General features: G+C 39.3%; 55 protein-coding genes and 1 pseudogene (1 of these 56 running past the window's edge). 10 read left to right on the plus strand and 46 right to left on the minus strand.

Annotated elements, in window-relative coordinates:
- Positions 1 to 82: 82 nt before the first annotated feature.
- The 7 genes from O3670_RS06375 to O3670_RS06405 all read right to left on the minus strand — a co-directional run bounded on the left by O3670_RS06375 (position 83) and on the right by O3670_RS06405 (position 9,406).
- A complete protein-coding gene (locus tag O3670_RS06375) occupies positions 83 to 667 on the minus strand; it encodes a recombinase family protein (protein ID WP_080610894.1) in 585 nt (194 codons plus the stop codon).
- Positions 668 to 755: 88 nt separating this feature from the next.
- Positions 756 to 1,553 carry a hypothetical protein gene (locus O3670_RS06380; RefSeq protein WP_073949503.1) on the minus strand — a complete coding sequence of 266 codons (798 nt, stop codon included), beginning with the start codon at positions 1,551 to 1,553 and terminating at the stop codon, positions 756 to 758.
- 50 nt (positions 1,554 to 1,603) lie between these two features.
- Complete coding sequence (locus O3670_RS06385) at positions 1,604 to 3,247, minus strand: helical hairpin domain-containing protein (protein WP_073949501.1); 1,644 nt, start codon at positions 3,245 to 3,247, stop codon at positions 1,604 to 1,606.
- Positions 3,210 to 3,584, minus strand: a complete 375-nt coding sequence (locus O3670_RS06390; RefSeq protein WP_073949499.1) for a plasmid mobilization protein — start codon at positions 3,582 to 3,584, stop codon at positions 3,210 to 3,212. Before O3670_RS06390 ends, O3670_RS06385 begins: the two co-directional genes overlap by 38 nt.
- Positions 3,585 to 4,030: 446 nt before the next feature.
- Positions 4,031 to 4,333: a hypothetical protein gene (locus tag O3670_RS06395; RefSeq protein ID WP_073949497.1), complete on the minus strand. Its 303-nt coding sequence runs from the start codon at positions 4,331 to 4,333 to the stop codon at positions 4,031 to 4,033.
- Positions 4,334 to 4,411: 78 nt separating this feature from the next.
- Positions 4,412 to 7,645 carry a PBECR4 domain-containing protein gene (locus O3670_RS06400; RefSeq protein ID WP_073949494.1) on the minus strand — a complete coding sequence of 1,078 codons (3,234 nt, stop codon included), beginning with the start codon at positions 7,643 to 7,645 and terminating at the stop codon, positions 4,412 to 4,414.
- Positions 7,646 to 7,660: 15 nt separating this feature from the next.
- Positions 7,661 to 9,406 carry a DNA topoisomerase gene (locus O3670_RS06405; protein ID WP_073949492.1) on the minus strand — a complete coding sequence of 582 codons (1,746 nt, stop codon included), beginning with the start codon at positions 9,404 to 9,406 and terminating at the stop codon, positions 7,661 to 7,663.
- Positions 9,407 to 9,572: 166 nt separating this feature from the next.
- On the opposite strand from O3670_RS06405, the gene O3670_RS06410 reads away from it, so the two are divergent.
- On the plus strand, positions 9,573 to 10,523 hold the full coding sequence (locus tag O3670_RS06410; protein ID WP_073949490.1) for a hypothetical protein: 951 nt from the start codon (positions 9,573 to 9,575) through the stop codon (positions 10,521 to 10,523).
- Here O3670_RS06410 and O3670_RS06415 read toward each other — a convergent pair.
- From O3670_RS06415 to O3670_RS06515, 21 genes are all read right to left on the minus strand, one after another.
- Positions 10,509 to 10,787: a hypothetical protein gene (locus tag O3670_RS06415; protein WP_049545427.1), complete on the minus strand. Its 279-nt coding sequence runs from the start codon at positions 10,785 to 10,787 to the stop codon at positions 10,509 to 10,511. The genes O3670_RS06410 and O3670_RS06415 overlap by 15 nt on opposite strands.
- 11 nt (positions 10,788 to 10,798) lie before the next feature.
- On the minus strand, positions 10,799 to 11,968 hold the full coding sequence (locus tag O3670_RS06420) for a JAB domain-containing protein (RefSeq protein ID WP_073949488.1): 1,170 nt from the start codon (positions 11,966 to 11,968) through the stop codon (positions 10,799 to 10,801).
- A 73-nt stretch (positions 11,969 to 12,041) separates the two neighbouring features.
- The gene (locus O3670_RS06425) at positions 12,042 to 12,197 is read right to left on the minus strand and encodes a hypothetical protein (protein WP_171963561.1); all 156 of its coding nucleotides are present in this window, start codon (positions 12,195 to 12,197) and stop codon (positions 12,042 to 12,044) included.
- Positions 12,198 to 12,230: 33 nt separating this feature from the next.
- Positions 12,231 to 14,225, minus strand: a complete 1,995-nt coding sequence (locus O3670_RS06430) for a VirD4-like conjugal transfer protein, CD1115 family (RefSeq protein ID WP_073949486.1) — start codon at positions 14,223 to 14,225, stop codon at positions 12,231 to 12,233.
- A 9-nt stretch (positions 14,226 to 14,234) separates the two neighbouring features.
- Positions 14,235 to 14,759 carry a DUF3801 domain-containing protein gene (locus tag O3670_RS06435; protein ID WP_051411993.1) on the minus strand — a complete coding sequence of 175 codons (525 nt, stop codon included), beginning with the start codon at positions 14,757 to 14,759 and terminating at the stop codon, positions 14,235 to 14,237.
- A 12-nt stretch (positions 14,760 to 14,771) separates the two neighbouring features.
- On the minus strand, positions 14,772 to 15,680 hold the full coding sequence (locus O3670_RS06440; protein WP_051411994.1) for a hypothetical protein: 909 nt from the start codon (positions 15,678 to 15,680) through the stop codon (positions 14,772 to 14,774).
- A 2-nt stretch (positions 15,681 to 15,682) separates the two neighbouring features.
- Entirely contained in the window at positions 15,683 to 15,952 is a 270-nt protein-coding gene (locus tag O3670_RS06445; RefSeq protein ID WP_037599289.1) for a hypothetical protein, read from the minus strand.
- Between the two features lie 15 nt (positions 15,953 to 15,967).
- The gene (locus O3670_RS06450) at positions 15,968 to 16,486 is read right to left on the minus strand and encodes a hypothetical protein (protein WP_037599291.1); all 519 of its coding nucleotides are present in this window, start codon (positions 16,484 to 16,486) and stop codon (positions 15,968 to 15,970) included.
- 4 nt (positions 16,487 to 16,490) lie between these two features.
- Positions 16,491 to 17,174 carry a hypothetical protein gene (locus O3670_RS06455; RefSeq protein WP_037599292.1) on the minus strand — a complete coding sequence of 228 codons (684 nt, stop codon included), beginning with the start codon at positions 17,172 to 17,174 and terminating at the stop codon, positions 16,491 to 16,493.
- 24 nt (positions 17,175 to 17,198) lie between these two features.
- Entirely contained in the window at positions 17,199 to 19,973 is a 2,775-nt protein-coding gene (locus O3670_RS06460) for a phage tail tip lysozyme (protein ID WP_037599294.1), read from the minus strand.
- A 56-nt stretch (positions 19,974 to 20,029) separates the two neighbouring features.
- On the minus strand, positions 20,030 to 22,438 hold the full coding sequence (locus O3670_RS06465) for a VirB4-like conjugal transfer ATPase, CD1110 family (RefSeq protein ID WP_253184211.1): 2,409 nt from the start codon (positions 22,436 to 22,438) through the stop codon (positions 20,030 to 20,032).
- A 38-nt stretch (positions 22,439 to 22,476) separates the two neighbouring features.
- Positions 22,477 to 22,689: a hypothetical protein gene (locus O3670_RS06470; RefSeq protein WP_037599295.1), complete on the minus strand. Its 213-nt coding sequence runs from the start codon at positions 22,687 to 22,689 to the stop codon at positions 22,477 to 22,479.
- Positions 22,670 to 23,050 carry a hypothetical protein gene (locus O3670_RS06475; protein WP_037599297.1) on the minus strand — a complete coding sequence of 127 codons (381 nt, stop codon included), beginning with the start codon at positions 23,048 to 23,050 and terminating at the stop codon, positions 22,670 to 22,672. Before O3670_RS06475 ends, O3670_RS06470 begins: the two co-directional genes overlap by 20 nt.
- Before the next feature lie 14 nt (positions 23,051 to 23,064).
- Complete coding sequence (locus tag O3670_RS06480) at positions 23,065 to 23,814, minus strand: hypothetical protein (protein WP_037599298.1); 750 nt, start codon at positions 23,812 to 23,814, stop codon at positions 23,065 to 23,067.
- 61 nt (positions 23,815 to 23,875) lie between these two features.
- The gene (locus O3670_RS06485; RefSeq protein ID WP_142236167.1) at positions 23,876 to 24,220 is read right to left on the minus strand and encodes a hypothetical protein; all 345 of its coding nucleotides are present in this window, start codon (positions 24,218 to 24,220) and stop codon (positions 23,876 to 23,878) included.
- A gap of 76 nt (positions 24,221 to 24,296) precedes the next feature.
- Positions 24,297 to 24,494: a hypothetical protein gene (locus O3670_RS06490; RefSeq protein WP_241525127.1), complete on the minus strand. Its 198-nt coding sequence runs from the start codon at positions 24,492 to 24,494 to the stop codon at positions 24,297 to 24,299.
- Between the two features lie 623 nt (positions 24,495 to 25,117).
- Positions 25,118 to 25,771 carry an LPXTG cell wall anchor domain-containing protein gene (locus O3670_RS06495; RefSeq protein WP_371595905.1) on the minus strand — a complete coding sequence of 218 codons (654 nt, stop codon included), beginning with the start codon at positions 25,769 to 25,771 and terminating at the stop codon, positions 25,118 to 25,120.
- A gap of 4 nt (positions 25,772 to 25,775) precedes the next feature.
- Positions 25,776 to 26,087 (minus strand): hypothetical protein, encoded by a 312-nt coding sequence (locus O3670_RS06500; RefSeq protein ID WP_037599303.1) that lies wholly within the window; start codon positions 26,085 to 26,087, stop codon positions 25,776 to 25,778.
- A gap of 352 nt (positions 26,088 to 26,439) precedes the next feature.
- Positions 26,440 to 26,682 carry a hypothetical protein gene (locus tag O3670_RS06505; protein ID WP_037599304.1) on the minus strand — a complete coding sequence of 81 codons (243 nt, stop codon included), beginning with the start codon at positions 26,680 to 26,682 and terminating at the stop codon, positions 26,440 to 26,442.
- An 88-nt stretch (positions 26,683 to 26,770) separates the two neighbouring features.
- Positions 26,771 to 27,658: a replication initiator protein A gene (locus O3670_RS06510; protein ID WP_049545454.1), complete on the minus strand. Its 888-nt coding sequence runs from the start codon at positions 27,656 to 27,658 to the stop codon at positions 26,771 to 26,773.
- Entirely contained in the window at positions 27,658 to 27,849 is a 192-nt protein-coding gene (locus O3670_RS06515; protein ID WP_037599306.1) for a hypothetical protein, read from the minus strand. The genes O3670_RS06510 and O3670_RS06515 overlap by 1 nt, the downstream gene beginning before the upstream one ends.
- A gap of 475 nt (positions 27,850 to 28,324) precedes the next feature.
- Here O3670_RS06515 and O3670_RS06520 point away from each other — a divergent pair, with 475 nt between their 5' ends.
- Together O3670_RS06520 and mutY are read left to right on the plus strand one after the other, a co-directional pair.
- On the plus strand, positions 28,325 to 28,996 hold the full coding sequence (locus O3670_RS06520; protein ID WP_371595906.1) for a hypothetical protein: 672 nt from the start codon (positions 28,325 to 28,327) through the stop codon (positions 28,994 to 28,996).
- Positions 28,997 to 30,172: 1,176 nt separating this feature from the next.
- Entirely contained in the window at positions 30,173 to 31,324 is a 1,152-nt protein-coding gene (mutY, locus tag O3670_RS06525; protein ID WP_371482822.1) for an A/G-specific adenine glycosylase, read from the plus strand.
- Positions 31,325 to 31,619: 295 nt separating this feature from the next.
- Here the strand turns inward: mutY and O3670_RS06530 are convergent, their stop codons facing one another.
- From O3670_RS06530 to polA, 3 genes are all read right to left on the minus strand, one after another.
- On the minus strand, positions 31,620 to 31,781 hold the full coding sequence (locus tag O3670_RS06530; protein ID WP_371595907.1) for a hypothetical protein: 162 nt from the start codon (positions 31,779 to 31,781) through the stop codon (positions 31,620 to 31,622).
- 119 nt (positions 31,782 to 31,900) lie between these two features.
- Positions 31,901 to 32,302, minus strand: coding sequence for a DUF6608 family protein (locus O3670_RS06535; RefSeq protein ID WP_073686404.1), 402 nt, complete (start codon positions 32,300 to 32,302; stop codon positions 31,901 to 31,903).
- 543 nt (positions 32,303 to 32,845) lie between these two features.
- Positions 32,846 to 35,485, minus strand: coding sequence for a DNA polymerase I (gene polA, locus O3670_RS06540; RefSeq protein WP_371595908.1), 2,640 nt, complete (start codon positions 35,483 to 35,485; stop codon positions 32,846 to 32,848).
- Positions 35,486 to 35,659: 174 nt separating this feature from the next.
- Between polA and O3670_RS06545 the strand changes: the two genes are divergently transcribed.
- Positions 35,660 to 38,008: an endonuclease MutS2 gene (locus tag O3670_RS06545; RefSeq protein WP_037602639.1), complete on the plus strand. Its 2,349-nt coding sequence runs from the start codon at positions 35,660 to 35,662 to the stop codon at positions 38,006 to 38,008.
- A 100-nt stretch (positions 38,009 to 38,108) separates the two neighbouring features.
- Here the strand turns inward: O3670_RS06545 and O3670_RS06550 are convergent, their stop codons facing one another.
- Both O3670_RS06550 and O3670_RS06555 read right to left on the minus strand, forming a co-directional pair.
- Positions 38,109 to 38,651, minus strand: coding sequence for a CvpA family protein (locus tag O3670_RS06550; protein ID WP_037602641.1), 543 nt, complete (start codon positions 38,649 to 38,651; stop codon positions 38,109 to 38,111).
- Complete coding sequence (locus O3670_RS06555; RefSeq protein WP_004183554.1) at positions 38,648 to 38,962, minus strand: cell division protein ZapA; 315 nt, start codon at positions 38,960 to 38,962, stop codon at positions 38,648 to 38,650. The genes O3670_RS06550 and O3670_RS06555 overlap by 4 nt, the downstream gene beginning before the upstream one ends.
- Positions 38,963 to 39,278: 316 nt before the next feature.
- Between O3670_RS06555 and rnhC the strand changes: the two genes are divergently transcribed.
- Genes rnhC through recD2 form a run of 3 tightly spaced genes read left to right on the plus strand, consistent with a single transcriptional unit; the run spans position 39,279 to position 43,394 of the window.
- Positions 39,279 to 40,169, plus strand: coding sequence for a ribonuclease HIII (gene rnhC, locus O3670_RS06560; RefSeq protein WP_037602749.1), 891 nt, complete (start codon positions 39,279 to 39,281; stop codon positions 40,167 to 40,169).
- Between the two features lie 18 nt (positions 40,170 to 40,187).
- Positions 40,188 to 40,829, plus strand: a complete 642-nt coding sequence (gene lepB / locus O3670_RS06565; RefSeq protein WP_048674972.1) for a signal peptidase I — start codon at positions 40,188 to 40,190, stop codon at positions 40,827 to 40,829.
- Between the two features lie 60 nt (positions 40,830 to 40,889).
- Entirely contained in the window at positions 40,890 to 43,394 is a 2,505-nt protein-coding gene (gene recD2 / locus O3670_RS06570) for an SF1B family DNA helicase RecD2 (RefSeq protein WP_371595911.1), read from the plus strand.
- 51 nt (positions 43,395 to 43,445) lie between these two features.
- Here recD2 and O3670_RS06575 read toward each other — a convergent pair whose 3' ends face one another.
- From O3670_RS06575 to tsaB, 5 genes are read right to left on the minus strand one after another with little or no spacing between them, the layout of a single operon-like run.
- On the minus strand, positions 43,446 to 43,772 hold the full coding sequence (locus tag O3670_RS06575) for a branched-chain amino acid transport AzlD family protein (protein ID WP_002884560.1): 327 nt from the start codon (positions 43,770 to 43,772) through the stop codon (positions 43,446 to 43,448).
- Complete coding sequence (locus tag O3670_RS06580; RefSeq protein ID WP_002884750.1) at positions 43,759 to 44,451, minus strand: AzlC family ABC transporter permease; 693 nt, start codon at positions 44,449 to 44,451, stop codon at positions 43,759 to 43,761. Before O3670_RS06580 ends, O3670_RS06575 begins: the two co-directional genes overlap by 14 nt.
- A gap of 51 nt (positions 44,452 to 44,502) precedes the next feature.
- Positions 44,503 to 45,516, minus strand: coding sequence for a tRNA (adenosine(37)-N6)-threonylcarbamoyltransferase complex transferase subunit TsaD (tsaD, locus tag O3670_RS06585; RefSeq protein WP_002884621.1), 1,014 nt, complete (start codon positions 45,514 to 45,516; stop codon positions 44,503 to 44,505).
- Positions 45,516 to 45,971: a ribosomal protein S18-alanine N-acetyltransferase gene (gene rimI, locus O3670_RS06590; protein ID WP_037602742.1), complete on the minus strand. Its 456-nt coding sequence runs from the start codon at positions 45,969 to 45,971 to the stop codon at positions 45,516 to 45,518. The genes tsaD and rimI overlap by 1 nt, the downstream gene beginning before the upstream one ends.
- Positions 45,931 to 46,617, minus strand: coding sequence for a tRNA (adenosine(37)-N6)-threonylcarbamoyltransferase complex dimerization subunit type 1 TsaB (gene tsaB / locus O3670_RS06595; RefSeq protein WP_037602740.1), 687 nt, complete (start codon positions 46,615 to 46,617; stop codon positions 45,931 to 45,933). The genes rimI and tsaB overlap by 41 nt, the downstream gene beginning before the upstream one ends.
- A 260-nt stretch (positions 46,618 to 46,877) precedes the next feature.
- Between tsaB and O3670_RS06600 the strand changes: the two genes are divergently transcribed.
- Both O3670_RS06600 and rnjA read left to right on the plus strand, forming a co-directional pair.
- Positions 46,878 to 47,108, plus strand: a complete 231-nt coding sequence (locus O3670_RS06600; protein ID WP_002884752.1) for a DNA-dependent RNA polymerase subunit epsilon — start codon at positions 46,878 to 46,880, stop codon at positions 47,106 to 47,108.
- Positions 47,109 to 47,112: 4 nt separating this feature from the next.
- Positions 47,113 to 48,795, plus strand: a complete 1,683-nt coding sequence (gene rnjA, locus O3670_RS06605) for a ribonuclease J1 (RefSeq protein WP_002884294.1) — start codon at positions 47,113 to 47,115, stop codon at positions 48,793 to 48,795.
- A 44-nt stretch (positions 48,796 to 48,839) separates the two neighbouring features.
- Here rnjA and O3670_RS06610 read toward each other — a convergent pair.
- The 6 genes and pseudogenes from O3670_RS06610 to O3670_RS06635 form a co-directional block, all read right to left on the minus strand.
- Positions 48,840 to 50,089 (minus strand): annotated as a pseudogene (locus tag O3670_RS06610) (ISL3 family transposase).
- A 225-nt stretch (positions 50,090 to 50,314) separates the two neighbouring features.
- A complete protein-coding gene (locus tag O3670_RS06615) occupies positions 50,315 to 50,947 on the minus strand; it encodes a CHAP domain-containing protein (RefSeq protein WP_002891908.1) in 633 nt (210 codons plus the stop codon).
- Positions 50,948 to 51,133: 186 nt separating this feature from the next.
- Positions 51,134 to 52,477 carry a type I glutamate--ammonia ligase gene (gene glnA / locus O3670_RS06620; protein WP_037602734.1) on the minus strand — a complete coding sequence of 448 codons (1,344 nt, stop codon included), beginning with the start codon at positions 52,475 to 52,477 and terminating at the stop codon, positions 51,134 to 51,136.
- A 48-nt stretch (positions 52,478 to 52,525) separates the two neighbouring features.
- The gene (locus tag O3670_RS06625) at positions 52,526 to 52,900 is read right to left on the minus strand and encodes a MerR family transcriptional regulator (RefSeq protein ID WP_008535631.1); all 375 of its coding nucleotides are present in this window, start codon (positions 52,898 to 52,900) and stop codon (positions 52,526 to 52,528) included.
- 173 nt (positions 52,901 to 53,073) lie between these two features.
- Positions 53,074 to 53,577 (minus strand): FUSC family protein, encoded by a 504-nt coding sequence (locus O3670_RS06630; RefSeq protein ID WP_037602725.1) that lies wholly within the window; start codon positions 53,575 to 53,577, stop codon positions 53,074 to 53,076.
- A 188-nt stretch (positions 53,578 to 53,765) separates the two neighbouring features.
- Positions 53,766 to 54,965: a phosphoglycerate kinase gene (locus O3670_RS06635; protein ID WP_371595913.1), complete on the minus strand. Its 1,200-nt coding sequence runs from the start codon at positions 54,963 to 54,965 to the stop codon at positions 53,766 to 53,768.
- 140 nt (positions 54,966 to 55,105) lie between these two features.
- On the opposite strand from O3670_RS06635, the gene O3670_RS06640 reads away from it, so the two are divergent.
- Positions 55,106 to 55,810, plus strand: coding sequence for a hypothetical protein (locus O3670_RS06640; protein ID WP_037602717.1), 705 nt, complete (start codon positions 55,106 to 55,108; stop codon positions 55,808 to 55,810).
- A gap of 111 nt (positions 55,811 to 55,921) precedes the next feature.
- Here O3670_RS06640 and gap read toward each other — a convergent pair whose 3' ends face one another.
- Together gap and fusA are read right to left on the minus strand one after the other, a co-directional pair.
- The gene (gene gap / locus O3670_RS06645; RefSeq protein WP_002884461.1) at positions 55,922 to 56,932 is read right to left on the minus strand and encodes a type I glyceraldehyde-3-phosphate dehydrogenase; all 1,011 of its coding nucleotides are present in this window, start codon (positions 56,930 to 56,932) and stop codon (positions 55,922 to 55,924) included.
- Positions 56,933 to 57,119: 187 nt separating this feature from the next.
- Positions 57,120 to 57,671: the 3' end of an elongation factor G gene (gene fusA, locus O3670_RS06650; protein ID WP_002891917.1), read on the minus strand. Its footprint extends 1,530 nt past the window's final position; the window shows 552 of its 2,082 coding nt (coding positions 1,531-2,082); its start codon lies off the right edge, out of view; the stop codon is at positions 57,120 to 57,122.

Consider the following 57,671-nt stretch of genomic DNA (forward strand, 5'->3'; position numbering starts at 1 on the left):
GAGCTTGGGGGTTCCTAAAGGGATAGCAAGACGATTATATTTCTTTTACTGCTAGAAAATAGAAACGCAACTTATAGAAAAATTATCTTACTATGTTGTACTTCTCTCTGTATCTTCTGAAGGTTCTTTCATTGATCCCAGTCATAGATGCTACATCTTTATCTGAATAGCCCGACAAGTACAAATCAAATGCGTGCTTAAGTCGTTCATCATCTTCCGTAAATAATGCTTTTCTACCCGTGTACTTTCCTTGAGCTTTTGCTAGAGCAATTCCCTGGGCTTGACGTTCCTTAATACGTTCTCTTTCTGCCTGTGCCTGGTATTTGTATATTTCCAAGATCAGGTTGTTAAGCAGCCTTCTTAAATTGTCATCCTCAATCCCTCTAAGAGTTGGAAGGTTTAAAACTTCCAGAGTTGCCCCCTTCTCTTGAATATAGTTCATTATAAACGTTAGATCCTTGTTATTACGGCCTAGTCTTTCCAACTCAGTTACAACAACAATATCACCTTCACGAATAAAATCTAGTAAGGTTTTAAGCTGCGGACGTTCTTTATTCGCTCCACTTGCAGCCTCTTTAAATATCTTTTCTGTATCTTTCAGTTGTTCAAGCTGTCGGTCTAAATTCTGATCGATTGTACTTACTCTAGCGTAACCAATTCTTGCCATTTTGTCCTCCTTGTTTTGCCTAACCCTATTGTCCGTTTATCAAAGCCTATCATAGCAATAAAATAAAAAAAGGACAATAGGCTACAGCCTACTGTCCTTCTATTTTTTGTTGTGACCCCATATATCTAACCTCTACCTGATAATAGTCATAACCGTCTTTATAAAAGCGAGGAGTGATTTCTTTTTCTAAAGGTTCTATCCGAAATTCTGATAATATTGTCAACTTTCGTCTATTCCTTTCAAACATATCATCATAAGACAACGTCAACTCAATAAAGATACTATTATAGTCTTCATCTTTTTTCAAAAATAAAAATTTTGGGAAAGTCACAATTATATCAACTCGATCATCTATTAAGAGTTCATCACCTAAGGAAAGCGGCAAACTTGTGCCAATATATAAATGACTTTCCTCATCCCAACTAACGTCCTCTATTTTTGCTGAGTCTAGAGAAACTGCCGTTGCCTCCCCTCTACCCTTATTTTTGATAATCATATGAAATTCTGTGTTTTCATTGTATTGATAATAGTACGGATCCTCCCAAACTCCTTGATCAACTTCGTTTATTGAATAACTAGATGGAAACAGAATATGAAGTTCTCGCCTCCCAATAAAATCCATACATTTCGGTGAAACAGAATCAATTTTCAGAATAGGCTTATATTTGATCTCGTCATCACTCATTGATTGTCGTGTTTGATAATTCAAGGTCATAACAACACCTACTAAGGTTATTAGTGCTCCAAAAATTGACGCATAAAATGACAACAATTCTCCTAAAGATAGCCCTCCAAGAAAAACTTCTAAAAGTAAGGGGGTAATAAACGAAACCACAGTCAATAAAGTAATCAAAACAATCGTTTTTTTCAAATTTGTAATATTCATTATTGTTATTATACCCCATTCATTTTTCAATTCCTATTGAATGATATCTTTTAAAGCTGTTGTTTCTTCTCTTTGTTTTGGTTTTGCTGCTGTTTCTCTTGCTCAATTGTTTTGTATTTGGTTAAGTTAGACACTACCGTATCACGTTTTTCTTTAAGAGCAGTTCTTTCTAACTGTACTTCTTCCAGGACTTTCTTCATTTGATAAGGGTCTGTATTCTTATCAATATGATTTTTCTCAAGTATCTCTTCAGCAACCTCTACATTAGCTAACTGGCCTTGATAAGTTGATAAAGCTCCAATAATTTTGTTAGCTTCTGAAAGACGGTCATCTAAACGGTCCAACTCAAAATCTGTTTCCTCTAATTGTTCCAGGAGTTTGTTTTCCAGATCTTCGTATTGTTGTGAGTTAGTGACATTGTTGTCTGATAAAAAGTTCAATTCATCCACCAGGCGGTCCAACTTAGAAATGTATTTGTTTTTCTTAAGCAAAAGGTCACCACTTTTTTGTGAGAGTTGCTTCATAACAGTTCCACCTGTGATATAGCGGTTTTGACTTGAGTGGTCAGGATTGAGAAAGTAAAAGAAATCTTTTTGTTTGACGTAAGCGGTGAAAGTTCCGTCTTCGTTCTGATCTAGCATCCGTGCAGGTATTTTGATTTGACCTTTTTGGTCAATACCAAAATCAACTGTTACAAAGATACCTTGTGAGGTCACTTCATCAACTTGCCACTTTTCGATATCTAACTTATACTCAAAGTCTTCCTCTTTTTGTTCTTGCTCTTCCTGGTACATTGTAGCAACATCTTCTTTGGAGTAGACAACTTCATTCTTTGCTAAAGCCTTCTCAATCTCCTCTAAAGAATATTTTCCTTTTTTGGAAAGTGTACGGTCACGGGTAAATTTTTGCTGTCCCTTGTCATCTAAGCGATACTTAACATACTTTCCTGAAAAATCAACAGTTACATTTAGTCTCTTTGCTTTTTCCTTGAAATCTTCCAGGGAAAGAGAGTGCCGCAATAAAAAGTCAAGACGTTCTTTTATTTCGACCTTATAGACGTTCTGTCTTCTCCAGGCTGAATATTTTGTATAGCTATTATTTAATTTTGGTTCAATAACTTTAGCACCTGCAATCTCTGCATGCTTATTTGAAATCTCATACAACATTTTAGCTGTGTTCTTCTTCCATTGAAATTTTTTCATAGTAACACTATTTGTTGTATTTAAAATAATATGGTTATGCAAGTGTCCTTTATCCATGTGTGTTGCAATAACAAACTGGTACTGTCCACCTGTCAATTCCATAATAGTTTTACGTCCTATCTCATGTACCTCTTCTGGGGTTAAATTGTCATCAGGTGAAAATGATTGAATAATGTGGTGTGCTAAAACTTTTTTAGGATCATGTAAATCAGATTGATAGGCGTTTAATCCAGAACGGCCATTAAATATATCTGCACTTTCTTTCATCAAAACAAAGTCATCAAATATATTTTCTGCATCAGACTCATCAGTAAGATTATGACCACTGACTAGACGTTTACACAAAGTTCCATCAATAAGCTCCATAGGAAATGACTCTTGTTCTGACGTGCTAGTTTCTGCTTTTAACGTCTTTGCATCTTGTGTGATATAGTTGATAGACCTCTTTAGGTTCTCAGTCTTTTTGATTTGGAGTACTTTCGTAATTGGCATTTTCTTTCAATAAATTCCCTTCTTTAAACTCGGTCATGATAACTTTGTTCATTTCTTTTATCTCTTGACGTAACATCTCAAAGGCTTCGGGTTCAACTGTTCCTGTTTCATGAATATATCTAACAATTTGGTTAACGTTACGTCCAATAGCATTAACTTCTTGACGTAGCTGCATAAGTTCGGAATAGTCATAGTTATTGACTTTTCCGTTAAGTGCTAACTCTAATAGAAATTGTTGGCGACTTTTTCCTGATTGTTCTACACGTTTTTTTAATTCTTTAACCTCTTTAGGGTTTAGTCGTAGTTTGCATTCTATGTATCTTTCACGCTTTACCATTTGTTACATCCTTTCATGTTTGCCTATCTTTTAGTTATTATCCTGTGTCTTAAACCTAAATAAAACCATTTTTCATTATTTACTTATTGTAAAAAGGAACCAGGTTTTTTCTACTTTTGTTATGCCAAATCTATGGATATTTAGTGATGGACAAACCCCATGATATAGGGGTATACTTTCTATCTGGCAAGATTAGCACGTGGGGCCCCACATGCTGAAATAAAAAAGAAATCGCTCAAACCAGGACCCCATTTAAGGCCCTGTTTTTGCGATACTTTTTTAATCTTGGGGAAGACCCCAAACCCCTGATTTTGTCGCTTGCGCTCTCTTTAATGAGTGACACTTTTTCAAACTGTACACTCTTTTTAAGTGTGCAGTTTTACAACTTGCACACTTTGACAATATGGACATCTTTTTAAGATGACCATTTAAAATACATTTACCATTTAAGAGCCAGGTTCAAAATCAAGAATATTCTGCTTGATTTTGGTATATTCAGCATCAGTCATATTTTCAAGAACTGTTATAGTTTGTGTGAGATTTTCAGCAAAATCTTCACCACCATCTTCAAAGCCATTTTGTTTAAAATCGTCTAGGTCAGCTTGTAAGATTTTAACAAGTGCTGCTTTAGGTCTACGAACGTTCATAACATTAAGTGTCTTCTTACCTTGGATAAAATCTTCCATATCAAGAAGATAGTCCATGAGTGTCATTTCAACAGTTGTTTCTTGTTCTTTAGTAATCGTCATCTTTATCTTCCTCTCTTCTTTCAATTTGTGTTAGTGTTTTTGTTCTGTCCCTTCTTGTTAAGGAATTCTTGCGGGACATTACATTTGAATTCCTTGTGATTTTTTTGGGGCTTCGTCTTCTTCAGCAGTTTTTCCGCTAGTGCGCTTTTTTGCTTGTGCTAGACTATCATAGAAGGTATTTTCTTTCGTTGATACCTTATCACGACTAACAACCTTATCTTCTGATAATTTTTGATATTTGGTCATAGCGTGATCAATGCGCTCAATCAAACTAGCACTTTCTTTTTGAACAATCTCAAGTTGAGCAGTCAAACTTTCCAAACCACCTTCGGCAACAGCCCATGAAGCTAGATAACCAAAACTTCGCTCTATACCCATATCAATACCTAGGTGTCTTGAAACGACATAGGCAACAGACTCCGCTTGTAATTCACCAGTCGAATATTTAAGGTCAGGATAATTTTCAGCAATCGTTTTGTCATTGTGTAATTCTGAGTGAGCCATTTCATGAATGAGTGTTCCTATAACTTGTGCAGGTTGTCGTTTTGCCTGGTTAGAAATAACAATCTCATTTCTTTTTGTATCGTAAAAGCCACCTACACCTGGTTCTGTTTGGTCAAAACGAATTGGAACACCATTGCTTTGTGAGATTTCTTTCAGACTACGATACATATTGTTATAGTCTTCTTTGCTGAGTGGTGTTGTAGCATCCCCACTCATACTTGGAATATCTAATGTTTTTCCTTCTTGCGGTGTTACTTGAGACACATCAAATACAGGGACGCTTCTGAAGATTATTCGCTTAAGTTCTTCACCTGTCTTAGGATCTATTTTAGGGTTCCCGTATATATCCTTGATTGTAACTTTAACAGGGGCCTGAATATAAATAGCCTTTTGTCCTTTAACAGAACCACCACGCTTTTTCCATTGATTGAAAGAGGCAACCAATGTTGCTTGAGGAAGTTGTGCTTTTATTAGTTGGATATTTCTAGGAGAATAATTGTTAAAGTCGGCCATACCGTTGAGGAATTCTTTGTAATTGTCCGAATTAAAATAGGACTTAATTCCTTCTTTCAAATGCTCGTTAAGAGCCTTGATATCATTATTCTTAATCATGTTGGTTACAGTCATATCACGTTGCTGCTTAGTGTAGCTATTATCAGAAGCGTTAAGTGGGTCAGTGCCTTCTGCGACCTCTTGACCGTCAGGCACTCCATCACCATCTGAGTCAGGAGAATAAGGGTTAGTACCTCTTGCAATTTCTACTTCATCACTTAAACCGTCACCATCTGAGTCGAGTGTGGCTAATGATTGTTTTCGCTTGATCCCTTGTGACTCAGACTGTACTAGACTAAAATCATTGTTTTTCATAATTTCTAACATTTCTTTACCACCATCTGAAATATAACGCTCGTTAACAGAAAGGGTATCAATTTTTCCACCCTTCTTGCGATAGATACCTAAAATAGCTCTTTCTTCAGCAGTTTCGTCCATTAGTATATTTAACGTTTTACCAGGCTTCATCAAAGAAGCAGGAAACGTTTTGCCGTCATCTGTCCTTAAAGCAAGTACCAGCTCATTCCCTTTTGTACGAATAGCCTTCGATGCATCCAGTCTTTGGAACTTCTTAATGTCACTTACATCATTGAAATAGAATGAACTTGAGTCAGCTATAGCTTTAAGCTCTGGCATAATTTGAAGTTTTGAGAACGCAGCATTTCTATTAGCAAGATAGATATTATCATAGTGACCTTGCCCCTGAATGATATTATCTAGGGCTATGCTCGAAGTAATGCCTTGCTTAACAAGATAAATACCTGTTAAGTGCATGAATTGTTTTTTCTCAAAAGTAATTTCAATAGAATTGATTTCATCTTCATCTTTGACAAAATAGGTTACCTTACTATCCGCAAGTGTTTCATCATACCACTTGGCTGCTTCCTGAAGATGCTGTACATAGTTATTTAACCTATTTAATTCACTAGCAGTAATAGGGTGATAACCCACCTTATAAATTGACTTTGGCGCTTCAGATATGGTAAAATGAAGTAAAGGTTGAGACTGAGTTTGAGTCGGTGACGACTCATTCAAAGGTTGCGGTTCATCCGCTTCAGGTAGAGGTGCTGCCTCCTGGTTTCCAGGTAAATCCCCGAATTCGTTCTCAGCCTTTTTTGTATGCTCCTGGGCCTTCTCAGGAGCTTTTTTATCTAGTTTGATAAGTCCTTTTTCAGCTTTTAGATAGTCGTTCCAGTCGTTTTTCTTTTGGCCGTCTGCAAGTGGGGGAATATCGACTTTAACAGGAATATTCATATCTTGAAATTTTTCTTTTATAAATTTTCGGCCTGCTTCGTCATTATCTACGGCTAGAGTGATTAAACCATCTTCCAAGCGTTGAGAAACGTTATCAAGCATATGCAGACGATCAATAAGCTGTCCTAGCTCCCTTCTATTGTCCTTTAGGACTTGTGACGGGCGATTGGGACCAATTGGGTCAGAAGAGGCCATATCAGCCACATAACGGCTCACAGTGGCCTTTTTAAGCCCATCCATAGCAACAAGTCTGACATCTTTCAGACTTTCCTTGTGGACCTCGTAATAGCTCATAAGGTCAATAGGAGCTTCTGCAAACACCAAGCGTTTAGGTTGGCCAATATCAAGTGTTAACCCCATCATTCCGTCAGAGTGAGTCATGATTTTTTTCAAGCGCCCTCGTTCGTGAATATCGGGATGATTTTCAATTCCCTGAAGTGTTGCTCCTTTAAGCGAACCATCTACATCAAGAGACTTAAAGACTATTACAGGCTCAATCAAATCTCCTGTCTTATGATTAGCTTGGGCCAAGACTCCCGCTTTTAAAAAGAGGTCTATCGTTTCATCTGATAGCCCTCTTTCATTTTTTAGATAATCACGTCCCAGGTCAAAGTTTTTTGACTCAAAACGCTTAAGATAATAGTTAAATGGTTCTCTTTCTGGTAGGGGCTCGACTTCAATGGTTTCAAACTCTCCTGTAATTAGGTAGTTGACAGCTTCTTTGAAATTTGGACGTTTTCCAGTGTTTAATTCTTGAATAACTTGTACCAGGTGAATAGTGTCACCACCAGTTTCTTGAGACCACCATCTAAATGTATTTCGGTCTGGGTAGAGTTTCAAAGAGTCGTGTTCCTCCCAATGATAGACGTTTCCACGTTCTGGGATAAGTTTCATTCCAAGACCTTCAGCAACAGCCAGAATATCTTTAGCCTTTGCTGAGTGGAGTTGTTTGTTTGATAGTAGGTTTGATAGTGCTTGTCCTCGTTCTGCTGCATTTGACATAGGTTAATTTCCTTTCTATCCGATTTCTTTCCCTCGTTCAATTTGTTTTGTTATGGCCAGTCTCACTTTGGCCACAAAGTCCTCTTTTTTCATCTTCCCTTCACCTATCTTGGCAAGTGCTGTTTCCCATTTACCAGTTGTTTCAGGATTGGTATAAGCTATATTGAGCTTATCCAAATAATGAATTAGCAATATTCCTCGTTCAGTTGGGAATAGTTGGCCACTCTTTTTGTCCTTTGTGATATACCCTTTATCCTGGACAGACTTAATCATGGCATCCCGTGTGGCAGGTGTTCCCAAGCTGTACTTAGGTAGCCATTTTTTCAAAAGGCTGTTTTCAGTGATACGTTGAGGAGGTTTTGTTGCATCTTCCTTCAACTGACGTTCTACGGCAATTTCTTGTCCCTCCTGGTATGGAGGTAAAACCTGTTCCTTACTTTGACTAGGAAGATAGACCTGCCAACCTTTAGATAAAGTCACAGATCCAGTTGTTTTAAACTCCTGTCCGTTATTATCCAGGGTAATACTTGTTGACGTGTACTCATAATCTGGTGCAAACATCAATAATGTTCTGAAGGTCACCATCTGATAAATCAGACGTTCTTCTTTTTCTAGTTCTTCCATATCTGGGATAATCTCAGTAGGAATAATAGCATAGTGTTCCACCACTTTTTTATCATTGACAAAAGACTTTCTAGGGCTTCTGTTTGGCGTTTCTATGGTTTTACCAATAGCTGCTTGATAGTCGTCAATATGTTCTATTAGGTAATCAAATTCATTAGTCGTGATAAGATTTGAGTTTGTCCGTGGATAGGACATATAACCTTTTTGATAGAGACTTTGGATGATACTTTTTGTTCTATCAGCATCAAATTTATAGAGTTTAGACATTTCAGCTTGAATATCTGTAAGGTTATAGAGTTTAGGAGCTGTCTTTGATTTTTTCTCAGAAGATACCTGGGTAATCGTTGCCCTATCTGACAATAATTCTAGGGCTTTTACAGCTTCTGCTTCAGTTTCAAACTTGGCTTCATGAGAGAAAGCGACCTGGTTTGTCTGGTCAAATAATCGGAGTTGCCAAAATGGTTTTGAAACAAAATTCTCTATTTCCTCGTTATTTTTAACAATTAGCGAAACAATAGGGGTCTGTACTCGTCCGACCGTCATGCCTTTGGACTTTTCAGGAATTAGTTCATGATCTCGCATCATAAGAGTTGTAAATGGACTCAAATTAAAACCTACTAGCCAGTCAGCTTCTCCTCGTGCTTCCGCTTCATGGTAATAGTTGACTGTTTCTTCAGGTCTTCTTAAGTTTCTAAATGCCATATCTAGCCCTTTTTGAGTCAGTGAGTTGGCCCATAAACGATAACTAACCTTTTTCAAACTACCTGGTATCTTGTTGAGAATATAATAGGCAATTGCTTCTCCTTCACGGTCTGGGTCTGTTCCAATCATAATACTGTCAACGGTCCTAATAGCATTCTTGATGGCGTTAAAATTCTTCTTGGTATTTTTTTTGATTTCAAAATCAAAATGGTCGGGGAACATTGGAAGTCGTTCTACGCTTTCCCAATTTTCAAAATTAGTCCAGGGGTTAGACCGTTCAACCAAGTGTCCAACTGCAGGACGGACAAGGACTTGGGCAGATAGTTGCTCGGAATAAACATCCCAACCAGTATCAGTCTTCTTTGGGGTTCCCAAAGCATTAGCATATTTTTTTGCCTGATCGGGCTTTTCTGCTAAGAGTAGTATTGTTCGCATCTTATTATTCCTTTCTAAATATATGTTATGCTAATAAGGTAAATTGGTTTGTCACCTTACTGAATCTTTTATAATTTTCCTTTATGATATAGCTATGTTATTTTTTTTATAAAAAAACAACATAATAAAGATATAATAATTAAACCACTAGAAAGAGGTAAATATCATGTCATATGAAAAAGCGTATAGCTTAGAAGCTAATATTGATTTAACACCCTTGGAGGCACACAGACGATCCATATTACCAACGGGAGATTTTAATAAACTATATGATAAGCGTGCCTTCCAGTGTGGCAGATTGTGCCCTTTTAAACTGACTTTGACTAATTTCGGTTTAGAGGATTATAACAAGACTCCTCATTTTACACCTGGAGCAAGAAATCAAGTTCACGATTGTCAAAACTGCGATGTAATCGTAAAAAATTACGAATTAAGGGAACTTGAAACTGAAAAGGAAAACCATGTATCATTTTACCGTGATAAGAATAAGATTATTATTGATGTCGATCTTGTCAAAGGAGATTTAGCTGTTATTTCACAACCTAGACAGAAAGAAAACGAGCCCCAAATGTCTGGCCCTTTATCTAACTCCAAAACAAAGTCTAGAGAGTCCAAATATATTGATGACAAGACCTTTAAAATGCACATTAAGCGGCTGAAAGACCTCGTTCAATATTACTTGGATGAACAGGCAGGCGAACGATACACGTTTTTCAATAAAAATAATAAAGAGATAAACTTATCAAAGTATTTCATTGATCTATCAGAAGCAGGACAAAGAAATATCAATCTTGAAGACGTCCATATCTACTTTGATAATGCTTCCGTACGATATATCAATTTTAAGGATAAACCTGAAAATGACTATTTCCTAGTGCAGTTCAAAAGTAAATGTACTTTGAATAATGTAACCGCCACTCCTACAATCACGATTAACAAACAATCAGCTAGTCATCGTGGTGTTAAATATAAACTCGATATTTTAGAAAAAGCAGCTAAAGATGGACAACCATTAAGATTATTTTTCTTTGGTAGGTTCAAGAAACACCCCAAAAAAGATTACATCAATCCTGCTGTTAAACATGAAGATATTCTAGATTATTTAGTTATCAGTTAAAATTTCAAAGTCCAACAATTCTTCATAAGTAAGTTCAATGATTTTGTATGAACCTATAAACCCAAAAGTTTGTAAAAAGTGACTCTCAACTACACTTTTAGCTTCTTCATAGCTAAAAAATGGTTGCGTATCGCAAAACTCATTTGACCAAGCTAAACTTCCATTATCTTGTGGGACTAGCCAAACAGAATTTCCCATATGAACTAGCATAAGTACAACATAATATTTTTTATCTACTTTCTCGTTGGTTACTTGTGTTGACATCTTACTTCTCCTTAAATACTCCGCCCTTGTTTCTTTTTAGGGCTGTCTTGTAGTTTAGCGCTTTGTTTCTCAAGACTATCAGCAAGTTTTAACAAATACTTGTCTACCTCCCTTTCTTTAGCCATTGTAAGAAAGCTCGCTCCAGGGGTACGTTCTTGAGCTAATGACGTAACCCCTCTGCTTGATGCAATATAGTGATCGTATAGGCGCTTTTCAAATAATTCGCCAAGACGTCCTAGAGCTCTTGTAGTCTCTATGTCAGCTTTAGAAGCCCTTAATCCGCCAGAAGGATGATTATGACTAACAATAAAGCCCTTATTTTGGTCTTTATTGACTTGATCCATGACAAAAGCAAGGTCAACTACGGTATTACTATAGGCACCCATAAACATATCCTTAACACTGTTAATGTTCAATTGGTCATCATAAGTGATAACTGTGAAAACCTCCTGTCTATTCATAGTAGCTTTCATACATAATAACGACTCAATTTTTTGTTCATCATAATAAACATTTAAGCCCTCAAGTTCTTTTGCTACATAGTAGTCAACAAAATCACCTAGTTCGGATGCTGCTGTTAGTTCTTCAGGCAAGTCATAAATGCTATCATTTCCAATAATAAATTCTTTATAATCGGCAGTATGTTCATAGCCTTTAAAATCAACAGGTCCATATTCCTCGGCTTCATGCGAATACATTCTTAGCGGAAGTATGCCTTCTTCTCCATAAATTGATACTCTATCAAGACAGTTCCTAGCGGTATTTCCATAAACCCCTCTAATCAACCCAATATTACAATCAATATCTCTAATTACATCATCTTGATCTTGAGAAAAGATATTTGGGTGGTCTACAATAGCGTAAGACTTAATATCTGCCTTAAATGCAATATTAAGAACCTCTTTCTCAGACATATCCCCAGAAATTTTTGCATAATATGTAGGGTTCCGTTGAGTCGAAAAACCAATAATATAGGCTTCATTATCCCTTGGAATCAATTGCTCACTATTCACAAGTTTAAATAGAGCCTCAAAATTAAAAACTTTTGGCGACTCATAGCTAATTTCTTGTTTCGCATAAGTCAGGAAATTCTGAAGATCATCAACTCGTGGATCATCGTTAGTTATCAGGTCATAAAGCTCTTGGGTGTTTGCAACCCCAAAGTAATCATATAGGCTCATTTGTTATTCCTTCCATTTTTATGTAATAGAAAAAGCCAAGTCTTAGTTGACCTGGCTTTTATCTTTAGTTAGACTAATAAAATTTATTTAAAAGTTCTTCCAACTCCTGGACAAGTGGATCAGTTGGATTGTTTTGCATATAGTTAATAAGTTCATCAAAGGTACTTACCCCTAAATCTTCCATCAGGCCCTTAAAACCTCGTGGTTTTTGTTTGATATCTTCAGTCATATAATCACCTCCGTTTCTTGTATTATATCACTATCAATCTTCATCCCATGCAAAAGGCAGAACATCTTCAGTTTCTTCTAGTTCGTCTTCTACGACTTTTTCATGATGAATTGGTAAGACGGTTTCTTGAAATGCACTCTCAGAGGCAATCTCAGCATTATCTTCAGGGATCATTGCAGCTTGGTTAGCCTCTACTTCTTCGTTGCTTGCTTGAGCTTCATTTTTAGCAATTTCAGCTTCAAGTTCAGCAGTCAAATCAACGACTGTTTCATATTCGATATTGGCCAAAAATTCTTCAATATCAGACCCATAGCGGACATAATCATACCAGTTTTTATCAGAAGGGCTATCCGCAAGCCAGTCTTTCATTGGGTGTAGATTTACACTTGTCTTTTTATCTCGACAAACATTCTGCTTGGCAATAAAGACTAAGGCTTCATCAATACCGATACGTGCAATCTCGTCAGGTGTCATCAAATCACGGCCTTGGCGCTGGTGAGACGTGCTACTTGAGCCACCACGTCCACGGCTTTCAGAATAGTTCTGAATATCAATTGTTTGTTTCCCTGCACGCATTGAGAAATACTTCATGGTGTCTTCATCATTGGTACCTAGATAAAGCAGAGTCGCACAGTTATTTAAGATTGTTTTCCAGTCATCCTTATACAGGGCTTTTAATTGGTTAATCGCTTGTAAGATAATCTTAATGGACATTTCACGGCTTCGCACAGAGGCCAAGACTTCATTGAAATTAGGAATACGGCCAATGTTAGCAAATTCGTCAATAATAAATTGAACATGAAGAAGGTCCTCATAGCTGTAACCTTCACGTCTTCCCTGGATAATTGCATCAGCACCGTGGGTTAATTCCTCAAACATGATTGCAAAGAATGTTGAGGCTAAGAAGTTGAAAGCCTTGTTTGTTTCTGGAATTGCAATGAAGACAGCCGTCTTTTGAGTATTCCATGTATCAATATCCATTGAGTCTGTCTTAATCATATCAGTCACAGCTTGGTGATCAAAGACAGAATATTGTGCAGACATCACAGCAAGCACTGAGTTTCTTGTTTCTGCTTGAAAGTTTGCATTAAAAAGCTCCCATTGACGACAAGCATAGTTGCCAGGGAGTGCTTCTTCCAGCTCTTCAAACATTAGTTCTACAGGGGCAGGAACATCCTCCTCTTTACGTTGCAAGTTACGCAAGAGATCCCCAATCATAGATAAGTTAGGTTCATATCCTCGAACCTGACTATCAAAATAGAGATAACCAATTAAGGCCCTGGTTAAAAGCAAGTTGGCTTGTACCCAGAAATTTTCACCTTGGGAGTCTGATTTTTTAGTTCCTTCAATGATGGCTTCAGTTACTCGGTCTATATCTAGTTCCGAGTGCATATACTTGAAGGGGTTAAACGTATTTGAATTTGATAAAGTTACCAGGTCAAACACTTTAACCTGATAACCATGTTCTTCCAACATTGTACCCACTTCATGCACAAGTAACCCTTTAGGGTCAGTAACGACATAAGAACCGTTCATCTGCATCAGGTTAGGTTTAACATAAGTAAAGGTTTTACCATCACCAGGAAGACCACAGGCAAGAACATTCTTGTTTAGTTGCCACTCAAAGGGGAGACGCTTGTTGTAAAGCCCCATCTTCACATTCTGAGTGAAAAGCATGTTATTTTCAGGCTCTTTGTCCTGAAACCCCTGGAGTTCTCTTGGAGTCGCAAAGCGGGCCGACCCTGCTTCTTCTCCTAACCTTAGATTTTTTGTGGTACTCATTTTACTATAAATAGCAAGAGCAATAAAGAAACCTATAGCCATTGCAGCAAACCCTAAAGGCTTGGAACTAAAGAGAAAATAAGGAGGGTTGAAATAGTTTGTTACTGTATACTCATAAGGCATGAATAAGTGTTCTGCCGTTACAGGTGGGGACATAGAAAAAAGTGTGTAGCCACGGTTTAAAGCTAGAGCAAAGACAAGCCCTAACACTGCAAATGGCCAGAATTTAGGTTTTTTATTTTGCATAAGCCCCTCCTAAACTGACTTCGTAGGCTTCTTAATTTTAGTTCCTACTGATTGTTTTGGCGCTGCTGCCTTATGTTTAGCAATTTGTTCTTGAGGTTTTAAGTCTTTAGGAGTCTTCTGAAGAGATTTAATTTGTTTTTTGTCGTTAATAATATCTTCTTTTACTCTTTCAAGAGCTGCTTGAAATTGTTTTTGATCTTTCGATTTAAACCAGTAGTTATAATTGCCATTTGCTAACTCTTCTGCATGAAATTGAATGCCATATTCCTTCAAATAGGCTTTTAACTTGTCTAGGTTCATTTCATTATTTGAGAATTGCTTATAATCTAATGTATCGCCTCTTTTCTTTAGGGCATCTATAGATTTTTTCTCGCCAGGACGTGCCTCAATTTTAGCAGAAACCTTCTTACTTATATCAACAGCTCCATCTGCTAATGATTTTGCTAGAACGGAACTGATATTGAATAGGAGTCTGGCAGTCATCACCCCTTGATTTTTAAATTCTCTAATGGCACCTTCTTGATCTACAACCATTTTTCTTCTCCTTTATCCTGGATAATCTGACTCTTTCGGCAACTTAGTTACCTCATAGCCATACATAGCCTTTTTGGCTTTTTTTACAGTAAATTTGAAACGTGATGATTTAGTCTTATCATCTTTGTTGTAACTAACAACGTAAGTCATTTCATAAGTCTGCTTATCTTTGGTTTGTGCCTTTTCAAGCAGGACCGCTGTTGTAGTCACCTTGTCAAAAGGTTTGTTAGAAACCTTTGAGCTAATGAAATTATCAAGGTCACTATTTGTAAGATATGCTCCAATAAAGTAGCGACTAAAAACATCTACTTCATGTTCATCTGACATATCACTAACAGTTGAAGTTTGTTTTGGTGTAGACTGTGTTGTTTTAATTGCTCCCGTTTTAAGACCTACTGCAATAGTGTGTGAAACACCTGCTCCATAGAGTGCTAAGAAGAGAACCACCAACCAAGCCACAATTTTACCAAAACTTACAATGTTAAGTTTGCTTCCTGTATAAGATGATGAAGGAACAACATTATTGCTAGTAGGAAAATTTGTTTTTGTGTCTGAAATAGGTGACACTTGTTCCTCTTCATCAATATTCACTGGGTTACTCTCTTCTGGTTCTGATACTGATTGAGGAGGAACCTTTAGGGCTTGTTTAGGTTTCCGACGACTAAACAAGCCTCCTCCTTCAGTGGCTAAACCAAAGTCTTTCAGAGATTGTTCAAGATCGCCTTCCGTTGGGGGAATTTCTACAGTCTTCTCTTCTAGTACTTCATTTGTTTTAGCGTTTAAATGAGTTAATTTATAGCGCCCCATAGTGTTTGTGGCCAGGTGTCTTGTTTCAATCTGCTCCATTTCATAGAGAAATTGAGCACGATTTGCAAATTCGCTAATTTTGTTTGTATTTAGGTTTGTAACTTGAAATGTCATTATCAATCACCCTCCTTGTAATTCTTAAGAGCAGCATCTAATTCTTCAGGACTCATATCATAACGCTTGATTACTTCAAGACGTGCTTCAACTTGGAGCTCTTCAACTTGCTTATTATAACCATCCAGGCGCTTCTGAATGGCAGCAAGTTGTTTCTCCGTCTTTGCTTTCAATTCTAAAGCCCTATCTAAGCGTTCTTGAATTGTTTTCTTTTTGCGTTTAGGTTTTTGTTCAGTTTGTTCTTCTTGTAGTTTTTCTTGATAGTCGTTCATTGTTTATATTTCCTTTCATTGTTTACGTTCAAGCATGATATTGCAGTTAGCAAAAACAGGATCATCAGCTAGTCCTTCTGGGTGAACATACTTATTATTAAATAAAAACTCATCGGCATCATAGTTTAATAAAACTGCACCGCCTTCATCTACATCTACTAGCAAACATTCAAGTTGATCGCAAGCCTGTTTTAGCCTGTTAGCTGTTCGTGGTTTTAACAAGCCACTGTTAGAAATGAGTACGCTCATCCTAATCACTGTGTTGTTTTCACTAAATTCCAAGTTTGGTTCATTGTAGTCCAGATTATCGTCCTCCCACGCCTCTATAATGTAATCATAAAGACGTTCTAGCACTTTCTGCCCCTTAACAACCATATAAAGATTTGGACACTCACCTAGATACATCTCAAATTGGATATAACCAGTACCATAAGGAATTAAAGCCTGTACTCCTTCCCTGTTCTCATCCCTATACTGTTTCGGTAACGTTCTGGATAATTCATCAAGCCTTTGTTTAAAATCTTTAAATTCCATCTAATTATTCCTCGCTGTTTAAAGAGTCTGTAGAAGTTGGTGAAGTAGCATTTCCGCTTCCGCTAGTACCAGTAGAAGCAGAGGCATTACTTCCAGAGCTTGAAGCACTCTCTAGTGTGCCATAGCTATTAGTAGTGTCTGTAACATTTGCTGAGTCTGTGACAATAAGGTAGCTCATGTTATTGACCTTAAACTTTTTACCATCTTTAGTAAATGTTAGGCGCAATGTATTTTTACTAGCAACATTTTTCTGAGCATCTTTATAGTCACCCTTATTTTTTAGGAGTGTATTTGTGTAGTTGATTGTGGCAATGGCCGTATTGTTCTTTTCATCAATAAAGATATCGGCTGATTTGAAAGCTTGGTCAACTACATAACCTTTATAAGTTTGATTAACGGGTTCGTTTTCCATATTGACAACAGACGTATATAGACCATCAGTCATAAAAGGTTTATAACGAGAACGGTTCTCCTCCAGGTCCTTCTTCGTATAATAAGCAATCAAGAATTTCCTGATATAGTCCTGGGTCAATTCAGTTCCTTCAGCAACTTTTTTTGTTTTAGGGGCTGACACTTTCTGTGTTGACTTACCAATATGTCCAACACCGAACCCAATAACAAAGATCAGAATTACTATAATAGCAACTCCTACTCCTTTTAAAATTTTAACTTTAAATGTATCAATCATAATAAACCTTTCTTTAGTTGTATTTTACTGTCCAGGAGGCATAGCAAAACTATAGTAGCTTGCATTATTGACAACCCTCCAATGGACTTTATCTTGGACAAAAGTATAATTAAGCTCAGAAATCAAGAATGACCCATCATCATTAACGTGCTCAACAAACATTACATGACCATAGATACCTAAAGTACCGTCAAAGCCACCAGCAGTTGAACATACGGCCCCAACTTGAGGGGTTGAGGTTGTATGCCAACCGTTTTGAGCAACAAGGTTAGCAACCCAATCTTGACCGTTCCCAAGTTGTGGAGCTACATCAAGCCCCCAAGTTTCGTGTACTCGGTTCCAAACATAGAAAGTACACTGTCCTGCAGGATAATTGTTTCCTGGGTAACCTGTGACAGTGTTGCTAGACGGTTGACCCCATTTTAGTTTTCCTTCGTATTCACTAGGGAAGTCCCAAGAAGAGGCCTTAGTGCCTCCTGGCCCTGAACCTGTTCCTGAACTCTTAGGTGTTTGATGGAACCAGGTCAAAGCCTGTTTCGCAATCTTTTGACGTTCGCTGATTTTATCACCTGGAACACCTTCCCATTGAGAAAGAAAACGACTCGTCAGAGTATCTACATCATCATTACTTGTCAATACGCTTTTCAAAATATTGATATAGTAGGGGTTATCCCCTTCAAGCATGAAACGGATTTGAGCGTCAAGTGTATACCATTTTTTATCAATCTTCTTGGCATATTCAAGTAAAAGTGTGTGGCGTGTTGCGCCATCTGCTGTGTCTGTCCACTGACCTAGACCAAGTCCACGGTGAAGAATGTTTGGGAAACCTCCACCATAAATAGCAGGGCCTCCCATATTCAACCATTCCTCATTTTCCCATGAGTCGGCAGAAGCTCCGACGGGAGGGGAGAGATAATCTCCTTCAGCACGTTTAGGCTCAATTTGAGACTCTACACCAAAACACCCTGCCATTGCAGCAATTCCGTTGTCGGTTGCTTCAGGAAGGGACTTCTTGACTAAATCATAAAGTTGTTTTGCTCGTCCACTCATTTCACCTGCTGTCTCTGTCGTTGTCACTTGGGTATGTTGGCTGTAAGCAACAAAGGGAAAGTAAAAACCAGGATTGACGATTTGCCATTTATCAATCTTCTTCCCTTTTTTATCTACGTTACGGGTGAAGGTTCTGGCATCCTCATTATCTTCATCACGTTTCTCAAGATATTTGGCTTCATCATAATATCGTTTGTCGTCTTTATCGTCTTTGTCCAAAGTCTCTTTGCGTTTAGCATAGGCAATTTCTTGTCCGTTACCTTGAACAGACCCTAATTCAGTCCCCTCTTCAATCTTGTCTCCAGACTTAACACGAGCTCCTGAAACGTTATAGAAAATAAACTCCGCATCATCTGTATAGATAATGATATTAGTCTTCTGTTTCTTTTCTTCGCTTTCCTTTTTATCCTTTGGAAGGTTCGTTTTGAAGGTCTTTAGTGTAGATTTTCCAACCTCAACTTTTCCGTCCATAGGCGCATAAAGTTTTTGACCTGAAGAGGCCTTAATAGTTGTGTTATAGCTAAACTTATCTTTTGCTGTATAACCATAACGTTTTTCTATCATGACTCCTTCAGACTGACTTTTATCATCAGCAGCATTATACAGAGGGTTTTGAAGCTCTTGCATTCCAGGATATTTCCCTGACTCCTTTGCATTTTCAAGAATTTCTTCATATTCTTCACGATCAGACTTACTGAGTTTGGTCCACTCTTTCCCGTTTGTATAGACATCTTTCATTGTCTTCAGGTTATTTGGGTCTTCGTTTTCCTGTTTCCAAATATCATCAAGAGCATCTGAAAAATGGTTTAGACCAAATTTTCCTGCCCATTTGCCACCATTACCATCTTCCCACTTGGCAGATGGTTCCCATTCTCCTCCGTAACGGTAATTCATGTATAGTAGAATTTCATCAATATCTGTGTAGTATTCAACCTTGTCATTCGATTTTTTACGGTCTGTCTTAGATAATTGGACCCAAGAGTCATTTAAACTGAAATCTGTTTGTTGAACAATATTTGACGAGAATACACCAGTGACCATGACCACAAGTAACATTAAAGCTAGAATTACAGCAACCACCCAACCAACTGGTGTCGCAAAGAAAGCAATCGCTCCGTTGACAGCAGCAGCAGCAGCCTTAATAGCTAGCTGAGCCACTTGCAAGGCTCTTCTGGCTCCTTTGACACTTGCCTGAGCAGCACGCCTAGCATTCTTAGCAGTCCTTTTTGCGACTCTTCCCGCTGATTTCGTTGAACGTTTGGCAAAACGAGAGCCCTTAACAACACCTCTACCTGTTGCTTTAGATACTCTTCCGATACCTCTAGCACCTTTTTTGGCACTGCGAAGGGCATTTTTTGACGTTCTCGTATGCTTTACAATTTCTTCTAAATCTTCGTCTTGACTTAGACCTGATGAAATATAAGAAGTGACAGCACTTGTACCTGTGTGAGCAACAGCTCTTGTAATCTTCTGGGTCTTTGTCGGGTTTGTCTTTTTAACTATCTTCTTTGTTTTACGAGCAATCCTTAAGTTTTCTTTACTCTTCTTCTTGAGTTTGAGAGCTTCAGCTCCTCCTCCTTCACGATAGTTCTTAGCAGCTTCCCGATAAGCGGCCTTAGCTTTTTTATACTCTTTATTCGCACCTCGCTGTGCAATTCGGCCTCTATTGTTATTATGCCTTTGGACAGCCTGACTGATTTCTTGTTTTCTTTGAGAGTATCTACTTTTTGACGATTGATTATTACTCAAGAAATAATCACCCCTTTCTATTTAGATATGAAAAAAGAGGTGATTATCTATCACCTCTATGCACCTGCTTCAGAATAAGCATCTGTTGCAATTAGTTTAAATAATTTCGTAGTGCTTGGGATTGGGTTTTCAAAAGGAACCACTGTTCCGCCTGCAATAATAAGACCTGTTCCCTTTGCTTTAGGTTTCGTTACGTATCTTAATTGACTTTCTGTCAATTCATACATAGCTGCCAATTCACGGGCATCAGACCCTTTTTGTTTCAAAAGTACAACAAATTCTGAGTTGTTTAACAGCTTACGTCCTTCAGTACGATCAAGCAACGTTTCCACGTTCTGAGTAATTCCCGTAGGGATTGCCCCATATTTACGGACACGGGCGTACAAGTTAGTGAAAAATAGCGCCTGATTATCAGTTTGAAATTGGTTTTGCATTTCATCAAAGTAAATACGTGTAGTAAATTTTCCTTGATTATTAACAACCATATTCCAAATATAGTCTTGAATAACCATCAGTGCGAAAGGCTTCAATTTCCCATCAAGTTTTTTCAAATTGAAGATAACAAAGCGGTCATTGATATCCACATTTGTTTCATAAGAGAAAATATCCTGAGAACCTTTAGCATAGGTTTCAGAAGCAATTGCCATATCTCTAGCTTCTTGTTCTGGTTGATCTAACATAATATCATGCCAATCTTTAAGGGTTGGCATACGTCCTTTATCTTGGAAACGTTCGTAAGTTAAGTGAGTTACACGGTCAATAATAGACACCTGGGCATCTGTAACTTCTGTAAGTACGTTTTCAAAGAAACCAATCAACAATGAAGATTTTTGAGCAATTGGATCTCCATCTTCAGCATCCAGTTTATCCATATCAGGCAAATCTAGTAGGTTAAGGTGAGTCTGAGAACCTGGGTAAATATCTATCATCTGCGCTCCAAATTCTCGTCCGATATCACTATACTCGTCTTCAGGGTCTACTATGATGACTCTATCATATATGTTTTTCAATAATGTTGGAATTACTTCCATTGATTTAACTGTTACCGACTTACCACTTCCTGAGCTCCCAAGAATAACACCTGAAGGTGTATTCAAATCACGTTGACGATCAAGGGTAATCGAATTATGGCTTAATTGGTTTTGCCCATAATAGACTGCCCAGGGGCTCTTACTTTGAAGGTCAACGTTCGTGAAAGGGACCTGTGTCACAATATTAGAGGTTGTCATGTCACGCATATAATTTTGTTTCACTTCAAGGAACGGAATACCAATCGGTAAAGTTGAATTAAGACCATTTTCTTGTTGGTAAGAGGCTACATCAAATTCTGCGCCATGCTTACGTCCAGCAGCCTTAACTCGACTTGTAAAGTCTTCTAGCTCTTCTTCGCTATCCGCTTTAAAGAAGACTGTGAAAATGCCTGAATAAATTTTTTGGTCATTATCCTGTATTTCAGACTTCCAAACTTCGGCTTCTTCAGCAAGTTCCGCAGCAACCCCACCAGTAGCAAGTTCCTGTGAAATACCATCACGAGCCCCTGCTTTTTGACTTTTGACCATATCCATTTTGATAGCCGCCTCTGCATTATTGATTTTTTTCAAGGACTCACCTACATCGTAAGGACGTGCTAAAACATTGATAACTAATTCAATACCAACATCAACAAGCGACTTAATCAAACGATCATTAAGGAAATTCGGATAATTTCTGACAAACATTACACGTCCAAATTGATTATCAATCTTCATCATTTTAGGTTGGAACCAAATTGAACCAGGTGCAATAAATGACTTGGTACCAAGACCACTTCGGATAAGGTCACGGTAATCAAGGTTCAAGTATGGATTACCTCTAAGAATATCAGAGAAGATATTTAATCGATCTGAGCCATTTAATACCTTGAAATCAACATCTACCGCCTGGAATTGAGCTGTAAAGTTGTTTTCAACGTCATTAAGCCTACGGTAGGCCATTTTTCTATCTTCAGCTATTGTAGAAACTGTAACAAATTTTTTAACCTCAAAGTTATTTTGTTCCTTATCAAAACGATCTTTAATTATTTTGTTGTATTCATCACGATAATCATTGAAACCATCATTTACTCTATCATAAGAAATTTGCTCTACAGCATTGTCAGGTAAAGGACGGTTAATGACCGTGAGTTGGTAGGTGTTATCACTGTCTAAGACATTTAAAGCATCAGCATAATAATCTATAATATCTGATTTTTCGTCATCGCTAGCGGTAATGTAGTTAGCATCACCCAAGGCATAGGTCCGTGAAAACTCACGACCTGTAATGTGCATGAGTCCATCTTCAAAAAGACTCGTGTACTTAATTGTATTTTGAGTTGATTTTTTTAATGCTTTTTGTAGCTGTTTCCCACGTTCTAGCTCCTCTTGTGTAAGAGTTGGCTTAATTCCATTCGTGGACATCTTTTGCTTGCGAAAAGGCAGAATTGCCATAAGTTACCTCCTTATTATTTCCAAATGCTGTGAAATCATCATCTATCATATATGTTTTTAAATAAAGTTGGAATTATTTCCATTGAACTAACTGTTACCTTTTTACCACTTCCTGAGCTCCCAAGAATAACACCTGAAGGTGTATTCAAATCACGTTGACGATTAAGTCCAAGCTTCCAAACTTCGGCTTCTTCAAAAAGTTCCGCTAGCTCCTCTTGTGTAAGAGTTGGCTTAATTCCATTCGTGGACATCTTTTGCTTGTGAAAAGGCAGAATTGCCATAAGTTACCTCCATGTTATTTCCAAATGCTGTGAAATCATCATCAGTTTGATAGCTTCTTTCTTGAATTGTTAATATAAATAGCATTCGTTCTTTAACAATCCCGTCCAACTTAAGCCCATAGACGATAAAAGGTGGTGTTCCTAGAACAACCACCATATACATATATAGGTCAGGAATAGACCAAAAAACTGTTGGTAAGACACCAATCATAACGACAGTTCCTACACCTAAGACCATTATAAAAATGCGGGCCGTCATACCGCCTACAACCGATCTTTCATACTGATCAATTTCTTTTAGGAAAATCGACCCTAATTTACTTTTATTCAACTGTATACCTCCATTTAGTTAGCTTGGAGAAGTGATCTTGCCATCCGTTGTGAACCTAAGAGCAACCAAACAAATAAAATGCACTTTCCAATATAAGAAAAACCTGATGCAAATGTTTTTATCCAATCTGCATTAGCTAGGTCAATATCGGTTTGCACTCCGAAGGCATGCCAAATAACCAATAAAATGACAATCAAAAGTCCTTGGAGGGCAGCTGCGGTAGTCTTTCTCAATAAATTAGTCGCAATGCTTCTTGTGTCATCAGACATCCAAAAAGCAACGATTAAAGGTGATACGGCTCTGTAGAGATAAAGTTCAATAAATCTCATAAATACTAGGATATTTGTTAGCATCAAGGCTGTGGCACCGCAAAGATATGCTAGTGCATTTACAACCGCCCTAATGACCCAATTTCCTTTTTTAAGAGCTGTAAATTCAAAAAGATCATTCGATACGTTAGCTCCAACCATACGTATCAATAGACTAGTAACCTGCATAATAGCAACAACAATTTGGCTTGACAGGGCTACTAGAAAGTATGCAATAAGATACTTTAAAGCAACTTCTAACATGAGACGATAAGTCAGTTCTCCGCCTTGTTGCTTAAGATACTTGTACCAGGACATCATTTCTACTAACAAAAAGAAACTAACAATAATATAACCTACTACAACAAAACTTTTATTAATACCAATAACAGCTTGGTTTGCAGCGCTATTATATTGCCTTAAACTTTTTGTCATGTTTTTTATAAGTTCGTCCATAGTCCTCCCTTCATACTTTAAGGATAAAAAAAGAAGTGTCTGAAACACTTCATGATAAATATTAACGTGATAAGAGAAAAACAAAACCTATGATACGTACAAAAAAGAAGAAAATGGTCAAAATAATATTAACTATAAATAAAGCAAGTGAGAAAGCAAGTTTTACCAACCCCCATAAAACACTGATGATAAATGTCAGTGCATTCCAAAGGCTTCTCCAGGCTGATTTTTTGCGATAGTTAGGACTATGATTTGAAATATAATCCTGACTTTCGACAGTTAAAGGAGTAGATGACTCAGAAATTACAAAAATATCACCATTTTTTTCGGCTTCATAAACCTCTGAAATAGATGGTTTATGACCATTGATACTTTCGTAATAGTCAATCCATTCTTCTCTATTCATAATCATCAACCTCTTTCCTAATCTTTTTCTTATTGTATCATAATTATTAACGCTTTGGTATCTCTCTAAATATCTTTTAAAATTGAATTGAGTTGATTGCAGCAACAATTGCAGCTGCAATACTTGCTGATACAGCAGCTAGTCCGCCACCATAAACCATCCCCGCCATTCCGTTATCGGTTTGCTGTGGGTTTTGGTTCTTTTTTCCTTGGAAGAACTCAATTGCACCTACAAATGCCCATCCTAGGCCACCAATAGCGACCAATGCACCCATGACAGTAATAATTTTTGTAACAACTTCCATTCTTTTATTTCTCCTTTGTTTCGCAAAAAAGAGGCATCAGCCTCTAGTTAGTCTTCTTCAATAATCACACAAGGTTCATCTTCTAGTAAGATGACTTGTGGAGCTTCTTGTTTATATTCAATCATGATAGAACCTCCATCTATACAAAGGACAGTTAGATTTCATAGACAGTTTATTGACTTATCTAGGTCAATATTCAAACAAATAACGAGCCAGGGAATCGAACCCCGTTACGCTCCTAAAAGCACTCGCTACTAACCAATGTCTTATCGTAGTTCTTGGTTAAATGAAATCTAACTGGCTTGTATTTTAATGATTAGGTTTATTTATTTTCTGACATTATTATGCTATAATGTCGATGTAAGTTTTAAATTTTTATAAATTTTTAACTAACCCCGATGGCCGTCGGGGTTTTTTTGTGTAGAGGTTGCTGAAGACCTCTTCTTTAAGACGGGTTTATCAAGCCATTCAAACCGTCCTGATAATTTTTTAAAATTTGTAATATAACGGCCGATTAAAATGTATAGCATATTAAGACCAATTAAAATTACAAATGATAAAAGAATTCCTAGAATTGGTTTTAGGTAATCCATCTAGTCCTTCTTACGTTTTGGCAAGAAACCAAGTCCTGCTGCAATAAGAAATGCGCCTAGGCTTGTAAGGCTTACTGTAAGGGCGGTATCATCACCAGTGTGTGGTAACGACTCTGTTTCAGCGGCTACTGCTTGTTTGTCAGTTGACGGTTTAGCTCCAGGGGCTTTATCCGTTACCTTATTTGGATCAGGAATTTGACTGTTAGAAGCAGTTGTTTTTGACTTCTTCGTCTTAGAAGTAGATGGTTTTTCCTCAGACTTTGGTGTTGTCGGAGGAGTTGGCGTTACAGGTGTGGTAGGTGCTGTAATACCAGAAGTCCCGTCTGACACATGACTAGCACTTGTATCAGGAACCTTGTCTGTTGGAACAGTAGGCGTTACCGTCTCGGAACTAGATGCTTTTTCCTCAGACTTTGGTGTTGTTGGAGGAGTTGGCGTTACAGGTGTGGTAGGTGCTGTAATACCAGAAGTCCCGTCTGACACATGACTAGCACTTGTATCAGGAACCTTGTCTGTTGGAACAGTAGGCGTCACGCTAACCGTTGGGCTAGTTGACCCGTCAATAACAGGCGTTGTTTCATCAGCGAAAACCCCTGATGATGCAGTTGCAAGCACTGCTGTTGAGATAAGTGAAATAAATTTCGCTTTATTCAAAGTCTCATACCTCTCTTTTCTTTTCCTTGCGGTGATAACCGACACCGCTTAAGCGAAGGAAGGATTGGTTGTTTTGCACAAATTTTCTTGCAATAACTAAATTATTCCGTTTAACGACTGATATTGCTTGAAATATAGTTGCAAAAGGCACAATCTCTTCCACGTTTACAAGTCGTCCATTTTTTCGCTCTTTTTTTTGAATTGCTGCGAACTTTGGTCGACATTTGGCAACGGTACCGTCTTGAAGATATAGCATTACACCACCTTCAAGACCGAGTTGCCTGAGATCGGATAATCTCAAAAGAGTATCATTCATTTCGAACTCCTTTTTTTGCTTTTGTTTAACCCAAAATAGTTAAATCTGCATTTTGACGTAAGGTTTATAGCTTTGTTCACCTCGAACTCATTAAGGCTGGTAGCCACGGCCCGCTTGACCAACCACACAATTTTAACTGTGGGTCCTACCTCGTTAGCACTTACTTCCTGTAAGTGTGCCTTTGTTATACTTGATACCAGGCGCTAGATATACTTCTACTAGCTACGCTTTCGCCCCCATTTCTTTATTTTATGCCTTGAGTATCACTAATCAGGACGAAAGATTATTATTCAGTTTTCAAGGAACATCAAGCAGTTTTAAGACCTGCTAAGGTCAAAGCTAAAGCAGCTTGTTACATACCAGTTGAAATCCAAGGGCCAACGCTGTCGTAAACCCATCCAACTCCGTTAGCATAGCCTTTTAGGACACTACGGTAATAGAGTCTTCCACGAATTCGGCGGTACTCATAGTAACGTCTCACTGGAGTATCTGCGTGTGCAACATTATCACCTGTCTTGTGCTGAACAGCACTGATTGTTGCACCACCCACTCCAAGAAGAGTGACTGCAAGCATAAGTTTGTTAGCAAATTTCATTTTGCTACCTCCTGAAAACATTTGTGACAGTTTAACGACTTATCCAGGTCATGCTTCTCAAGAAGGTGCTTGCGTTATATTCGCCAGGTCATCCATTCGTATTTTCTTGTTTTCGTCTCTCTTGATTGAAAACAGCTAGAATGCCATTAAAAACAAATTCTGCAATTTTTTCTGTAGAGGATGCGTAACGCATATTTTCCAGGGCGTATTGATAACGTTCATCAAAGTGGCGCATTACAAAGTCTGCTGAAGCTTTTGAGAACCTCTCTTGTCTTAGACGGTCATATACAAGTCCCCAAATATAATCTCTATCGTACTGTGTTGCTTCATCAACTTTGCGGTTTAGCGTATTTTGATATTTATCATCTTGACTAGAGTGAGCCATTTCCTCATCATCATCAAAATGACTGACTTTATTATTACTCTCTTTAATCTCACTCACTTTAGTATAAGTTGAGTCGTAATTTGCGACTTCTTGAAGTCTGATTTCACGACTTCTTGAAGTCGTATTTTCCGACTTCCGGAAGTCGGCTTTTTCGACTTCCGTTGATTTCACTGGGTTTAAGAGCTGTTGAGCTTCCTCAAATTCCATATTAAGAATTTGAATATCTGTGATAGCGTTCTTGACATAGATGCGATTAGCCTTATTTAAACCTTGTCTAACTTCATCAATCAGCCCATATTTAATTAACTCTTTTTTCAACTTCATGACTTTATCTCGACCACAACCAAGGTCTTCAGACAAGTCCTCAATGTTGTAATAAATAAAAATATCGCCCAAGTCATCCACGAATCGTAAGTCACCTTTACGAGTGCTATCAAGCGAAGCACTTAAACGGTCACGGCAAAGCATAAACATCAACTTAGCTTCTGCTTTCAGTTTGCGGTAATACTTAGATTTAATAACCACTTTTGGAAGTTGATAGAAATTGTCGCTATTCAAAGCCTGCTCTAAAGAAATTCTACCGTAAGCCATTACCTTACCTCCCCAACTTTCAGCATCATACCACCTTGTTTAGGAAACTTAATCAAGTTATACTCTTCAAGTTCCTTCAAAGATTCAACTACTTTTTCACGTGACCATCCTGTATCATTCATCAATGACACAATAACCATATTTCTTGATTGTCTTTGTTTAGCACGTAATTTTTTCTGATTTGATTTCATAATTGAACCTCCGAGAGTTAGTATGAGAAAAAACAAAGAGAACGCTTTCCACGTTCTCTTAATGTTATTTATCTAATTCTCCCAATTCAGGACACATACGTGAATAGATAGAAATTTGAATCGCTAAGAAAAAAAAAATTAAGCCTTATGAGTCGTCTTTTCTCCGGCCAAACTTCATGCTAAAATAAGAGAATGCTTTATCATAAAAAGAAATTTAGGAGAAAAACTAGGGCTTCCAACCTTTAACCACTACTATAATATTCCTATTACTTCCCTAGAATATGATTTAAAAAACTTAGGTCCGAGTGACGTCTACATTATCACTTTCAAACAGGACAATAACCTCTTTGTTGTTGACATAACACATCAGCTTGGTCATACCAGTCATTTTGATACCGTCTCCCTCTTTGAACTAGACAAGCTCTTATCTGGTATCGCTGCTGTTCCTTTAGCCGCTGTCCAAAACATACAAATCTTGTCCTTTCCAGACAAGTTACACTCTCTGAACCCTAGTCAACTTCTAAAAAATCTCGTTGCTCTTTACTACAAGGATGCAGAAATCATGCGTTACCTCAAGACGACTAAAAATACCGGTGATCAGGTGACAAGATATCAATTAGAGGCTGAACGACTAGAAAGACAAGGTAAGAGTTTTGACTTCTTCAAGTACGTCAGCCGTGGCAAAATACGAGAAGAAGACGGTCTATCGGAAGTGTCTAGCAAGGACTACGACTTCATTCCTGATTTCCACCCCTTCTTAACCTCACCAAGAAGCCAGCAGGTTTTAAGCGTACCAGTAACCTACTTTGATGACAAAACGAAACAGACCGCCAAAATAGACATCATGGGGTGGTATATCAAGGACCAGCAACTTAAGATTCGTTGGAAACCCAAGTACATGCGCAAACGTCGATGGCGCTCATCACGTATCTCAGTTGATATCGTGACCGACAACTACTTCTTCCAAGGACAAATCTATAGAGACAGTAGTGCCCCCATATTTCTGAACAACCTAAACTTCGATAGTAAAATTCCTAAGAGTTTCCTACCGCATCTTAAAAATCAATACCAAATCTTTACGACTCTAGTAAAAGAACAAAAAAGGCTTGCTCTCCTACGGAAGGTTCGGTTGAACAAAAAGGACTAAGAGTCTCTCACTAAAATCCACTAATATTCAACATATCAAAAAGCTCATTCTTACACGCTAGAATGAGCTTTTAAGATTCTTCAATTGTCATTAGAACATCCTTTTGGAATTTCGTAAAAAATATTTTCATAAGGAGGAGTCATTGTGTGTCACCATTTTTATACCTAGCAATCATAGATTACCTCCATCAACTTACAAACAACTTTCAAGCATTGTAAATTTTCTATTACATCGGTATCACTCCCTAAGCTATTTTATGCAATAACTTGAAGTGTCTCCATTTTTATAACGTCCTAAATTCATCATCATAGTAATCGCCTCCGATTCTTATGATTTGAGACCTATCTCCCCATTGACCACTCAATGAGGTTTACTTGTCGCCGTTCTTATAACGACTTACATCAAACATCAACATAAGCGTCACCTCGGTACTTTGTTACAAGATTTAAGCATTTAACTTTTGTCGATAGATTACTCATTTGGCATTGGTATCACTCCTTAAGCTATTTTACGCAACAACTTAAGTGTCTCCATTTTTATACCTACTAACATTTCTCATGAGCTTTACCTCACTTTTTGACGTTAATCTTGAGTTTAGCTTTCGATTTCTGGTGGTATCACTCCCTTGTAGCTATTTTATGCAACATTATTAATCGCCGTTTTTATACCTACTCATATTTTTCATGAACTCACCTCGTTCATCTTAAGAATATAGGATTTACGTTTCGTATGGCATGGGTATCACTCCTTAGGCTATTTTACGCAACAACCTATGTGTCTCCATTTTTATACCTACTAACATTTCTCATGAGCTTTACCTCACTTTTCTTAAGTTAACAGATTTGAGTTTGGCTTTCGACTTCTGGTGGTATCACTCCCTTGTAGCTATTTTATGCGACTGAATTAATCTCCGTTCTTGTAACGCCCTACTGTCATGCGGTCACGCTCCTCAGAGATGATTGGTAAAGTTATTTGTTTTGCCTACTGTTTTGTTTAGAGATCTTAGTCTCCATTTTTGTACCTTGAAATATTTACTCTCACCATGGCTTTTTCCTCCTTGATGAATTCTTATCTTCTTTACACTTTTAGTATAATGTAAACGCTTACTTTTGTCAATCCTTTTGTCGGAAAAACGCATAATTTTTTGAAAAAAGATTTCTTTGCTACAATAGAGACATGTTAGATTTAAAAGAATACGGCATTGTCATGTGGGATGCTGAGAAAATCGCGTCTTTTCGTCGCACCCTCCTGGACTGGTACGATCGAGAGAAACGAGACCTCCCCTGGCGTAGGACTAGAAACCCATACTATATCTGGGTCAGTGAAATCATGCTACAACAAACCCAGGTTCAGACTGTTATTCCCTATTACGAGCGCTTTTTAGACTGGTTCCCAACAGTTAAGGATTTGGCCGAAGCCCCAGAAGAGAAGCTTCTCAAAGCTTGGGAGGGGCTAGGTTACTATTCACGTGTCCGAAACATGCAAAAGGCTGCGCAACAAATCATGGATGACTTTGATGGTCAGTTTCCAGATACATATGAAAACATTGCCAAACTCAAGGGCATCGGACCCTATACTGCTGGTGCTATTTCTAGCATCGCTTTTGGGCTTCCAGAACCTGCTGTTGATGGTAATGTTATGCGGGTTATGGCTCGTCTCTTTGAGGTTAACTACGATATCGGAGACGCCAAAAATCGTAAGATTTTCCAAGCGATTATGGACATTTTGATTGACCCTGACCGTCCAGGTGACTTTAATCAGGCGCTTATGGACCTTGGGACTGATATCGAGTCAGCTAAAAATCCAAGACCCAACGAAAGCCCTATTCGCTTTTTCTGTGCAGCCTATCTCAATGGAACTTATGACAAATACCCCATCAAATTGCCAAAGAAAAAGCCTAAACCTATGCAAATTCAGGCTTTTATTATCAGAAATGCAAAGGGTGAATTTCTGCTCGAAAAAAATATCGAGGGACGTCTGCTAGGTGGTTTCTGGTCCTTCCCTATTATGGAAACAGACTTTATTAGCCAACAACTCAGCCTTTTTGAAAAGGATGATAGTATTCTCGAGACAGTCTCTCAAAAAGCTATTTTTGAGGAAAATTATGCCCTCAAACCAGAGTGGACAAACAATAGCTTTACACCCGTAAAGCATACCTTCAGCCACCAAAAATGGACTATAGAGATAGTAGAAGGTAGCGTTAAGAACGATAAACCTACTTCCGATAAGGAGCTACGCTGGGTGGCTAGTCAAGACTTTGACCAGTTCCCAATGGCCACACCACAGAAGAAGATGATTAAGGCTTATGAAGACAGTAAAAAAGGATAGCATTTAGTGCTACCCTTTTTCTTATACATCAAGTTTATCGTGCTTACGGCCTCGCAAAGCAAGGTATACTTTTGAAAGAACTACTCCCAAAAAGATATAAAACAATTCCAAATAAGTCACATTTTTTGACATCAAAAATTCAATCATAATACGACACTCCTTTTTATTAAGAACTCCTGTCGCTGTTTTCAGCTATGCTTCTATTATAGGTAAAATGACCAATAAAAAATAGTGACATAAATGTCACTACGGGGAACAAAGAAGCCGAAACGTGCAAGTTTCAGCTTGAGAATTATTAATCTACTTTGTAGAAGAAGTAACTGTCGTCAGTGGTGCCATAAAGTGACTGCCCACCCCAGATACGATCCTTACTTTTATCTGACTGATTGTCTACTTTCTCATTAGGTGATGACATTACAGAACCAGTCAAAGGTACTCCTTTGGGTAAAAACGCCAATGTTCCACCTCCAGGACCAACTTCTTTTGGTACAAGTCCTGCTTTAAAAAAACCATCAGTAATTTTACCATATTCAATTGCTACCTTTGCCGTATACAATTCTATAAATTGGAATTAATTTACTTCATTGTCTCTTTCTTTTTTCTACATTTGTACACAATAAAATGGACTATACAAAATATAACGAACATAGACGTGAAATTTATCCAGACGTCCATATACGCGGACTGAGCTAAACTTTCTCTAAAGCTCGTAGACCATACATAAAAAAATGCAAGTAAAACTGTCGGTATGTACGAAACTGCATATCTTAGAACCATAGGCTTTATAATCAGCTCTGTAACAAGAGCATATGCCACTACACCTATTAAAACTATGATTGCTCTGTCTATTTCGTGCCAGTTTCCGCTCGGATCCTCATATATTCCGTTATATAAATACAAAATGCTGTTTAGCACCGTTACAAATGTATATAAAACCGTATATGCGAAAATCAAATTCTTATATTTATCCTTTTTCATTGCACTACTACTCCAGAAATTCAAATTTGTTTATCTAATTATAAAATAAAGGTTAACGATTAATCAATTTAATTATATAACTAAAATTAGAAATGTTTATTCCAAATTTATTTGAGAGCTGTTCTAAGTTATTCCTTCCTTTCTAAGTTCATAGATTAGAACTTGTGACTTGCTCTTCGGATGAAAGCCTCTGCTACCGGCCAAGGCTTAAAAAAACACCGATTCAGCACCACCTTTGCTAGCTGACCCTACTAGCAAGTCTCATTAGTATATTAGCTACTGGTCGGGAACCCCTATCTAATATAACACTTTAGGGGGACTTTTTTGATATATCGTTAAAAACTTTTCGGAACCACTAGCATAGCTGGTGGTTTTCAATAGGCAAAAAAGCCGAACCTCAGTCCAGCTTTCATCTGTCTATTTCTACTTGGTCATAAAGTAGGTGATAATCACCAATACTGCTACAATACCTAGGATAACAGCCAGAAATCCTAGCATGTAACGCAAGAGAAAATAGGTAAATGGAAAATTTTCTTTCATGTTTTACTTTGCCTCATACCATGTACGGCCGTCATTCTCATCTGCAATGAGTGGGACAGCGAGTTCGACTGCAGCTTCCATGGTTTCTTTAACCAAGGCTTTCATCGCTACAAGTTCATCGTTTGGCACCTCAAGGACGATTTCATCGTGCACTTGGAGGAGCATCTTAGTTTTATAGCCACCTTCTACCAAAGCCTTGTCTAAGTTAATCATAGCAATCTTGAGGATATCCGCGGCACTTCCCTGGATAGGCGAGTTGATAGCTGTACGCTCTGCGAAGTTGCGAACATTAAAGTTACGAGAATTGATATCTGGCAACTCACGACGGCGATGGAAGAGGGTTTCTACGTAGCCCTTATCCTTAGCTTCACGAACCACATTATCCATATAGGCCTTGATGCCAGGATAACGCTCAAAGTAGGTGTCGATATACTCCTTGGCCTTCTTACGGCTAATGCCAAGGTTGTTAGAAAGGCCGAAGTCAGAAATGCCATAAACGATACCGAAGTTAACAGCCTTGGCGTTACGACGGTCGTTAGGCGTGACATCCTCTGGCTTTTCAATACCAAAGACACGCATGGCTGTAGAGGTATGGATATCTGCCCCCTCTTTAAAGGCTGCAATCAAATGCTCATCTCCCGAAATGTGGGCAAGCACGCGCAACTCAATCTGTGAGTAATCCGAGCTTAAAAGTACTGCGTCCTCAGTCGATGGGACAAAAGCCTTACGGATGAGACGACCTTGCTCCAAGCGAACAGGGATATTTTGCAAGTTTGGATCCACTGATGAGAGGCGACCTGTCTGTGTTAAATCTTGCACATAACGGGTATGGATTTTGCCATCCTCAAGGATATAATCCTGAAGTCCCAAGACATAGGTAGACTGAAGCTTGGTGATTTGGCGGTACTCCAAAATCTTAGCTACGATTGGAGCAATTGGTGCCAAACGTTCAAGGACATCCACAGCCGTTGAATAACCTGTCTTGGTTTTCTTAGTGTATTCCAAAGGTAGTCCCATCTTTTCGAAGAGGATGACACCCAACTGTTTAGGCGAGTTAATATTGAACTCCTCACCAGCCATTTCGTATATTTCTTGGGTTAATTTATCAATAACCACTTGGTTTTCCACTGCCATCTCGTTAAGGGTTTGTCCCTTAACCTTAATACCAGCGATTTCCATCTTAGCTAGCACATTTGCCAGTGGTAATTCCATATCAAAGAGAAGCTCTGATTGGCCGTGTTCAGCCAATTTTTCAAGCATGACAGGTTTAGCTACCTGAAGGACCTTGACTTTTTTAGCTAGGTGGCTGAGCAAGACCTCTGTTTCAGGAACGGCACGTTTAGCTCCTTTACCATAGACCACTTCATTTGTTTCAAGCGGCAAGTCTGTATAGAGACGGGCAATGGTTGACAATTCATTGTCTTCGACGGTTGAGAGTAGGTACTTAGCCAAACGGGCATCAAAATTAGCCGTAGGCAAGTCAATACCTAGATGACTCAAAAGGACCTTACTACGCTTGAAATCGTAGATATTAACAGCTTTAGAAAGAGCTGCCTGGAAGGCGTCTGATTTGAGTAGACCAGTATCTGTAGACGCATAAATCTGCTTGTCGTTACCCCATGCAAAACCGATGATAGGCTCAGTATGATAATTCTCATCAAGGATTTCAAAATAAAAGAAATCGTCAGGGCTGAAGTGATCTTCTGTCACTTGGCTTGGCTCAGTATAGGCCACATCAAAATCTTTTAGCACAGCCTCGCCACCAAGGGCATTTTTAAACTGAACAAAGCCCATCTCGTCATAAAAGGCTGCCAATTTTTCAAGGTCAGGTCCCGTAAAGGCTGTATCATCTAGGCCAATTTCAATAGGAGACTGGGTATCAATGGTCGCCAGTGTTTTAGAGAGGAAGGCTTGTTCCTTGTCATTGATAAGATTTTCCTTCATTTTGGACTTCTTCATCTCATCAATATGCTCATAGATACCTTCAAGAGAACCGTGTTCCAAGAGGAGCTTGAGACCAGTCTTTTCACCAATCTTAGTAACTCCTGGAATATTATCGGACTTATCACCCATGAGAGCCTTGAGGTCGATGAATTGCGCTGGGGTAATCCCCATTTTCTCCATGAGGTAGTCGGGTGTGAAGGCCTCAAACTCAGCCACACCTTTCTTCGAAATCTCAACGACTGTGTTTTCGTCAGTCAGCTGAATCAAGTCTTTATCCCCAGAGACAACAGTAATTTGATAGTCCTCACTGGTATTTTCAGCCATCTTAGCCAAGGTACCGATAATGTCGTCTGCCTCATACTGAGCCAGGTCATAATAGGCAATACCACGTGCAGCCAACATCTCACGGATATAAGGAAACTGCTCACGGAATTCCTCTGGAGTCTTGGCACGACCAGCCTTATAGTCCGCAAACATCTCTGTACGGAAAGTTGTTTTACCCGCATCAAAGGCTACCAAGACATGAGTCGGTTGGATACGCTCAAGCAGGTTGTCCAACATGAGGTGGAAGCCATAAATGGCATTGGTATGAAGGCCACTATTGTTACGAAAACGGTCAATTTGATTATAAAGTGCGAAAAAGGCACGAAAGGCAACGGATGAACCGTCAATTAGGAGTAATTTTTTCTGATTAGTCATAGGTTTATTATAGCATAGATGAGAGCATTGGTTTTAATTGAAAACCTCTTATTTTAGGGAGACTCTTTTGTAAAAATAGCTAGTCAACATCTGATGACAAGAGTCCGCTCATAAAACGACCTCAGGCATTTCCCACCTCCACGCCCCATAGGCAAATGTGCTATAATAGAAGCTATGAACACAAAGATTTTAGACCAATTAGAATTTAACAAGGTCAAGGACCAGTTCACAGAATACCTGCAGACCGAACAGGCTCAGGCGGAGTTACGTGACTTGGTACCTATGACCAATCCAGAGAGAATTCAAAATCAATTTACAGAAATCCAAGAAATGGCAGAGATTCTCGTAGAACACCACGGCTTTGCCATTGGTAGCTTGCGAGATATTTCTGAACCCTTGCGTCGCTTGGAATTGGATGCTGACCTCAACATTCAGGAGCTTATTGCCATCAAGAAGGTGCTGCAAGCTTCAGCTGACCTTGGTCGCTTCTACGCTGACCTTGAAAATGTTGAGCTCGTCGCTCTAAAACGTCTTTTCGAAAAGATTGAGGCCTTCCCAAGTCTACAAGGCAGTCTTCAAAGCATCAATGACGGTGGTTTCATTGAGCATTTTGCTAGCCCTGAGTTGCAAAATATCCGTCGTCAACTCAAATCTTGTGATGATGCCATTCGCCAGACCTTGCAAGACATTCTCAAGAAATCTGGCCACATGTTGGCTGAGAGTTTGATTGCTAGTCGTAATGGTCGTTCAGTGCTGCCTGTCAAAAATACCTACCGTAACCGTATTACTGGGGTTGTGCATGACATCTCAAGCTCTGGAAACACAGTGTATATCGAGCCACGCGCCGTTATCCAGCTTAACGAAGAAATTACACAATTACGTGCAGACGAACGCCATGAGATGGCCCGCATCCTGCATGAACTGTCTGATCAACTCCGTCCACAAGCTGCTGCTATCGCCAACAACGCTTGGATTTTGGGCCACATGGACTTTATTCGTGGGAAATACCTCTATCTCCAGGATAAGAAGGCGGTTATTCCAAAGATTAGTGACAACCAAACACTCCAACTGCTTAACGTTCGTCACCCACTTTTGATCAATCCAGTAGCCAACGATTTGAGATTTGATGAGGACCTCACAGCCATTGTCATCACAGGTCCCAATACCGGTGGTAAAACGGTCATGCTTAAAACTCTAGGACTAGCACAACTGATGGCTCAATCTGGTCTTCCAATTTTGGCTGATAAGGGCAGTCGTGTGGCCATTTTCCAAGAGATTTTTGCGGACATCGGAGATGAACAGTCTATCGAACAGAGTTTGTCAACATTCTCTAGTCACATGACCCACATTGTCGAGATTTTGGATGCTGCCGACAACAACAGTCTTGTCTTGGTCGATGAGCTTGGGGCTGGTACTGACCCTCAGGAAGGGGCTAGTCTAGCCATGGCAATCCTAGAGCACCTCCGTTTGAGTCAGATTAAGACCATGGCTACTACTCACTATCCTGAGCTTAAGGCCTATGGGATTGAGACGCAACATGTGGAAAATGCTAGTATGGAGTTTGACACAGCAACTCTAAGCCCTACCTATCGTTTTATGCAGGGTGTCCCTGGTCGCTCTAACGCCTTTGAAATCGCTCGTCGCCTCGGCTTGAATGAGATTATTGTCAAGGAAGCAGAAAACCTCACGGATACTGATAGTGATGTCAACCGTATCATCGAGCAACTTGAAGCCCAAACTGTGGAAACACAAAAACGTCTGGAGCACATCAAGGACGTTGAGCAAGAAAACCTTAAATTCAACCGTGCGGTCAAGAAACTCTATAATGAATTCTCCCATGAGTACGACAAGGAACTCGAAAAGGCTCAGAAAGAAATTCAAGAGATGGTGGATACAGCTTTGGCTGAGAGCGATAGTATTCTCAAAAATCTCCACGATAAGAGTCAACTCAAGCCTCATGAAGTTATCGACGCCAAAGGAAAACTCAAGAAACTTGCCCCTCAAGTGGACCTCTCTAAGAATAAAGTCCTTCGTAAGGCCAAGAAAGAAAAGGCTGCGCGTGCCCCTCGTATCGGAGATGATATCATTGTTACCGCCTATGGTCAACGTGGTACCCTTACCAGTCAAGCCAAAAATGGTAACTGGGAAGCCCAGGTAGGTCTCATCAAGATGACACTCAAGGCGGATGAATTCACTCTTGTTCGTGCCCAAGCGGAAGCCCAACAACCTAAGAAGAAACAGATTAACGTGGTTAAAAAAGCCAAAAAGTCATCTGGCGGTCCTCGTGCCCGTCTAGACCTTCGTGGGAAACGTTACGAAGAAGCCATGCAAGAGCTTGATGCCTTTATTGACCAAGCCCTACTTAATAACATGAGTCAGGTGGACATCATCCACGGTATTGGTACAGGTGTCATCCGTGATGCTGTTACCAAATATCTCCGCCGTCATCGCCATGTTAAAAGTTTTGAATATGCCCCACAAAGTGCCGGTGGTTCCGGATGTACCATTGCAACCTTAGGGTAAAAATAGTTAAGAAAGACTGAGACCTTGTGTCCGGTCTTTTTCATATCCTACCAAAACAAAGAACAAAAAGTCTCCCTTAATCAAGGAAGACTTCTATTTTCTATATCACACTTGTCCACAAATGCTGGATAATCTGACTAACTGGAAAATAGCCATTAATCAAGATACGTAAAACCCAGCTCGATGACAAGAGCGTTTGAATGTTGTTCATAGGAACAGTCGCAAGAATATTCCCCAACATAGTCAAAGGCACAAGACTCACTAAGGTGGCCAAGACCCCACCCACCACTTGGTAATGTCTCTGATCAAGTCGCTCAATTCTCACAAAATGGAAGAAAATACCAAGAAAGCGTAAGCCATAATAGGCTATACAGTAGATAGCAAAATAAGCAACACCCGCATAATAGACACGGTCAAGTGAAAAGATGTTCTGATCTTTAAAGAAAGCTATACTGGCATCCTTGGTTGGATTGGTATAAGGTACCCAAAGATTGATAGCCTCTCCTAGCGACCGGTAGAAATAGGCCGCCACACACATGGCGATAATGACTGAAACCACGTAATAAGCTTGCATAAAGAGGCCTCGACGGTAGCCAATGTAGAAATTCCAAGCCATAATGGCTAAGACAAGGAGTCCAATCATGCGTCATCCTCATCGTCATTTGTAGCTGTTGCCTTGACCTTAAGTTGCTCAAGTTGCTTAGCTCTCAACGTTTCCAACTCTTTTTCCATATCTTCAACTTGAATTTCGCGTTCCAACTGAGTCGACAAAGAATTGATAGCCATTAGGATAGCAATTGTTTCATTGTCAGCATTTTTCATCTGCTCTTTGATAATTTTATATTTCTCATGGGCAACACGCTCCACCTCTTCCATGAATAGGTTGTCCTTATCAGTTGTTAGCGTGAGGTTCTTCTCTCCAAAATGAAATTTGTAACGGTTCTTATTTGCCATTTGCTTGTTAGCTGCCAATCAATGGTGGTCGCGGATTCGCCACCGCAGCTTCTCCTTATTTTATTGCTTTTATATCGCCATTTTTTAGCAAGATTCAGACACTTACTCTGAGGCGTGTTCGATACTTAAATGCCAACCCATTTTCTCTAATTGTGGAAAAAAGAGCATGGTTAGGCATTCTCTTTCTAATCATTATATCCTAAATTTTAACATTCGTAAATTTTAGACTTTGCACTTCTCTAGAAAAATAATTTTCAGAGATTCCGAGTCTGTAAAATATCTACCAATTCTCCTTTTTTGTGCTAAAATAGATTTCATGGGCACAATCGTATTAAAAATGACAGCAGAGCAGATTTCGACACTTCAAAAGGACCTGGCAAACTATGCGACTGCGACTAAAAATCCTTATGCACGTTTTTCAGCCAAGGTCGATGGAATAAGTGTCATCGCCTATACTTCAGGAAAGGTAACTTTCCAAGGAGCTAAGCCAGAAGTCTTGGCTAGCCGTTTTGGATACCAAGCTGAACCTAAGCATTCACCTGATGGGCAAAACCTAGCCCTAATTGGATCAGACGAAGTCGGAAATGGCTCCTATTTTGGTGGTCTAGCTGTTGTAGCTAGTCTAGTTACCCCGGCTGACCATGCCTTTTTGAAATCTCTTGGGGTCGATGATTCTAAAAATCTTAATGATATCAAGATTCGTCAGATTGCACCTATATTGGAGGAGAAAATTCCTCACAAGGCACTCCTTCTTTCGCCTAGAAAGTACAATGAAGTGGTTGGAGACGGTAAGAGTCATAATGCTGTGTCCGTTAAAGTAGCTCTCCACAATCAGGCTATCTTCTTATTGTTACAATCAGGTGCTAAACCAGATAAGATTGTCATTGATGCCTTCACCAGTGAGAAAAATTATCAAAAATACCTCAAGAATGAACGCAATCGCTTTGACTTTCCTATCACTTTAGAAGAAAAGGCTGAGGGGAAATACTTAGCTGTTGCGGTGAGTTCTATCATCGCTCGCAATCTCTTCCTGGAAAATCTGGACAAACTCAGCCAAGAGGTTGGCTACACCCTTCCTTCAGGTGCTGGTGCTAAATCTGACCAGGTCGCAGCCAAGCTTCTTCAAGCCTATGGAGATCAGGCTCTCCAAGCTACTGCTAAATACCATTTCGCTAATACTAAAAAAGCCTACCAACGCTTAAAATAACCCTGAAAGGCCTTAACTATGAAAAACAAATGGACCCAATACTTCCTCATTTTCCTTAGTGAATGGGGACTCTTTCTCCTCTTTATCACCTTCTTCCTCTTGACTCGCCTCTTCCTATGGCTCCCTGTTCAGGTTGACGGCCATTCAATGGATCCTACTCTAGCAAATAACCAACGTGTTATCGTTTTAAAACATACATCCATTGAGCGCTTTGATATTGTCGTTGCCAAGGAAGTCGAAAATGGTAAAACGAAACAAATCGTAAAACGTGTCATTGGTATGCCAGGTGACACTATCACCTATCAAAACGATAAGCTTACTGTCAACGGCAAAGAAGTTAAGGAAGAATACCTCAAAGAATTCCAGGCTGCCTTTGCCAAAGATAAGCTACAAAAAGAATATGCTTACAACGATGACAAGAGCAAGAGTGGCTACTTCCAACAACTAGCTAAGGATGCCAAGGCCTTTACAACCAATGCTGACGGTAACACGACCTTCTCTGTCACTGTTCCTGAAGGCAAATATTTCCTACTTGGAGACAACCGTATTGTTTCCAAAGATAGTCGAGTAGTTGGTTACTTTGACAAGAGTGCTCTTGTAGGGGAAGTTAAATTCCGCTTCTGGCCACTTAATAAAATTGGTACCGTTGAGGACAACTAAAAATACTGAATAAGATAAGGTTGGGGAAACCCAGCCTTATTATGTATCTAGGAAAAACACATGCAAGAATTTTATTTTTCAGGAACTATCGAACGCGTCATTTTCGAAAACGCTAGTAATTTTTTCCGTATTCTACTCTTAGAAATTGACGAAACAGACAGTGATTTTGAGGACTATGAAATCATTGTCACAGGAACCATGGGAGATGTCATGGAAGGCGAAGATTATACTTTCTGGGGTCAGCTAACCAATCATCCAAAATATGGTGAACAACTCCAAATGACGCGCTACGAACGGTCAAAACCTTCTGCTAGCGGTCTTATCAAGTATTTCGCCAGCGACAATTTTAAGGGGATTGGTAAGAAAACAGCTGAGCGTATTGTCGAGATTTATGGTGAAGACCCTATTGACAAGATTCTCGAGGATCCGAGCAAATTAGAACAGATTCCTAATCTGTCCAAGGTCAATCGAGAAGCCTTCGTTGCAAAGTTAAAAATCAACTATGGAACCGAACAAATCTTGTCCAAACTTTCCAGCTATGGACTCACACCAAAAGCTGCCTCACAAATTTTCAACCAATATAAGGAAGAATCGCTCAACCTTATCGAAGAACACCCTTATCTCTTGGTAGAAGAAGTTCAAGGAATCGGATTTAAAATAGCCGACCAACTAGCCGAACGCTTAGGGATTGCTAGTGATGCTCCTGAGCGTTTACGAGCTGCCTTGATTCATTGTCTGCTAGAAACTAGCATGGAAGAAGGCGACACCTATATCGAAGCCAAAGCCTTGCTTGAACGAACTATCATCCTTTTGGAAAGTGCTCGTCAGATTGAACTTGACCCCGCCTTAGTCGCGAAGGAATTAACCAATCTCATCCAAGAGGATAAAGTGCAAAATATAGAGACTAAAATCTTTGATAATACCCTATATTTTGCGGAACAGGGCATCTATACCCACCTAACTCGTATCATGAAAGACCAACCTGACATCAGTGCAGAGGACAAAATCCAAGCAAGTCTTGAAGAGGTGGAAGAGGAGCTTGGTATTACTTATGATAAGGTTCAAAAAGATGCCATTATCAAAGCCCTACAAAGCAAGGTCTTCATCCTGACAGGTGGTCCCGGGACAGGTAAAACCACCGTTATTAACGGAATCATTAAAACTTATGCCGACCTTCATGGTCTAGATCTCAAAAAGTCTGATTTGCCTATTATTTTAGCGGCACCAACAGGACGGGCTGCTCGTCGAATGAACGAACTCACCCAACTCCCTAGTGCCACTATCCATAGACATTTGGGACTCAATAGCGAGGACGATTTCAAGACCTTAGAGGACTATCTCGATTGCGACTTGATTATCATCGATGAGTTTTCTATGGTTGATACTTGGTTGGCCAATCAACTCTTTGAAAGTATCTCTGATTCAACCCAAGTCGTCATTGTGGGTGACCAAGACCAACTGCCTTCCGTAGGCCCTGGCCAGGTCTTGGCTGACCTTTTGCAGATTGATGACTTGCCTAAGGTTTCTCTGACCAAAATTTTCAGACAATCTGAGGACTCCACCATCGTTACCCTAGCTAGTCAGATGCGTCAAGGCCAACTACCCGCTGATTTCACAGAGAAAAAGGCTGACCGCTCTTACTTTGAGGCCAATGTCAACCATATTCCACAGATGGTCCCTAAAATTGTCTCTGCCGCTATAAAGAGCGGGATTGCTGCTCAGGATGTGCAGATTCTAGCTCCCATGTATCGAGGACAGGCTGGTATTAACAATCTCAATACTATTATGCAGGACCTACTTAATCCTCAAGAAAAGGCCAATCAATTTGCCTTTAATGACATTTTCTTCCGTAAGAACGACAAGATTCTCCATCTGGTCAACGATACTGAACTCAATGTCTTCAATGGCGACATCGGCATCATTACTGATCTCATCCCTGGTAAATATACTGAAAGCAAGCAGGACGAAATTTACATGTCCTTTGATGGCAATGAGGTTATCTATCCTCGTAACGAATGGAATAAGATTACTCTGGCCTATGCCATGTCAATCCACAAATCCCAAGGGAGTGAGTTTCCAGTCGTTATCCTTCCCATCACACGCCAAAGTGGACGTATGCTACAACGTAACCTCATCTACACTGCTATCACACGCGCCAAGAGTAAGCTAGTCATGTTAGGGGAAATCGCAGCCTTTGATTATGCTGTTCACAACGAGGGGGCTAAACGAAATACTTATCTCATCCAACGTTTTGAACAAACTTATACACAAGCTGTTGATAAGTCTGTCGAAAAGATTGTTAAAAACGAGGCAACAGGCGCCTCCAATCAAACAAAAACGAAAAACAACGACCCCTCAGAAACCCTTGAAAACAAAGACTTTTCGGAAAATATCAATCCATCCCCAGATTTTGTTAACACTTATTCACAACCTGTGGATAAGTCTGTTAACAAACCTGTGCAAACAGAAGAAAACTATCGTTTAACTGAAGAAAATTGGACAACTATAGATCCAATGATTGGGCTCAGTGAAGACGATATTGCTGCCTTTTTTAACAATAACTAAAAAAGACTTGGAAAGCGACTCACTAAGAGCAACTCCAAGTCTTTTCATTTGCTAAAATACGAAACGAATCAGGGCCATAGATATTATACCAACGATTACTGCATAGAGCAGATTTTTGCTCTTAAAGGCTACAATTACCGTTGGCACAGTAGCCAGGATTTCCATCCACTTAAACTGTGGCAAGTGACCAATCTTCTCAGTCGTGAGACTAGAGAGAATCAGAGCAAAGAGGATAGAAACTGGTAAATAGTGCAAAAATCGAACAAAGATATCTGGAAGCCCCTTGTATTTCACTAAAACAAAGGGAAGCACACGAGGAACCCAGCTGACCACAAACCCAAGTAGAATAGAAATGAGAATAAACTTATTGACGGCCATCACACATCACCCCCACACTACATCCAACCAAAGTAGCCACTAAAACAGCCAAAGATTCCGACAAGATGACACTAAAGCTCAGATAAGCCACAGCAATAGATAGTAAAATCAAGAGTAGCTTACGCACGCCTTCCCCTAACAAGGCATCAATCTGACTACTCAACAAACCAATAAACATGGCAATCAAAGCAAAATCCAAACCAAATAGCTCAGGATTAGGAATCATGGAACCAATCAAACAACCAATAACTGATGATACAATCCAAACCAAATAGCTGAAAATATTGTTACCATGCATCCAGTTAGCAGGAATATCTTTATGATGCACATATTCTCCCAACAAGACACCATAACTTTCATCCGTAATCAGACTACCAATTCCCAGCTGATTCCAGAGGCTTGTTTTTGTAAAAATCGTCGTTGCATGTAAACTCATCAACATGTTACGCAAATTAACCAAGAAAACAGTCAAGGTTAACTCACCTAGACCAGCTCCTGCAACTACTAAGGCACACATGGCAAACTGGGCCGAGCCACCATAGACCAAGGCACACATGAGGCCAACCTCAAGGGCTGATAAACCCGAAGCGGCTGCTACAACACCAAAGGCTAGACCAATAGCTACATAGCCTAAAGCTGTCGGTACTGCGGCTTTTACACCTAAACGAAAGTCAGACACACTCAATTCCTTTCTAAAGGAACCTCTTACCAAACTAGTAAGAGGTTCTTCTTATTCTTCAAATCCTGCAAAGGCTAGACTTGGTTTTGCATTCAAGTCCAACTCAGCAAAATGTTTTTGATCACATTCAATAGCAGCTGCTAGAGCAATCATGCCAGCATTGTCACCACAAAGACGTAAAGGCGGAATGACTACATCTACATCTGTGATTTCTTCAGCCAAACGTTCTCGTAAGCCCTGATTAGCTGCCACGCCACCTGCAACAACAAGTGTCTTGACAGGATAACGCTCCAAGGCTTTCTTAGTCTTAGCTAGAAGGATATCCAACACAGCAGCTTGGAAAGAAGTACAAAGGTCTTCTTTAACTAGTGCTTCTCCCTTCTGTTCTGCATTGTGATGTAAATTGATGAAGGCTGACTTCAAGCCTGAAAATGAAAACTCCAAGTGGTCTTCCTTAATCATAGCGCGTGGAAAATCATAAACATCTTTCCCTTTATGAGCCAATTCATCAATTTCACGCCCGGCTGGGTAGGTCAAACCCATCACACGCCCGACCTTGTCATAGGCCTCACCAACTGCATCATCACGTGTCTCACCAACAATCTTGTAATCCCCCGGTTCTGACACATAAACCAACTCTGTGTGTCCCCCAGACACCAAAAGTGCTAAGAGGGGATATTCCAATTCTTGAACCTCACGCGCTGCCATAAGATGCCCAGCCATATGGTTAACTGGAATCAAAGGCAATCCGTGTGCCCAAGCGAAGGCCTTAGCAGCTGCCATCCCGACCAAGAGCGCCCCGACCAAACCAGGACCATAGGTTACTGCTACAGCATCTAGTTGTTCAGCAGTAATTCCCGCCTCAGAAAGGGCATCTTTAATGCAAAGAGTTACCACTTCCACATGGTGACGGCTAGCCACCTCAGGAACAACACCACCAAAACGTTTATGGCTTTCCACCTGACTGGCAATAATATTACTTAAAAGTTCCTTCTCATTTTTCAAAACGGCAACTGAAGTCTCATCACACGAGCTCTCCACTGCCAAAATATATCTATCTGCCATTAGACTTCCTCTCGCCTCATGATAACTGCATCTTCTTGAGGCTCATGATAATAATTTTTCCGAATTCCTAGACTTTCAAAACCAAATTTTCTATAAAGTGCCTGAGCGACTTGATTTGAAGACCTCACTTCTAGAAATATAGGCTCACTACGCTCTTCCAAATGATTCATCAGCTGACTAGCATAACCACGCCCCTGATAAGCTTTTAAAACGGCGATATTGGTCACCTCAAGCTCACCCACCAAATTTTGAAGGGCTAAAAAACCAACAACTTCTTCCTGGTCATAAACATAGAAATACTCAGTAGTATCCAAAGCCAAGTCCGCTACCACTTGTTCTATCGTCCACGGAGATTTGTCATAAACATCCGACAAAATCCGATAAATCAGTTGAGCTTGCTCTTGGCTACTCAATCTAGACGCGCTTGATGTAGTTGTCACGGTTAGTCTCCTCATGCGTCTTAAGCCAATTCTCTTCCGCCTCAACCCGCTTCAAGTAATATGGAACAAAAGCATCCACATCAACAGAAGGCAAGGACAAGCCTAAACGACCAATTAACTGGGCAGACGGAAGACTTGACAAGATAGTTGCTTCTGGAAGGCTTTCTTTAATCTGATCCACAAAATTAGCCACTTCACCGACAAATGTCACCTTTTCAAAAGTTTTAGCTTGCTCAAGAACATCTACAAAAGCTGCATGGCAATCTGGGACGAGGGCCTGACCATTTTCATAAAAACCAACGTAAACATTATTACGACGGGCATCCATAATAGGAATCACAACACCGTCAACCGAAAGGTCTGTCAGCGCCTGTAGACTTGAAACCCCCACTAAATCAATGTCAAGCGCATAGGCTAACGTCTTAGCTGTTGCGACAGCCACACGAAGCCCGGTGTAGGATCCAGGCCCCTGTGCAACCACAATACGTTCTAAATCAGACGGCTGCCAGCCTGCCTGAGTAACTAAAAAATCAATGGTGGGCATTAAACTAATACTGTGGTTCTTTTTTACTGTGACAGTTGTTTCTGCCACTAGTTTCTCATCTTCCAACAAGGCTACTGATAAAGCAGTGCTAGAAGTATCAAATGCTAATATTTTCATCTTTTTTCCTTGTTTCCTTTTATGCTTTTCTATTATAACACAAGTCACTGTTTCCCAGAAACGAACATTTTCCAACTTTTTCCGCCATTTTCTTTATCTAGCCCTTATCTTATGGTACAATAATAGTAATTGTTAAACGAATCAAGGCTACTAGCTATTACTCATAAAGTGAATATCATAACGTCAAGTAAATCATGGAAAGATTAACTTGACCGGTTTTTTTATAGAATGGCAGAGCCTTTTGGAAAGAAAGGAAAACCATGATTTATAAAGTCTTTTACCAAGAAACTAAAGAGCGTAATCCACGCCGTGAACAGACAAAATCACTCTACCTAGATATCGATGCAGAAACTGAACTTGAGGGACGTATCCAAGCTCGTCAAATCATCGAAAAAAACACTGCCTATAACATCGAATTCATCGAGCTCCTCTCAGAAAAAGCCCTTGAATACGAAAAAGAAACAGGCGTTTTTGAAGTAACGGAGTTCTAAGACCATGGCATCAAAAATCAATCTAAAACCTGAAGAAGTTGGGGTTTATGCGATTGGTGGTTTGGGGGAAATCGGTAAAAACACCTATGGTATTGAATACCAAGATGAGATTATCATCGTCGATGCGGGTATTAAATTCCCCGAAGACGATCTTCTCGGAATCGACTATGTCATCCCAGACTATTCTTACATCGTTGAAAACGTTGATCGTGTAAAGGCACTTGTCATTACCCACGGTCACGAAGACCATATTGGTGGGATTCCCTTCCTTCTTAAACAGGCAAATATCCCAATTTATGCAGGACCGCTTGCTCTTGCTCTTATCAAAGGAAAATTGGAAGAACACGGACTACTTCGTGACGCACAACTCTACGAAATTAATGCTAATACAGAGCTTACTTTCAAAAATATGAGCGTGACCTTCTTCCGCACTACTCACTCAATTCCAGAACCTCTCGGTATTGTCATCCATACACCTCAAGGTAAAATTGTGTGTACCGGTGACTTTAAGTTTGACTTCACACCAGTAGGGGAACCAGCAGACCTTCACCGTATGGCTGCACTTGGTGAGGAAGGCGTTCTTTGCCTCCTCTCAGACTCAACCAATGCTGAAGTACCAACTTTCACTAATTCCGAGAAGGTTGTTGGCCAATCCATTATGAAAATTATTGAAGGCATCCACGGACGTATTATTTTCGCCTCATTTGCCTCAAACATTTTCCGTCTTCAACAAGCTGCCGAAGCCGCTGTAAAAACTGGCCGTAAGATTGTTGTCTTCGGACGTTCTATGGAAAAAGCCATTGTCAATGGGGTTGAACTAGGTTACATCAAGGTTCCAAAAGGTACTATCATTGATCCTAGTGAGATGAAAAACTATCATGCCAGTGAGATTCTTATCATGTGTACCGGTTCTCAAGGGGAGCCTATGGCGGCCCTTGCACGTATCGCCAATGGGATGCACCGCCAAGTGACACTACAACCTGGTGACACTGTCATCTTCTCATCTAGTCCTATTCCAGGTAACACCACTAGTGTTAACCGTCTGATTAATACCATTCAAGAAGCTGGTGTTGATGTTATCCACGGTAAAATCAACAATATCCATACCTCTGGACACGGTGGTCAACAAGAGCAAAAACTAATGCTTCGTTTGATAAAACCAAAATTCTTCATGCCTGTTCACGGTGAATACCGCATGCAGAAAGTCCACGCAGGTCTTGCTGTTGATTGTGGCGTTCCAAAAGATAATATCTTCATTATGGAAAATGGTGATGTCTTAGCCCTAACAAAAGACTCTGCGCGTCGTGCAGGTCACTTCAATGCTCAAGATATCTATGTTGATGGTAATGGTATTGGGGATATCGGAGCTGCCGTTCTTCGTGATCGTCGTGATCTTTCTGAAGATGGTGTCGTACTTGCCGTAGCTACTGTTGACTTCAAGTCTAAGATGATTCTAGCTGGTCCAGACATCCTCAGTCGTGGCTTCATCTATATGCGTGAATCTGGCGATCTTATCCGCGAAAGCCAACGCATTCTATTCAATGCTATTCGTATCGCTCTTAAGAACAAAGATGCTAGCATCCAATCTGTTAACGGAGCTATCGTCAATGCTTTACGCCCATTCCTATATGAAAAAACAGAACGTGAACCAATCATTATTCCAATGATTCTCACACCTGATAAATAAAAAAGGCTCTTTGTCAACTGTAGTGGGTGACGAAAAGCTAACATCTAGAGAGGACCTGATAGGTCTTCTCTTTTTTTATGTTCAGAATGATGAAGACACGTTTCTTAAAGTTGATGAAGTTTCTAAAACCGAAGCCCAACCGTTTGATGTCTTTAATCAACTTATTAGTTGCTTCAAGTTTTGCGTTTGAATAGTCTGTTTCTAGCGCATTCTTGATGTATTGCTTGTGTCTAAGAAAAGTCCTAAAGACCGTTTGAAAGTAGTGATTGACCTTGCTCATGTTCTCCTCTATTAACTCAAAAAACTCATCTACTCTCTTCTCCTGAAAGTGAAAAAGTAAGAGCTGATAAAGTGTATAGTAGTCGGTAAGCTCTTCTGAAAAATCTAGTGTTTTCCCAACAACTTCATGTGGACTTAAGGTTTGACGGAAAGTCTTTGAATAGAAAGAATTGAGAGATAACTTACGGCTGTCCTTTTGAAAGAGTTGCCAGTGATTTTTCAAGGCTCGATAGGGTAGAGACTTCTTATCGAACTGGTTCATAATCGCAATTCTTGTCTTTAAAAAGGCTCGACCAAGGTGCTGGATGATGTGGAAACGATCAATAATGATTTCGGCGTTTGGGAAAAGTCTGCGAGCTAGTGGGATATAGGCTCCTGACATATCCATTGTAATAAACTGTACCTTTTGTCGAACTTTCAATGGGTACTTCAAAAAGTGGTTTCGAATCGTGGTTTGACGGCGATTATCAAGGATGGTTATGAGTTTGTTGGTCTCATAGTTTTGCGCCACAAAAGCGAGTTCACCTTTCTTGAACCCAAACTCATCCCAAGACATAACAGCTGGGAGCTTGCCATAATGCTCCTTGAAAGTAAACTGGTCAAGTTTACGATAGACAGTGGACGTCGATACACGAAGTCTTCTGGCAATATCCGTTAGTGATACCTTCTCAGTTAGAAGTTGTGCAACCTTTTGTCGGACAAGGTTGGAGATTTGGTGGTTTTTCTCAACGATTGAGGTTTCAGCCACCGTTACTCTCTTACACACTTTACACTGGAAGCGACGTTTCCTCAGACGTAGTAGTGTTGGAGTTCCAGCTTGTTCGAGAAGAGGGATTTTAGAATGTTTTTGAAAGTCGTACTTGATTATCATTCCATGGCAATGAGGGCATGGTGGTGCAGGGTAATCGAGTTTTGCTTGAATCTCGATATGAGTGTCAGTTTCGAAAACAAGTGAAATCTTGATATTTTGGTCTTTAATTCCGATTAATTCTGTGGTATTCTTAATAAGTCTCATAAGTTCTTCCTAATGATGGTTTGGTTGCTTTTCATTATAGTTCTTATGGGACTTTTTGTTTACACTCAAAAAGCTCTATAATCTCTACAGTGGTTTTACCCACTACAGAAATTATAGAGCCATAAAAAAATGGTAGCCATCTAGCTACCATTTTTTAAGTTTAAATCTAGTCCAATACACAATCCTTCAGTAAGTAAAAAAGCGCTATAAGCGCTTCTTTCCGTTTTATGCACCTGGATAAATGTAAGATACTGAACCTGGTGTTAGTGAATTTTGTGGATCAAACCAACCACGATAGTTATTGATTTGTTGTTGACCTTGATAATTTGACTCCAAGATTTGAATTTGACCATCTTGACCAACTTGTGTTACATAACCAACGTGACCATAACCACCATCAGTCCAACATACAATTGATCCTGTCACAGGTGTTGAACCTACAGCATAACCTTGGCTAGCAGCGCTTCCGGCCCAATCACCACCATTACCCCACCAGTTACTTGCCCATGGAGCGACTTCCTTAACACCCCATGTACATTGACCAACTGGATAGCGATTCCAAGTAGCATCTGAATCAGTAGCTGTTACCTCTGAAGAAGAAACTTCTGTTGTTTCTTCAACTGCCGTAGTAGCTCCTGAAACTTCCAAGCTTCCACCAGGAACAATTGTTGACCAAATAGTCATGCCATTTTCAGCTGCTAATTGATAAGGATCTACACCATACTGACTAGCAATCCCGAAGAATGAATCTCCATTTTGAACTGTATAAGTATCAGCATTAACTGTTTGTGCGACTGTAAGACCGAGCAATAATGCACTTGAGGCTGCTGCCAAAGCAGCTTTTTTTGTAGTTTTCATATTTCCCCCTGAATAAGATTAATATGGAATTAGTTTAACACTCTCATATTTTAATGCGATTAAGGGGGAATAAAGAAATATGACAAAAGAAAACAGCTCAGTTAAAACTACGTAATTTGTCCAAGAACTTAATAAATTTAGAAGAAAAAGAAAACCAGGCATAACCTGATTTTCAAATTTAATTCCTTAATAAATGTCCAAGTAGTTATCAATTTCCCATTGTGAAACAAAGGTAGCATAGCTTGCCCATTCCATACGTTTCGCATCAAGGAAGTTTGTATAGATATGATTACCCAAAGCTTGACGAACCACTTCATCTGTTTCCAATGCTTTAAGAGCGTTACGAAGTGTTGATGGCAAATCAATAATACCTGCTTCTTTACGTTCTTCAGGAGACATTGAGTAAATGTTTGTTTCAACTGGATCTGGAGCATCAACCTTGTTAATAATACCATCAAGACCAGCTTCCAAAAGAACAGCAAGTGCCAAGTATGGGTTTGCCATTGGGTCTACTGAACGCAATTCCAAACGTGTACCCATACCACGAGACGCAGGAACGCGGATTAATGGTGAACGGTTGCTACCTGCCCATGCAATATATACAGGAGCTTCATATCCAGGAACCAAACGTTTGTAAGAGTTAACTGTTGGGTTAATAATTGCAGTATAGTTGTATGCATGTTTCATCAAACCACCAAGGAAGTAGTAAGCGTCTTGAGACAATTGCATACCACGTGGATCCTCTGGATCAAAGAATGCATTTCCTTCTTCAGTGAAGAGAGACATGTTACAGTGCATACCGCTACCAGCAATACCATATTTAGGTTTCGCCATAAATGTCGCATAAAGACCATGTTTACGAGCGATTGTCTTAACAACCAATTTGAAAATTTGGATATTATCACAAGCCTTCAAAACATCTGTATACTTGAAGTCGATTTCATGTTGACCAACCGCCACTTCATGGTGAGATGCCTCAACATCAAATCCCATTTCTGTCAACACATTAACGATTTCACGACGTGTGTTGTCTGCAAGGTCAGTTGGTGCAAGGTCAAAATAACCACCTTTATCGTTAACTTCAAGCGTAGGATTACCTTGCTCATCTAATTTGAAAAGGAAAAATTCTGGTTCTGGTCCAAGGTTAAATGATTTATAACCAACTTCTTCCATATGACGCAAAGCTTTTTTCAAGTTACCACGAGGGTCACCAGCAAATGGTTCACCCGCAGAAGTATAGATATCACAAATAAGACCAGCTACTGCACCATTTTCATCGCCCCAAGGGAAAACTGTCCACGTATCAAGATCTGGATAAAGATACATATCAGATTCGTTGATACGAACAAATCCCTCGATTGATGAACCATCAAACATAGCTTTATTTGAAAGTACCTTATCCAACTGTTCATCTGTCGCAGGAATTTCAACGTTCTTCATAACACCAAGGATATCAGAGAACATTAAACGCAAGAAAGTAACATTCTTCTCTTTGACTTCGCGACGAATATCAGCTGCTGTGATTGCCATAATAGGGGTCTCCTTTATAAAAACCAAAAATAAAAGTTCAAAGCGTAATTAGATACGCAAGTTACCAAATTGTTGTGACGGGGTCGTAAAACGGCCTTGCTGAAGGAGTTCATCATGCAAGATACGTCGAACGTCCGCATCTGTTAAAGCCACTTGTTTTTGTTGGGCACGAACTTCACGCTCTTCGTACTCATGTTTAATCGCTGCAATATTGTAACCATCATCCAAAAAATCTTTGATTTCCAATAAACGATCCATATCATTTAATGAGTACATCCGACGATTTCCAGCTGTACGTTCAGGTTGAATTAAACCTTGATCTTCATAGTAACGAATTTGACGAGCGGTTAAATCCGTCAACTTCATAACTGTTCCAATCGGAAAAACAGCTAGAGAACGCCTTAATTCTTTCTCTCTTGCCATGATTATCCTCCTTTCCTAACAATTATATTCTGAATATTTCTACATGTCAACAGTTTATGTTACTTTTTCTTACACAACAAGCAATTCCCGAACATTACATTGTGTATTCGCTCTAATTTAAGGATTTTATCGAAAAATCATAAAAAATAGAGTCCAATAGAACCCTATCATTCTTATTTTAAATGTTTAAGTAGCCAATCATAATCATAATTGACAAGGATTGCTATAAAGACTCCACAGAAAGTTTCAAAGACTCTAGCAATAACATAAGTAAAGGTATTATCAGGCGGAATAGACAAGGTAATAATCAAAAGTGCAGCCACCCCTCCAATAACACCAGAAGCATTATTAAAAGACACATTAATGACAATCGTTAACATTGTCAAAATTGGAACCAATAGCAAGGTCACCCAAACTGAATGATGAAACCACATATTCACAAAGTAAAATAATAGCGACAAAAGACCTCCAACCGTATTCGCAAAAATACGTGATTTACCAAACTGAATACTTCTATCAAAGTTTTCTCGAAGACTAAAGACTGCTGTCAAACAACCAATCTGAAGCCCTTCCCAACCTAAAGCAGAAAAAAGACCTAAAACAAGAAAGACAGCAAGTCCCGTCTTAAGTGTACGCATACCAAATTTAAATTTTTTCGGTTCAAATTTCAATCCCATTTTACCATTTTAACATGATTATGAACCATTTGGCTACTTATACAGTATGTTACTGCAAAGTTCTAACTAATAATCGCCAATTTTTAGAGAGAAACTTACTTTCCAATAATAGTTTTAGCCTCTATCAAACACTCAATGAGATGACACAAAAAAGAGTTGGTTTCCCAACTCTTATCATTCTAATAGACTTATTTATCAGTAAGTGCAGCCAATCCTGGAAGTTCTTTACCTTCAAGAAGTTCCATAGAAGCACCACCACCAGTAGAGATCCATGAGAATTTATCTGCACGACCAAGGTTGATAGCTGCGGCAGCTGAGTCACCACCACCGATGATTGATTTAACGCCTGGTTGTTTCACGATAGCGTCCATTACACCGATTGTACCAGCTTGGAAGTCAGGGTTTTCAAATACACCCATTGGTCCATTCCATACAACTGTTTTAGCACCAGTCAAAGCTTCGTCAAATTTAGCGATAGATTTAGGACCGATATCCAAACCAAGGAATCCTGGGTCTACTGCTTCACCTTCAGTGTCTTTCACTTCAGTGTAGTCAGCAAATGCGTTTGCTTCTTTTGAGTCAACTGGCAAGATCAATTTACCGTTTGCTTTTTCAAGAAGAGCTTTAGCGACATCCAATTTGTCTTCTTCTACAAGTGAGTTACCGATTTCGATACCTTGTGCTTTGTAGAATGTGTAAGTCATCCCACCACCGATAAGGACTTTATCAGCTTTTTCAAGCAAGTTTTCGATAACACCGATCTTGTCAGATACTTTTGATCCACCAAGGATCGCCACGAATGGACGTTCTGGAGCTTCAACTGCTTCTTGGATGTAGGCAATTTCGTTTTCAAGAAGGAATCCAGCAACAGCTTTTTCAACGTTTGCTGAGATACCAACGTTAGATGCGTGTGCACGGTGAGCTGTACCGAATGCATCGTTTACAAAGATACCATCTCCAAGTGATGCCCAGTATTTACCAAGTTCAGGATCATTTTTAGATTCTTTCTTGCCGTCAACATCTTCAAAACGAGTGTTTTCAACCAAGAGAACTTGTCCATCTTCAAGAGCGTTAATCGCTGCTTCCAATTCAGCACCACGAGTAACACCTGGAAGGAATGTAACTTCTTGACCCAATTTAGCAGCCAAGTCAGCAGCTACAGGAGCAAGTGATTTACCTTCTTTGTCTGCTTCTTCTTTAACACGTCCAAGGTGAGAGAAGAGGATTGCACGTCCACCTTGTTCAAGGATGTACTTGATAGTTGGAAGAGCTGCAGTGATACGGTTATCGTTAGTGATCACGCCATCTTTTACAGGTACGTTGAAGTCAACACGAACGAGAACTTTTTTCCCTTTCAAGTCAACGTCTTTAACAGTCAATTTTGCCATTAGATATGACTCCTTCTTTTTTTTTACGTGTTAATTATATCACAAAATCAATAAAAGAGATAGCAAAATCAGAAGGATTTCTAGCTTATTGCTAGTATAATACATTTATCATATAATCAAAATAGAAAGGTAAAAAAGCTATGAAAAAACAACTAAACAATAGGCAGCAACAAGCTGACTATGATCTAAATGTAATCCTCATTCTTACCCTTGTTCCTCTTCTACTCTTTCTTACTTTTAAACCAACTCTTTTTTCCTACACTAACCAAACCTTAGTACCACTATGGCTTCGATTAATCTTATTAGCCAGTTGTCAATTTGCCATTGCAGGCTTGGGAACCAGCACTGTTATGCTTTATCGTAAAGAATCTTTCAGATACTTTAGATTAATCACAAAAAAACTAGTTCCTACCCTTTTTCAATCTCTTCTTATAGCCTTACCACTTATCATATTGAAAGTAGTTACTCACCAGATTCATTCCTATCTACCTCTTCAATCAATACAATTAACAAAAGAAGTAATGATACAATCATTTCCTAGTAATATCCTAGCATACCTATTCATCTGTCTTATTTGGGGATTCTGGGAAGGATTTAACTATGTAGTCATCGCTGAAAAGATACGCATACGTTTTCCATCTCCTTACTCTTGGTTAGATAGTGGAGCAATAACTTGTGCGATTTTTTGCCTTCTTATCCATGGAATCATTGGTTTTGATATCTATACCTTATTTGAAGCACTTACCGTTTTTATACTAATTTATGGTATGCTAGCCATTCAAAAACACAATAAAAACTCCTGGGGTTGTGTCATGCTCTTTCTACTTATTTGGAATTCCTTCTAGCTTATTCATAAATCACAATACCACTAAGATTATGACAGCCAATTTATACGGCTGTTTTATTATTTTGAGAAATAAAAAAAGAGCCGAAGCTCTTCTTTTTATACAATTGAATTATTTAGCGATTTTCGCGAAGTATTCAAGAGTACGTACAAGTTGTGAAGTGTATGACATTTCGTTGTCGTACCAAGAAACAACTTTAACCAATTGTTTACCATCAACAGTTTGTACTTTAGTTTGAGTTGCATCAAACAATGAACCGTAAGAAATACCTACGATATCTGAAGATACGATTGGATCTTCAGTGTAACCGAATGATTCGTTTGAAGCTGCTTTCATAGCTGCGTTCACTTCATCAACAGTAACGTCTTTTTCAAGAACTGCCACCAATTCAGTAACTGATCCAGTTGGAACTGGAACACGTTGTGCAGCACCGTCAAGTTTACCGTTCAATTCTGGGATAACCAAACCGATAGCTTTAGCAGCACCAGTTGAGTTAGGAACGATGTTTGCAGCACCAGCACGTGCACGACGAAGGTCACCACCACGGTGTGGTCCGTCAAGGATCATTTGGTCACCAGTGTAAGCGTGGATAGTAGTCATCAAACCTTGTTTAACACCGAAGTTATCTTGCAATGCTTTAGCCATTGGAGCCAAGCAGTTTGTAGTACATGAAGCACCTGAGATAACTGTTTCAGTACCGTCAAGGATGTCGTGGTTAGTGTTAAATACGATTGTTTTAACATCGTTTCCACCAGGAGCAGTGATAACAACTTTCTTAGCTCCACCTTCGTGCAAGTGTTTTTCAGCAGCATCTTTCTTAGCAAAGAAACCAGTTGCTTCAAGAACGATTTCTACACCGTCGTTAGCCCAGTCAATTTGTTCTGGGTCACGTTCAGCAGAAACTTTAACGAATTTACCGTTAACTTCAAATCCACCATCTTTAACTTCAACAGTACCGTCGAAACGACCTTGAGTTGTGTCGTATTTCAACAAGTGTGCAAGCATAACTGGATCTGTAAGGTCGTTGATGCGTGTAACTTCAACACCTTCTACGTTTTGGATACGACGGAAAGCAAGACGACCGATACGACCGAAACCGTTAATACCAACTTTAACTACCATTAGTGATTTCCTCCTTATGAAAATCAAATAAATATAATTTTGAGAGCAAGCTCTCCCTATTGTGAAAAGATTAACTTGAGCGCTTTCAACTCAACCTTTCAACAGTCATATTATATAATTTTTTTCAAAAAATTGCAAACAGAAAAGGCACTTACTTTCATAAGTACCTTAACTTTATAAGTTCTAATTAAGCTTCACCAGAATTTTTCTTGATGATTTCTTCTTGAACTGATTTAGGAACATCTTCATAGTGGTCAAATACCATCATGAATGTACCACGTCCTTGTGTTGCAGAACGAAGTGTTGTTGCATAACCGAACATTTCAGCAAGTGGAACATATGCACGAACAATTTGGCTGTTACCATGTGCTTCCATACCATCAACACGTCCACGACGAGCTGTAACGTGACCCATAACATCACCAAGGTTTTCTTCAGGAACAGTGATTGTTACAAGCATCATTGGTTCAAGGATAGTTGGTTGTGCAGTCTTAGCAGCTTCTTTAAGTGCAAGAGACGCAGCGATCTTGAAGGCAGTTTCAGATGAATCGACATCGTGGTATGAACCATCGTAAAGTTTAGCTTTGATGTCAACCATTGGGTATCCAGCAAGGACACCGTTAGCCATAGATTCTTCCAATCCTTTTTCTACTGCAGGGATGAATTCACGTGGAACCACACCACCGACGATAGCATTTTCGAATTCGAAACCTTTACCTTCTTCATTTGGAGTAAATTC

The organism is Streptococcus sp. 27098_8_74, assembly GCF_041431705.1.
Lineage (GTDB): Bacteria > Bacillota > Bacilli > Lactobacillales > Streptococcaceae > Streptococcus > Streptococcus salivarius_E.

Bases quoted from the DNA above. Each gene is read 5' to 3' on its own strand.
- O3670_RS06375 (WP_080610894.1), bottom strand. From the start codon at position 667: ATGGCAAGAATTGGTTACGCTAGAGTAAGTACAATCGATCAGAATTTA.
- O3670_RS06380 (WP_073949503.1), bottom strand. From the start codon at position 1,553: ATGAATATTACAAATTTGAAAAAAACGATTGTTTTGATTACTTTATTG.
- O3670_RS06385 (WP_073949501.1), bottom strand. From the start codon at position 3,247: ATGCCAATTACGAAAGTACTCCAAATCAAAAAGACTGAGAACCTAAAG.
- O3670_RS06390 (WP_073949499.1), bottom strand. From the start codon at position 3,584: ATGGTAAAGCGTGAAAGATACATAGAATGCAAACTACGACTAAACCCT.
- O3670_RS06395 (WP_073949497.1), bottom strand. From the start codon at position 4,333: ATGACGATTACTAAAGAACAAGAAACAACTGTTGAAATGACACTCATG.
- O3670_RS06400 (WP_073949494.1), bottom strand. From the start codon at position 7,645: ATGTCAAATGCAGCAGAACGAGGACAAGCACTATCAAACCTACTATCA.
- O3670_RS06405 (WP_073949492.1), bottom strand. From the start codon at position 9,406: ATGCGAACAATACTACTCTTAGCAGAAAAGCCCGATCAGGCAAAAAAA.
- O3670_RS06410 (WP_073949490.1), top strand. From the start codon at position 9,573: ATGTCATATGAAAAAGCGTATAGCTTAGAAGCTAATATTGATTTAACA.
- O3670_RS06415 (WP_049545427.1), bottom strand. From the start codon at position 10,787: ATGTCAACACAAGTAACCAACGAGAAAGTAGATAAAAAATATTATGTT.
- O3670_RS06420 (WP_073949488.1), bottom strand. From the start codon at position 11,968: ATGAGCCTATATGATTACTTTGGGGTTGCAAACACCCAAGAGCTTTAT.
- O3670_RS06425 (WP_171963561.1), bottom strand. From the start codon at position 12,197: ATGACTGAAGATATCAAACAAAAACCACGAGGTTTTAAGGGCCTGATG.
- O3670_RS06430 (WP_073949486.1), bottom strand. From the start codon at position 14,225: ATGCAAAATAAAAAACCTAAATTCTGGCCATTTGCAGTGTTAGGGCTT.
- O3670_RS06435 (WP_051411993.1), bottom strand. From the start codon at position 14,759: ATGGTTGTAGATCAAGAAGGTGCCATTAGAGAATTTAAAAATCAAGGG.
- O3670_RS06440 (WP_051411994.1), bottom strand. From the start codon at position 15,680: ATGACATTTCAAGTTACAAACCTAAATACAAACAAAATTAGCGAATTT.
- O3670_RS06445 (WP_037599289.1), bottom strand. From the start codon at position 15,952: ATGAACGACTATCAAGAAAAACTACAAGAAGAACAAACTGAACAAAAA.
- O3670_RS06450 (WP_037599291.1), bottom strand. From the start codon at position 16,486: ATGGAATTTAAAGATTTTAAACAAAGGCTTGATGAATTATCCAGAACG.
- O3670_RS06455 (WP_037599292.1), bottom strand. From the start codon at position 17,174: ATGATTGATACATTTAAAGTTAAAATTTTAAAAGGAGTAGGAGTTGCT.
- O3670_RS06465 (WP_253184211.1), bottom strand. From the start codon at position 22,438: ATGGCAATTCTGCCTTTTCGCAAGCAAAAGATGTCCACGAATGGAATT.
- O3670_RS06470 (WP_037599295.1), bottom strand. From the start codon at position 22,689: ATGTCCACGAATGGAATTAAGCCAACTCTTACACAAGAGGAGCTAGCG.
- O3670_RS06480 (WP_037599298.1), bottom strand. From the start codon at position 23,814: ATGGACGAACTTATAAAAAACATGACAAAAAGTTTAAGGCAATATAAT.
- O3670_RS06485 (WP_142236167.1), bottom strand. From the start codon at position 24,220: ATGAATAGAGAAGAATGGATTGACTATTACGAAAGTATCAATGGTCAT.
- O3670_RS06490 (WP_241525127.1), bottom strand. From the start codon at position 24,494: ATGGGTGCATTGGTCGCTATTGGTGGCCTAGGATGGGCATTTGTAGGT.
- O3670_RS06500 (WP_037599303.1), bottom strand. From the start codon at position 26,087: ATGAATGATACTCTTTTGAGATTATCCGATCTCAGGCAACTCGGTCTT.
- O3670_RS06505 (WP_037599304.1), bottom strand. From the start codon at position 26,682: ATGAAATTTGCTAACAAACTTATGCTTGCAGTCACTCTTCTTGGAGTG.
- O3670_RS06510 (WP_049545454.1), bottom strand. From the start codon at position 27,658: ATGGCTTACGGTAGAATTTCTTTAGAGCAGGCTTTGAATAGCGACAAT.
- O3670_RS06515 (WP_037599306.1), bottom strand. From the start codon at position 27,849: ATGAAATCAAATCAGAAAAAATTACGTGCTAAACAAAGACAATCAAGA.
- mutY (WP_371482822.1), top strand. From the start codon at position 30,173: ATGTTAGATTTAAAAGAATACGGCATTGTCATGTGGGATGCTGAGAAA.
- O3670_RS06535 (WP_073686404.1), bottom strand. From the start codon at position 32,302: ATGAAAAAGGATAAATATAAGAATTTGATTTTCGCATATACGGTTTTA.
- polA (WP_371595908.1), bottom strand. From the start codon at position 35,485: ATGACTAATCAGAAAAAATTACTCCTAATTGACGGTTCATCCGTTGCC.
- O3670_RS06545 (WP_037602639.1), top strand. From the start codon at position 35,660: ATGAACACAAAGATTTTAGACCAATTAGAATTTAACAAGGTCAAGGAC.
- O3670_RS06550 (WP_037602641.1), bottom strand. From the start codon at position 38,651: ATGATTGGACTCCTTGTCTTAGCCATTATGGCTTGGAATTTCTACATT.
- O3670_RS06555 (WP_004183554.1), bottom strand. From the start codon at position 38,962: ATGGCAAATAAGAACCGTTACAAATTTCATTTTGGAGAGAAGAACCTC.
- rnhC (WP_037602749.1), top strand. From the start codon at position 39,279: ATGGGCACAATCGTATTAAAAATGACAGCAGAGCAGATTTCGACACTT.
- lepB (WP_048674972.1), top strand. From the start codon at position 40,188: ATGAAAAACAAATGGACCCAATACTTCCTCATTTTCCTTAGTGAATGG.
- recD2 (WP_371595911.1), top strand. From the start codon at position 40,890: ATGCAAGAATTTTATTTTTCAGGAACTATCGAACGCGTCATTTTCGAA.
- O3670_RS06575 (WP_002884560.1), bottom strand. From the start codon at position 43,772: ATGGCCGTCAATAAGTTTATTCTCATTTCTATTCTACTTGGGTTTGTG.
- tsaD (WP_002884621.1), bottom strand. From the start codon at position 45,516: ATGGCAGATAGATATATTTTGGCAGTGGAGAGCTCGTGTGATGAGACT.
- rimI (WP_037602742.1), bottom strand. From the start codon at position 45,971: ATGAGGAGACTAACCGTGACAACTACATCAAGCGCGTCTAGATTGAGT.
- tsaB (WP_037602740.1), bottom strand. From the start codon at position 46,617: ATGAAAATATTAGCATTTGATACTTCTAGCACTGCTTTATCAGTAGCC.
- O3670_RS06600 (WP_002884752.1), top strand. From the start codon at position 46,878: ATGATTTATAAAGTCTTTTACCAAGAAACTAAAGAGCGTAATCCACGC.
- rnjA (WP_002884294.1), top strand. From the start codon at position 47,113: ATGGCATCAAAAATCAATCTAAAACCTGAAGAAGTTGGGGTTTATGCG.
- O3670_RS06615 (WP_002891908.1), bottom strand. From the start codon at position 50,947: ATGAAAACTACAAAAAAAGCTGCTTTGGCAGCAGCCTCAAGTGCATTA.
- glnA (WP_037602734.1), bottom strand. From the start codon at position 52,477: ATGGCAATCACAGCAGCTGATATTCGTCGCGAAGTCAAAGAGAAGAAT.
- O3670_RS06625 (WP_008535631.1), bottom strand. From the start codon at position 52,900: ATGGCAAGAGAGAAAGAATTAAGGCGTTCTCTAGCTGTTTTTCCGATT.
- O3670_RS06630 (WP_037602725.1), bottom strand. From the start codon at position 53,577: ATGGGATTGAAATTTGAACCGAAAAAATTTAAATTTGGTATGCGTACA.
- O3670_RS06635 (WP_371595913.1), bottom strand. From the start codon at position 54,965: ATGGCAAAATTGACTGTTAAAGACGTTGACTTGAAAGGGAAAAAAGTT.
- O3670_RS06640 (WP_037602717.1), top strand. From the start codon at position 55,106: ATGAAAAAACAACTAAACAATAGGCAGCAACAAGCTGACTATGATCTA.
- gap (WP_002884461.1), bottom strand. From the start codon at position 56,932: ATGGTAGTTAAAGTTGGTATTAACGGTTTCGGTCGTATCGGTCGTCTT.